Raw genomic sequence first — 54,971 nt, forward strand, 5'->3', positions numbered from 1 at the left:
GCGCGGGGGACCTGATTCCGCCCCACGCGCCCCTGGTGTTCGACCTCGAGCTGCTCGAGGTCCGCTGAATCACGCGAGCTGCGCGCCCTGGTTCTGGTGGGCGTTGTGCAGCACCTCGATGAGGCAGTCCTCCAGTTCGAAGCGTTCGTGCAGCAGTGGGCCGAGGCGCTTGAGCTCGGTGGCCAGGCAGACTTCGCGGCTGGCACTGCCGTCGCAGCAGTCGTTGAAGCTCAATGCGACCTCGGTGATGGCTTCGATACGGGGGTAGATCTGCTTGGCGAGATCCAGGCCGCGCTGGTCGCCAAAGGCCTTGGCCTCGTTGAGCAGTTGTTCGTAGACCTCGAAGTGCCCCGCCGACACGTAGTCGACCAGCACTTCGCAGAATCCCTGCAGGTCTTCCACCGCGGGTGCCTGGGGTCTGTCGCTGACGCTGGTGAAGACCCTGACCAGTTCCTGGCGCTCCAGCAACCAGCGGTCGATCAACTGGTGTACCCCACCCCAACGTTCCTGAGCGTTCTGGCAACTTTCGAGCATGATGTCCTCGCTTCCCTTTCGGTAATGCCTTGTTCGTCTGCTCCGAGACGGTTTTTTGTCGATCGGTGCAAATACGGGGAAGACGGCGCGGAAGTGGCAACTTTCCGGCGTCGCGTGCGGGCCAGATTATGCCCGTGCCTGCCTGCCAGCAAGGCACCTCGTCGAGAAAATTTCATACGAGCGTTTAATCGTCGCGCCAGAGCCGGCGCGGCTTCTGCATCAGGGCGGGAGGGTGCGACGAGGGCGCGCGCCCGGCTGCAAGCCAGGCGCGGCGGGGAAAGGATCAGGCGCGACGCAACATCTGGTAGAGCGAGAAGAGGATGCAGCCGGCGAACGCCAGCAGGCTCCACTCGGGAATGCTCATGCCGAACAGGGTCCAGGTGACTTCAGCGCAGTCGGCCGTGCCGTGCAGCATCAGCTTGATGATCTCCTGGAAGGGCAGCGCATCCATCATGTACTCCAGGCTCGGCAGGCAGGCCGGAAGCTGGTCCGCGGGCACGCCCTGCAGCCAGACCTGGCGGCCGGCGGTCGCGGCGCCGCCAGCGGCGAACAGCAACGCCAGCCCGGCGTAGACACGACGACCACGGGCCTGGGGCGCGTGCACGGCGGCGATGAGGCAGACCACGCCGAAGAGGATGATGAAGATGCGCTGCACGATGCACAGGGGGCAGGGCTCCAGGCCCATCGCATGTTCCAGGTAGAGCGCACCGCCCATGACGGCGACACAGGCGAGGAAGGCGGCGAAGAACAGGGAACGGGGGCTGGCCAGGGTCATGGCGGCTCCGAGGAGTGATGAGAGGCCGATACGGTAGAGGAAGCCCATTGGCCTTTCAAGGCGACCGTCTAGTCTGCAGCGGGTGCCCATCCAGAGAAGAACGCCATGCGTCGGTTATTCGCCCTGCTGCTTTTCATGCCCCTGCTGGCCCAGGCGCAACTGCCCCTGGACAGGATCCGCCTGCCGCCGGGGTTCCGCATCGAAGTCCTCAGCGACCGGTTGCCCAGCGCCCGGGAAATGGCCTGGGGCGCCAAGGGCACGCTGTTCGTAGGGAGCAATGCTGCCGGCAAGGTCTACGCGCTGGACACCACCAGCGGCCGTGTAAGCACCCTCGCCAGCGGGCTGCAGATGCCGGTCGGCGTAGCCTTCCACGAGGGTGACCTGTATGTCTCGGCGATCAGCCGCATCCTGCGCCTGCGCGACATCGAGGCGCATCTGGATGCGCCACCGCAGCCCGAGCAGGTCGGCCCGGCCTTCCCCGCCGAAACCCACCACGGCTGGAAGTTCATCGCCTTCGGCCCGGACGGCAAGCTCTACGTGCCGGTGGGGGCGCCCTGCAACGTCTGCGAACGCGACCCCGATCGCTACGCCGCACTGCACCGCATGAACCCCGACGGCAGCGACCTGGAACGGGTGGCCCGGGGTATCCGCAACACCGTGGGGTTCGACTGGCATCCGAAGACCGGCGAGCTGTGGTTCAGCGACAACGGCCGCGACCTGCTCGGCGATGACACGCCGGACTGCGAACTCAACCGCATCACCGCACCCAACCAGCACTTCGGCTTTCCCTACTGCCACGCCGGCAGCGTCGCCGACCCCGAGTTCGGCACGCGCCCCTGCGAGGATTTCATCGCCCCGGTCGCCAGGCTCGGCCCGCACGTGGCGCCGCTCGGGCTGCGCTTCTACACCGGCGGCCAGTTCCCGGCGGAGTACCGCGACAACCTGTTCATCGCCGAGCACGGCTCGTGGAACCGCAGCGAGAAGATCGGCTACCGCATCAAGCGCGTGGAATTGAACGAGGATGGCAGCCTCAAGCGCCAGAGCGTGTTCGCCGAAGGCTGGCTGAAGGATGGCGAGGTCTGGGGGCGCCCGGCGGATGTGCTGGTAGCGCCGGATGGCTCGTTGCTGGTCAGTGACGACCAGGCCGGAGCCATCTACCGCATCAGCTACGAGGGCTCGTGAAAGACGCGCCGCCAGGGCGGCGGCGCGACATCAGACAACGCGGCCGGGCAGGGGCAGGGCGGGCAGGTGCTGCACCAGGCCTTCCTGGAACAGCTGGTTGCTGCGTTCCAGCTCGCCCATCTGCGCCAGCAGGCGGGCCTGCTCGGCGCAGAGCTCCGGCTCGCGGGAGAAGCTCAGGCCGGTATCGAAGTACTCGCGAGCCTTGCCCCACAGGCTGTTCTGCAGGCACAGCCGGCCCAGGGTGAGGAACAGCGCCGGGTCGGTCGGGTGGTCCTTGAGGAAGGCTTCGGCGGTCTGCAGCTGGCGCGCCGGATCGGCGCCACGCAGGCGTCCGTAGAAGCGCACCAGGGCGTCGTCATAGCCACGCTTGAGGGCGATGCGCACCGCCTCCTCGGCCTCGGGCTCGGCCCCCAGGTGACGCAGCTGGTCGGCGAACGCCAGCACCAGGCGTGGCTCGGCGCGCTGCGCGGCGGAAAGATGCTGCCAGGCCTGGATCAGCGGGTTGAGCGCGGCCTCGCCTTCATTGAGGCCGGCCTGCCCGGCGTGCACCAGGCGATCGCTCCACACGCTCAGCTCCAGCTGGTTGAGTTCGGCTTCCGGTAGCGCCTTGTTCTTGCGCAGGTCAGGCAGCAGGCCGACCAGGGCCGCCGAGTCACCGCGCTGGCAATGCAGCTGGAGCAACTGGCGCAGCACCTGGTGATGGCGCGGATGGCGCTCCTGCATGACCTTGAGGGTTTCCAGCGCGGCATCGCTCTCGCCACGCTCCTGTTGCAGTTCGGCATGCGCCAGGGCGATGGCCAGTTCGGCCTGCGGCTGGCGTTCCAGGGCGCGCTCGAGGAGCTGGTCGCTCTCCTCGTACTGGCCGATGCGGTTGGCCGCCCGGGCCGCACCGAGGTAGTACATCAAGGGCTGGGGGTCGGCCTCGGCGGCACGACGCAGGTGGCGCAGGGCGCGGGCCCAGCGGCCTTCGGCCAGGTCCAGCAGGCCTTGCTCGGAGGCCAGGCGCACCCGACGGCGAGCATTGCGCCGGGACCAGGGGTTGACCACGCCGCCGGAGACGAACACCAGGGTCAGCAGCGCGCGCACCAGCCAGAGCAGCAGCACCACCACCGCGACCAGGGCGAGGAAAGCCCAGAGGCTGGACTCGTAGCGGAAGCCCTTGTAGGCGAAGAGGACGTAGCCAGGGTGCTGGACCACGGCCATGCCCACCAGGGTGCCCGCAGCGGCCAGGAGCAGCAGGACGAGGATGATCCGTCTCATTGGCCCTGGCCCTCCACCGGCGGCGCCGCTTCAGGGTCCTGCGACGGGTCGGCCTCGGGCGCGGCGGCGGCCTTCGGATCGGCGAGGCGCTGGCTGCGCTGCAGGTAGGCCTGGAGGGCTTCGAGGGAAGCGCCGAGGTCGGGAGTCCTCACTTCGACCGGCTGGGTGGCGAGCTCGTCGATGCGTGCCAGCAGGGCGCGGCTCTCCGGGTTCTCGGCGTTGAACTGCGAATCCAGCACCTCGCGCGCCTGCTTCAGCGACTGGCGATAGACCTGGGTCTGGCCATGCAGCGCCGCCCACTGCGCCTGCTCCAGGGCGAGCGACAGGGCCAGGCGTACCTGGGACAGCCCTTGCCCCGCGAGCAACGGCTTGATGTTCTGGTCGGCGTCGAACTGGATGCGGAAGTAGTGGGAGAGCTTCTCCAGCCACTCGGCCCACCAGCTGCCGCCATCGCCGTCGGCGGCCATGTTGCGCAGCACGCCGCCCTTGTCCTCGAAAGCCGGGGCCAAGGGGTTGAGTTGAGCCGCCTGCTCGCGCAACGCGCCGAGTTGCAGGAACAGCCCGGTGCGATCCGGTTGCGGGGTGGTGCGCAGCGCCTCGAGGCTGCGCGCGAGTTGTTCACGGGCGGCGAAGGCGGCGGGGTCGTCCTGGTCGCGGAGGATGTCGTCGGCCGCTTCCACCAGGGCCTTGGCGCTGGTGATGTCCTGCAGCGCGGAGAGGCGCAGGCTGGCCAGGCGCAACAGGTGCTCGGCCTCGGCCAGGCGCCAGTCCTTGCGGCTGGCACCGAGAACGGTCTCCAGGCGCTGGCTCAGGCGCTGCTGGTCGCCCTGCAGGTCGGCCAGCAGGCGGCGGCGCTCGTCCAGCTCTTCGGCGCTGGGCAGCTGGTCGAGGCGCTCGGTGAGCGTTTTCTCGCGCTGCTGCAGGGACTGGGCCTGGCCACGGGCGTCTTCGACCATGCTCAGTTGCTGCTGGTCGCGGGCCTCGAGGCTGCGTATCTGCCACAGGCTCCAACCGGCGACGGCGACGCCGGCGGCGCCCACCAGCAATGCCAGGATGGCCAGGCCACCGCCCCGGGAAGCCGGCTTGGCGGTGGCAGGAATGACGGGCTCGGAGGCCGGGGGTTGCTGCTCGGTTTTAGCCAGATCTGCTTCGCTCACGTATCCATCCTTTGCATCAGGGGGCCGGGGCCGGATGACTTTCCAGCGCCGCCAGCAAGGCCGAGGCGCTGGCGCCCCGGCAGTCCACAACGACTTGCGCGCCCGCATCGCGCGCCAGTTCGGCCACGCGCGGGCTCGGTACGAACAAGGGTAGACGGGCCAGGGAGGGCCAATCATCCCCGGCCAGTGCGTTCAGGTGCTCGAAACCCTGCCCACTGCTGACCACCAGGCCGTTCAGGCGTTCCGCTCGAATCAGCCGTTGCAGGCTGCGCGGCGGGTAGTCGGGCAGGCAGCGGCGGTAGAGTTCCAGATAGTCCACCGTCACGCCTTGGCCGCGCAAACGCTCGGCGAGGAATTCTCGGCCACCCTCGCCACGCATGATCAGCACGCGCGCCTGCGGGGCGGCCAGCGCCTCGGTGAATGCCGGCAGCGCCAGCAGGGCTTCGCTGTCATCGCCGCTTTCCGGCCAGCGGGTATCGAGGCCGGCAGCCGCGAGCACCTCGCCGGTGGCGGCGCCAACGCTGAACCAGCGGACCTGGGCGGGAGGTTGCGGCCAGTGGCGCGCGAGACGCTCGAGGCCGAGGCGGGCAGCGGGCTTGCTGACCACGATCACCGCGCGATAGCGGTCGAGGCCGAGGAAGGTGGTGCGCTGTTCGGGGGCTTCGTCCAGCCTCTGGATCTCCAGCAGCGGCAGGCTGGCGCTGTGCACGCCGTGCGAGGCGAGGAGCTCGCCCAGCGCGGCGCTGTCGTCGGCGGGGCGCGTCAGCAGCAGGCGCCAGCCGGTCACGGGTGGCCGGCCTCACCGTAGACGGCCTGGAGGATGGCCTCTGCGCCCTGGCCCAGCAGGTCTTCGGCGACACGCACGCCGAGGCTCTCGGCGTCGCTGGCCAGCGCGCGGGACTCGGCGCGCAGCAGGGTACCGCCGTCGGGCTGGCCGACCAGGCCGCGCAGCCACAGCTGGTCGTCCTCGAGGATCGCGTAGCAGGCGATGGGTACCTGGCAGCCGCCATTGAGGCGCTTGTTCAGTGCGCGCTCGGCGGTGACGCGCAGGGCGGTGTCGCGGTGGTGCAGGGGCGCCAGCAGGGCGTGGATCTCGGTGTCGGCGGTGCGGCACTCGATGCCCACCGCGCCCTGGCCGCCGGCGGGCAGGCTGTCGTCGACGCTGATGGAGGAACGGATGCGCTCCTGGAAGCCGAGGCGGATCAGGCCGGCGGCGGCGAGGATGATGGCGTCGTATTCGCCGGCGTCGAGCTTGGCCAGGCGGGTGTTCACGTTGCCACGCAGGAACTGGATCTTCAGGTCCGGGCGACGCGCCAGCAGCTGGGCCTGGCGGCGCAGGCTGGAAGTGCCGACCACGGCACCGGCGGGCAGCGTATCGAGGCTGTCGAAGGTGTTGGAGACGAAGGCGTCGCGCGGGTCTTCGCGCTCGCAGATGCAGAACAGGCCGAGGCCGTCGGGGAAGTCCATGGGCACGTCCTTCATGGAGTGCACGGCGATGTCGGCCTCGTTCTCCAGCAGGGCGGTTTCCAGTTCCTTGACGAACAGGCCCTTGCCACCGATCTTCGCCAGGGGCGCGTCGAGCAGCTTGTCGCCGCGGCTGACCATGGGCACCAGGCTGACCGTGAGCCCGGGATGGGCCTTTTCCAGGCTGGCTTTGACGAACTCGGCCTGCCACAGGGCCAGGGCACTCTTGCGGGTGGCGATGCGAATCTCGCGGGACATGGATGATGACTTCCGGAAGCAGGACTGCCCGGAATGATAACAGGCAAGACAGCCGCAGGCGCGCGGGCGACCACCCGGCGCCTGCGGCCATGCGTCCTAGAGGTTGTGCATCAGCTTGCGCACACCGGCGACATGGCGCCGGCTGACCGTCAGCGCATCGCCATTGAGACCCTTGAGGAACAGCTGGAAGTGCCCGAGCGGGGTGCGCTGCAGGCGCTCGATGCGCTCACGGGCGACCAGGGCGTTGCGGTGGATGCGCACGAAACGATCACCGAACTCGTCCTCCAGTGCCTTCAGCGGCTCGTCCAGCAACACCTCGCCATGCTCGTGACGCAGGGTCACGTACTTGTGGTCGGCGATGAAGTAGATGACCTGGTCCAGGGGGATCAGCTCGATGCCCTTGCGGGTCCTGGCGCTGATGTGCGAACGCGGCCCGGTGCCGCTTTCCGCGGCGGGGCGGGTGAGTGCCGCCAGTTGCACCCGGTTCGGGCGCTCGGCCTTCTTCAGGGCTTCGGCCAGTGACTCCGGCCGCACCGGCTTGACCAGGTAACCCACGGCGCTGACCTGGAAGGCATCCAGGGCGAACTCGTCATGGGCGGTGCAGAAGATCACCGCGGGCGGCGCTTCCTTCTCACAGAGCCGCGCGGCCACCTGCAGGCCATCGAGCCCTGGCATGCGGATGTCGAGCAACACGACATCCGGTTTCAGGCTGTCGATCAGGGTCAGAGCCTCTTCGCCATTGGTGGCGGCGGGCTCCAGAACTCGGTATCCGTCGAGGTCGCCGATCAGGCGGCTGAGACGCTCTCGGGCAAGGGGTTCGTCATCGACGATCAGGACATTCATATTGCTCGGGCTTCCTGCGTGAGTCTCGCACAAGGATAGCGTAGACAGGTGAAGTGGCGACCGTCACGGCGCTCCACGCTGAGACTGGCTCTGGAGCCGAAAAGTGCCGTAAGTCGGGCATCAATATTCGTCAGTGCCTGGTGGGTTCCGCGTGAAGGCTGGGGTTCCGCACTCGTGTCGAACGGGTTGCTCACGCAGAGCAGGAACACACCATCCCTGTACTCGGCTTCCACCCGCACCAGTCCCCCCTCTATACGCGGTTGAATGCCATAGATGAGGGCATTCTCCAGCAGGGGCTGCAGGGTCAGTTGTGGAATCGGCAAATCATTGGGCACTTCGTCTACCTGCCAATCCAACTGTAGCCGTTCTCCGAGACGATATTGCTCGATCGACAAATATCGTTTCGCCAGCTCCAGCTCCTCGGCCCAGCTGACCAGGGTGCCGGGCTTGGCCAGGCTGGCGCGGAACAGGTCGGAAAGATCGAGCACCGCCTGCTCGGCCTTGTACGGATCGATGGCCACCAGGCTGGCGATGCTGTTCAGGCTGTTGAACAGGAAGTGCGGACGGATACGTGCCTGCAGCGATTCGATGCGCGCGCGCAGCTCGGCCTGCTGCTGCCGGCGCCACTGGCTCTGCAGGTAGAAGTAGCGCAGCAGCAGCGCCGACATGATCAGGCTGATCAGACCGTGGCGCAGGTAGAGGTTGACTTCGCCGGCGCGCGGCAGCGGCCCGCCCAGGTCGTAATAGTCGGCCACGGCGGTGCAGGTGAGGGTCAGGCCGACCACGATCAGGCAGCAGATGATCCCCGCCAGCGCCGCGCTGATGCGCGCCAGCAACGGACGCAGCCGACAGAGCAGGGCGGCGGAAAGCAGCACGATCCACTGTACGAAGAGCGAGGTGAGCGCCAGGCGCACCCAGTCGAAGTTGGGCAGCATGGGCTCGGCCAGTACCAGCACCATCACCAGCAGCTCGGCGAGCAGCACGAGGCCGAGCAGCGCCTCCGGCAGGCACAGCTCGGGCAGGAAGAAATCGTCGATGGACGCGGCGGGGCGCGCCTTGTTGCGGCTGTCGTCAGGCATCCGGGCAGTTTCCGCAAGCGCCCGCCGGGCGGCAAGCCAGAGCGCTCCGGCCGGGCGAAATAAAGCACCGAAATGCTGCTGGAGATGAAAAACTGTGAAGCAGGCTACAAACGCCGACCGGCAGGTCACTCGGACGGGACGCGCCGGTTTCACCAGCAACGCTGTTATTATCGCCGGTAATTTTTCGGCCATCGGCCTTCCTTCACCTCCAGCACCGAGCCCACTCATGAGCACCGACAAGACCAACCAGTCCTGGGGTGGCCGCTTCAGCGAGCCCGTCGACGCCTTCGTCGCCCGCTTCACCGCCTCCGTCGACTTCGACAAGCGCCTGTACCGCCACGACATCATGGGCTCCATCGCCCACGCCACCATGCTGGCCGAAGCCGGCGTGCTGACCGGGGATGAGCGCGACGCCATCGAGAAGGGCCTGAAGGAAATCCAGGCCGAGATCGAGGCCGGCACCTTCGAATGGCGCGTCGACCTGGAAGACGTGCACATGAACATCGAGGCGCGCCTGACCGACCGCATCGGCATCACCGGCAAGAAGCTGCACACCGGCCGCTCGCGCAACGACCAGGTGGCCACCGACATCCGCCTCTGGCTGCGCGACGAGATCGACATCATCCTCGGCGAGATCACCCGCCTGCAGCAGGGCCTGCTGGAGCAGGCCGAGCGCGAAGCGGACACCATCATGCCCGGCTTCACCCACCTGCAGACCGCGCAGCCGGTGACCTTCGGCCACCACCTGCTGGCCTGGTTCGAAATGCTCAGCCGCGACCACGAACGCCTGGTCGACTGCCGCAAGCGCGTCAACCGCATGCCGCTGGGCAGCGCCGCCCTGGCCGGCACCACCTACCCGATCCAGCGCGAAGTCACCTGCCGCCTGCTGGGCTTCGACGCCGTCGGCGGCAACTCGCTGGACGGCGTTTCCGACCGCGACTTCGCCATCGAATTCTGCGCCGCCGCCTCCCTGGCGATGATGCACCTGTCGCGCTTCTCCGAAGAGCTGGTGCTCTGGACCAGCGCCCAGTTCCAGTTCATCGACCTGCCCGACCGCTTCTGCACCGGCTCCTCGATCATGCCGCAGAAGAAGAACCCCGACGTGCCCGAGCTGGTGCGTGGCAAGTCCGGCCGCGTGTTCGGCGCCCTGACCGGCCTGCTGACCCTGATGAAGGGCCAGCCGCTGGCCTACAACAAGGACAACCAGGAGGACAAGGAGCCGCTGTTCGACGCCGCCGACACCCTGCGCGACTCCCTGCGCGCCTTCGCCGACATGATCCCGGCGATCAAGCCGCGCCATGCGGTGATGCGCGAAGCGGCCCGTCGCGGCTTCTCCACCGCCACCGACCTGGCCGACTACCTGGTGCGCAAGGGCCTGCCCTTCCGCGACTGCCACGAGATCGTCGGCCATGCGGTGAAGTACGGCGTGGAAAGCGGCAAGGACCTGGCCGAGATGAGTCTCGACGAGCTGCGCAAGTTCAGCGACCAGATCGACGACGACGTCTTCGCCGTGCTGACCCTGGAAGGCTCGGTCAATGCCCGCGACCACATCGGCGGCACGGCGCCGAGCCAGGTCCGCGCCGCCGTCGCGCGTGGCAAGGCGCTGCTCGCCGTACGCTGATCACGAGGTCGCCCCGCGACCGGCAGGGATGCCCATGCAGGACCACACCCCCGACACCTGGCCGACGCAGGTCGGCCAGCGTATTTCCATCGTCGGCTGCTCGGGCTCGGGCAAGACGCACCTGGCACGCCGCCTGGCCGCACGCCTGGGCTGCCCGCACATCGAGCTCGACGCGATCTTCCACCAGCCCGGCTGGCAGCCCCTGCCCCGCGCCGAATTCCGCGCGCGGGTCGAGGCCGCCCTGCAGGCGCCGCGCTGGATCGTCGAAGGCGCCTACTCGACGGTGCGTCCGCTGACGCTTTCCCGCGCCGACACGGTGATCTGGCTCGACCTCCCGCGCCCGGTCGTGATGCGCCAGGTCATCGCCCGCACCCTGGGCCGCCTGCTGCTGCGCAAGACGCTGTGGAACGGCAACCGCGAACGCCTGCGCAACCTGCTGAGCCTGGACCCGGAACGCTCGATCATCCTCTGGACCTGGACCCGCCACGCGGTCTACCGCGCGCGCTTCGCCGCCGAGCAGCGGGACCCGGCCAACGCCGGGGTCCGCTTCATCAGGCTGGGGTCGCGAGCGGAACTCGACGCCTGGCTGGACAGCCTGCCCGGCTGAAGCCGGGCCTCAGCCCCGCGCGCGGGCCTTGACGGCCTCGAGGAAGCCGGGCATCTCCCGCGCCTTGTCGGCGGCGATGCGCTGCACATGGGCCTCGGCACCGAGCTTGGCCAGCAGCGCACGGGCGCCGGGCAAATCCGCCAGCAGGTCGGTGGCGAACAGCTTCTGCGCCACCTCGCAGGCGAGGTCGATGCTGTAGAGGAAATACAGGTCGGCCAAGCTCATGGAATCGCCCGCCACATAGGGCGCGAAGCGGCCGTGGCGGGCCAGGGCGGCGACGCCGGCCAGCAGCTCGGCCTTGCCCTTCTCGCGGATCGCCTCCGGCAGCGGCATGCCGAAGAAGGCCTGTGGATAACAACTGCGCGCCGGCAGCTCGATGTACAGCTCGATCTCACGCACCAGCGCACGGACCACGCCACGCTGGTACGCATCGGCCGGCAGCAGCGGACGCTGGGGGAAGCGTTCCTCCAGGTATTCGAGGATGGCGCCGGTCTCGTTGATGAAGCCCTGCTCGGTCTCCAGCACCGGCACCTTGCCGCGCGGGCTGATGGCGAGGAACGCCGGCTCCTGGCTGCCATGGACCAGCACTTCCTCGAAGGGAATGCCTTTGGTCAGCAGCGCCAGCTTGACCATGTTGTAGTAATTGCTGACGGAAAAACCGTGGAGCTTGAGCATGGGGCCTCCTGGCCGTGCGGGGTGGGCGTTCGTTCTTATAGACCCGCCCACGCGGGCCGCGCCAGCAGGATCAGGGCAGTGAATGGAAGAACACGCCGTGGCACACTGCGCGCCTGCACAACGAGGAGCAGTGCCATGAGCGAGCACGACGACAGCGAAGAGGCCTTCGCCGAGCAAACCCTGATCCAGGCCATCGAGAACCAGCTGGAAGCCGACAACCCGCCGACGGCCAAGGCCACCCTGAACAAGCTGACCCTGGTGGGCTACGAGCGCGAGGAGAGCGTCCAGCTCATGGCCCTGGTGCTGGCCCGGGCGATCGCCCGCCTGGAGGGCGACCAGCCCTTCGACCTGGCCTGGTACGAAGCCGCCCTCAGGGCGTTGCCCGAGCTGCCGGACGACGGCGACGAAGACGACGGGGAATCTTGATCCACGCCGGGATCACCCATCGCAACAGGCCCTAGCATCGCGCCATCCCACCCGAGCGTCGTCGAGGTCCAGGCCCCCATGAGTTCGAGCCCGCTGCGCGTCACCCGCCTCGCCCGCCGGGCGCTCTCCGGCCTGCTGCTCCTGCTGGCCATCGGCGCCCATGCCGAGCCGCTGCAGATTGGCGCCGAGGACGACTGGTACCCCTTCACCGCGTTCCGCGATGGCGCGGTGCGCGGCATGTCGGCGGAGATCGTGCTGGCCGCCTTCGCCGCCGCCGACACCCCGGTGGAGCTCGTGCCCTATCCCTATTCCCGCTGCATGCAGCTCGCCCTCCAGGGCAAGCTGGCGGGCTGCTTCAACACCGCGCCGGACGCACGTATCGCCGAGGCCTACCAGTTGCCCCGGCACCCGTTGTTCCGCGACGACATCCTGCTCTGGTCGCGTGTCGACCGGGCCACCCCGGTGGTGGACCTGCAAGGCCTGGAGGGCGCGCGGGTGGCCGTGACCATCGGCTACGAGTACGGCACCCGCTTCGATGCCCTGCGCACCCTGGAGCGGGTGCCGGTGCGCAAGGACCTCAACGGCTTCCTGATGCTGCAGCACGGCCGCGTCGACTACGTGGTGGCCTACCGCGCCACCACCGCCGAGCTGCTGCGCGAGCATCCCGAGCTCGCCGGCAGCTTCCAGGCCGTGGGCACGGTGCACCAGCCGGAGCTGTACCTGTCGTTCTCGCGCAGCGCACCGCGCGCCGGCTGGCTGCTGCAGCGCTTCGACCTGGGCATGCAGCGCATCCAGGAGGACGGTCGCTACCAGGCGATCCTTGACCGCTGGCAATACGGCGAGGCGATCTACCCGGCAGACTGAGCCTGGCCTACTACACTGATCCGTCACACCTGCCCACACGAAGGCGGGCCCACCAGAAGCCCAGGAGTCACCATGTCGTATACCCCCGAGCTCATCGCCGAACTGGAACTGCTGACCCTGTTCAACCTGGACAACACCCAGGAGGGACTCAAGGTGCACAACAACGCCTCGTCCAAGGTCATAGGCGCGGTCACCCGTCTCCACCAGAAGAAACTCATCACCCAGCCCGATGGCGGCTACCTCACCAGCCTGGGGCTGGACGCTGCCGAACACGCCCAGAGCCTGCTCACCATCCTCACCACCGAGCCCGTCCATTCAAGCTGAAACGCGTCCGCGCCGATAACCCGGGCACAACCCTGCCCGGCCGCTTCGCCGGCTGGTAGGCTGTGCCCACCCACCCGGCAGAAGCTCCATGACGCGCACCCAGGAAATCCGCCCCGACATCGATGACGGCATCGACCGCAAGGTCCTCGCGCAGCTGCGCGCGCGCTTCCTGAAGGTCAACGGTGGGCGCCTGGAACGTGCCATGCAGGGCCTTTCCACGCGCCAGCAGCTGGTGCTGCGCCTGTTGCCGCTGCTGTTCCACGTCAACCATCCGCTGCTGCCCGGCTACGTGTCCGGGCAGACGCCTGCGGGCCTGTCCAACTACGAGCCCGACGACGAGGTGCTGGCCGAAGTCCAGCGCCTGACCCGCTCCTTCGCCTACAAGGCCCGCCGGGGCAACCCGCCGATGCCGATCCACGGCCTGTTCCTGATGGGCAGCCTGGGCACGGTGGCGCAGGCCGAGCAGAGCGACATGGACCTCTGGGTCTGCCACGCACCGGACCTGTCCGCCGCCGAGGTAGCCGAACTGCGCCGCAAGTGCGAGCAACTGGAAACCTGGGCCGCGACCCAGGGCACCGAGGCGCACTTCTTCCTCATCGACCCCCAGCGCTTCGTGGTCGGTGACCGCGAAACCCAGCTCACTTCCGACGACTGCGGCACCACCCAGCACTACCTGCTGCTGGACGAGTTCTACCGCACCGCCATCTGGCTCGCCGGGCGCACGCCGCTCTGGTGGCTGGTGCCGGTCTACGAGGAAGGGCGCTACGCCGAGTACACCGAGAAGCTGCTGTCACGCCGCTTCATCCGTGCCGAGGAGGTGCTGGACCTGGGCCACCTGGCCCACATCCCGGTGGGCGAGTTCATCGGTGCGGGCATGTGGCAGCTGTTCAAGGGCATCGAATCGCCCTACAAGTCGGTGCTCAAGCTGCTGCTCACCGAGGTCTACGCCAGCGAGCACCCACGGGTGCACTGCCTGTCGCTGCGCTTCAAGCACGCGGTCTACGCCAACCACCTCGACCTCGACGAGCTCGACCCCTACATAGTCGTGTACCGCCGCCTGGAGGAGTACCTGACGGCGCGCGGCGACCGCGAGCGCCTGGAGCTGATCCGCCGCTGCCTTTACCTCAAGGTCAACAAGAAGCTCAGCCGCCCGCCGCGCAACCGCCAGAAGAGCTGGCAGCGCCTGCTGTTCGAGCGCCTGACCCGTGAGTGGCAGTGGGATGCGCGGCAGCTGGCCATGCTCGACAGCCGCAGCCAGTGGAAAGTGCGCCAGGTGAGCGCCGAACGCCGCGCGCTGGTCAACGAGCTGACCTACAGCTATCGCTTCCTGTCCGAATTCGGCCGCAGCCAGCAGGCCATCAGCTCGCTCAACAGTCGCGACCTCGGCGTACTCGGCCGGCGCCTCTATGCCGCTTTCGAACGCAAGGCCGGCAAGGTGGAATTCATCAACCCCGGCATCGCCCCGGACCTGGCCGAAGACACCCTGACCCTGGTCCAGTGCCCCAGCCCGGAGGCCCAGGGCGAGACCCAGTGGGCACTCTTCCCGGGCAGCCTGAACGCCCAGGAGTGGCGCGATTTTGCGCCGATAAAGCGCGCCCGCGAGCTGATCGAGCTGCTCGCCTGGTGTCACCGCAACGGCGTGATCGACCCCAGCACGCGCCTGTCCCTGAACCCCGGCACCAGCGACCTGACCGAGTTCGAGCTGTCCAACCTGATCGCCAGCCTGCAGCAGAGCATCCCGCTGCCGCTGCCGCCGGTGGGCGAAGCGGCGCTGCTGCGCGCCAGTGCTCCGAGCGAAGTGCTGCTGCTGATCAACGTCGGCATCGACCCGCTCAAGCAGCACAGCCAGATGAACGTGCACATGACCACCGAGCGCACCGATTCTCTCGGTTACTCCGGCGTGCGCGACAACCTGGTGCTGACCATCGACCAGGTCACCCTGAACAGCTGGAACGAGCTGCTGGTGACCCGCTACGACGGGCCCTTCGCCCCGCTGGACTGCCTGCGCGACTTCCTCAACGCGACGCCTGCGGACATGCAGCCGCACCTGCGCGTGCGCTGCTTCTGCCGCAACCGCGCCCAGGCCATCGCCCAGCGCGTGGAAGAGCTGTTCCGTGACGCCCTGGCGCACCTGGGCAGCCCCGATACCACCCGCTACCTGCTGCAGGTGCGCCAGCAATACCACGTGCTGGAGCTGCTGCCCGGGCAGGTCAGCCACACCGCCCTGGATGACCTGCCGGCGCTGCTGGAACACCTGGGCGAGGACCTGCCGACCTACAGCCCGCTGTTCCTCGACCGCTACGCCCTGGAAGGCGAGGACCTGGCGCTGATCCTGCCGCTGGGCCGACCGAACTGCATCCAGGTGTTCTTCCGCCAGGACGGCGACAGTGCCGAACTGACCCTGCTCGACGAACACAACGCCCTGTGGCGCCAGCGCCAGCCGTTCCGCGACCAGCAGAGCCTGCTCACGCCGCTGCAGCGCTTCCTGCAATCGGTGCTCTACCGACGCAACGCCCTGCTGCCCCTGGACAGCCCGACGCCCCCGAGCGACCTGGAGATCCTCTACTACGAGGTGCTGCCCTCACCGCCGCAGCGCGCGCAGCAGGTCGAGCGCCGCGCAGCGCCGCAGGCACCGGTCAGCCATCCGTTCTACGACGTGCAGGCGATCGTCGAGCCGCTGGACACGGATCGCGTCCACGTCACGCTCTATTGCAACCACCGGGAATTCTCGGAACTGGAATACGGCGGCGAGCTTTTCGCCTCCGTGGCCCGGCACATCCTCTCGCAGCGCAGCGAGGCCGAGCGTTACCCCTGCTACATCACCGACCTGGACCTGTCGCGGGTCCTCGGCGAGGGCCATGCGCAGACGGTTCACTACCTGCGCTACAAGGCCGAGCTCGAAAAGCAGCTCAACCAGGCCCTGAACAAGGCCTGACCGCCGGGGAGGCGGCCAGGTCGTCGATCAGCGATCGTATTCGCCAGCCGCCTCGGGCTGGTACTCGACCGCCAGCAATTGCAGCTTGAGGGTCTTGCCACCCGGCGCCGGCCAGTCGATGTGCTGGCCCACGGACAGGCCGAGCAGGGCGCTGCCGATGGGGGCGAGGATGGAGACGGTGCCTTCGCCACCGGCGTCCTGCGGGTAGACCAGGGTCAGGTGGTAGTCCTTGCCGCTCCCCTCTTCACGACAGTGCACGCGGGTATTCATGGTCACTACGCCCGGCGGTACCTCCTCGTGGCCCACCACCTGGGCGCGAGCGAGCTCCCGCTCCAGCGCCTCGGCGCCGGGGCCGAAGTCCTCCAGTTCATCGAGCAGGCGCTCCAGTCGCTGCAGGTCGAGGCGGGTGATGATGATCGAGGGTTGAGTGCTCATGGCAAATCCGAAACTCCTGAATCCTTGGCTCAAAAAAGCGAAACCCCGCCCGAAGGCGGGGTTTCAGATCTGTGAGCCGATGCGTTCGAGCACCGGCCCGACCGACACTACGTCAGTGCGGGCGCTGTTGGCAAGACCGGGCGGTCAGCGGGCGCTCTGACGCACGCGCCGAGCGGCCTGCTCGCGGATCTGCCGGCGACGTTCATCGCCTGCTTCGTTCCACTCCAGGATCTCACCCAGGGTGCGTCCGCATCCGACGCAAACGTCGGTGTCGTCCAGGCAGCACCTGCGGATGCAGGGCGAGGCCCGGGGATCGGGCTCGTCAGAGCTCTTCGAACTCAAGTTCTTCACCGGACTGCTCGCGGGTCACGCGGCCCAGCAGTTCGCCCAGGGGCTCCTCGCTGGTGTCGCAGATCCACAGGCCGGCGGCCTCGTCGTAGTCGAAGTGGAAACCGCCGGAACGCGCCGCCACCCACAACTGGCGCAGCGATTCCTGGCGGCTGAGGATGACCTGGGTGCCATTTTCGAAGCGGATGGTCAGGACGCCTGCGCTGTTCTCCAGGTCGACGTCCAGGTCGCTGCTGTCGAAGATGTCTTCGATGGCTTCCTGAGCGGCATCGATCAGATCGTGGAAACGCGCTTCGCTCAAACTCATAGGGGGCTCCTCAGGGAAAGGGTGATAAATGGCGCCGGTACTCGCCGGGGCTCTGCCCGGTCCAGCGACGGAAGGCTCGGGCCAGCGAACCGGGCTCGCTGAAACCGACGAAGAAGGCGATATCGGCGAGTTCCAGCGCCGGATCGCGCAGATAATGCAGCACCAGCTGCTGGCGCGTCTCGTCCACCAGCTGGCTGAACGACAGGCCGGCCTCGCGCAGGCGACGCTGCAGTGTACGCGGACTCAGCGCCAATGCCTCGGCCAGGCGCTCCAGGTCGGGGCCCTGCTCCGACAGCTGGCCGGCGAGGATGACCCGGGCCCGGTCGAGCACGCTGCTGCCACGGTTGATCTCGCCAAGCAGGCGATCGGCATAGGCATCGAGCATCTGCCGCACCTGGGCGTCGGCCTGGCCGAGCGGTGTGGCCAGCAGGCGCCGGGGGAAGACCAGCGCGTTGTCCGCCTGGCCGAACAGCACCGGGCAGCGGAAGATCCGCTGGTACTCGGTGAGATCGGCCGGCGCGGCGTGCTGGAAACGCACCTCGGTAGGCGGGATATCCAGGCCGCTGATCCAGCGCCCGAAGGTCACCCAGCCGGCGAGGGACTCTTCCGCCACCTGCTCGCGCTGCTGTGGCAGCAAGGGTTCCCAGCTGTGCACCACCAGCGGCTCATGGCCCGGGCGTTCCGGCTCGTCTGCCAGGTCGACCCGCCCCAGGTTGCCCACCAGCGCCGCATAGCGCGCCTGGCGGTGCAGGGCGTCGGCCAGGGTCGCGCAGCTCATCAGCAGGTAACCGAGCACACCGTAGTAACCGGGCCGCACCGCTTCGCCCAGGTGCAGGCCGAGGTGCGTGTCGCCGGTCAGGCGGATGCCCTGGGCGAGCAGCTCGAGGTAGGCGCTGGCGGCGATGCGCTGGTCACGCTGGCCGAGGATGGCCGGCGTCAGCTGCACGTGCGCCAGCAGTTCGGCGGGCTCGATGCCCTGGCGCGCCAGGTGATCGACCAGGCCTTGCAGGTAGGCCACCGAAACCGAGCTGGCGAGCGGGGTGGAAAGGTCCATTCGGCCTCCGTTTTTGGGCGCCAATCCTAGGCCCGCAGAGGGCCGATTGGCTAGCCGCAAGCCACGTCCGGCGGGTTTTCCGGCGCATAGGCAAGGCGCCGGGCGGTCGGTATACTCCCGGGCAATTCACGCTTTCTTCAAGGATTTCGCCATGAAGCGACTGCTCACCCCTTTCGTCGCGCTCCTCGCCGTTGCCTGCCTGCTCGCCGGTTGCGGCCAGAAGGGCCCGCTGTATCTGCCGGACGAATCCAAGCCGTCTTCCGCCGAACATTCGCACTGAGGGGGCGCTGATGGACGCCTTCACTTACCGCGACGGTGAGCTGTTCGCGGAGGGCGTGGCGTTGTCCGCCATCGCCTCGCGCTTCGGCACGCCGACCTACGTCTATTCCCGCGCCCACATCGAGGCGCAGTACCGCTCCTATGCCGATGCCCTGTCGGGTGTGCCGCACCTGGTCTGCTATGCGGTCAAGGCCAACTCCAACCTCGGCGTGCTGAACCTCCTGGCGCGCCTGGGCGCGGGCTTCGACATCGTCTCCAGCGGCGAGCTGGAGCGTGTGCTCGCCGCCGGTGGCCGCGCCGACCGCATCGTCTTCTCCGGCGTCGGCAAGAGCCGCGACGACATGCGCCGCGCCCTGGAAGTGGGCGTGCACTGCTTCAACGTCGAGTCCACCGAGGAGCTCGAGCGCCTGCAGGTCGTCGCTGCCGAGATGGACATGCAGGCCCCGGTCTCCCTGCGGGTGAACCCCGATGTGGATGCCGGCACCCACCCCTACATCTCCACCGGCCTGAAAGAGAACAAGTTCGGCATCGCCATCGAGCAGGCCGAGGCCGTTTACCTGCGCGCCGCCTCGCTGCCGAACCTGGACGTGATCGGTGTCGACTGCCACATCGGCTCCCAGCTGACCACGCTGCCGCCCTTCCTCGATGCGCTCGACCGCCTCCTGGCGCTGATCGACCGCCTCGCCACCCAGGGCGTGCACATCCGCCACCTGGACCTCGGCGGCGGCCTCGGCGTGCGCTACAAGGACGAGCTGCCGCCAGTCGCCGGCGACTACATCAAGGCCGTGCGCGAGCGCATCGCCGGGCGCGAGCTGACCCTGGTCTTCGAACCGGGCCGCTACATCGTCGCCAATGGCGGCGTGCTGCTGACCCAGGTGGAATACCTCAAGCACACCGAGCACAAGGACTTCGCGATCATCGACGCGGCCATGAACGACCTGATCCGCCCGGCCCTGTACCAGGCCTGGATGGACGTGGTGCCGGTCGAGCCTCGCGATGGCGAGAAGCGTCGCTACGACCTGGTCGGCCCCATCTGCGAGACCGGCGACTTCCTCGCCAAGGACCGCGAACTGGCACTGGCCGAAGGCGACCTGCTGGCCGTGCGCTCCGCCGGTGCCTATGGCTTCGTCATGAGCTCCAACTACAACACCCGCGGCCGTGCCGCCGAGGTGCTGGTGGACGGTGAGCGGGCACACGAGGTCCGCCGTCGCGAGACCGTCGAGGAACTCTACGCCGGCGAAAGCCTGCTACCGGAGTGAACCCATGCTGCTGCGTTTCACCAAGATGCACGGCCTGGGCAATGACTTCATGGTCCTCGACCTGGTCAGCCAGCACGCGCACATCCAGCCCAAGCACGCCAAGCAATGGGGCGACCGCAACACCGGCATCGGTTTCGACCAGCTGCTGATCGTCGAGGCGCCGACCAACCCGGACGTCGACTTCCGCTACCGCATCTTCAATGCCGATGGCTCGGAGGTCGAACAGTGCGGCAACGGCGCCCGCTGCTTCGCCCGCTTCGTGCTGGACAAGCGCCTGACGGTGAAGAAGCAGATCCGCGTCGAGACCAGGAGCGGGATCATCGAGCTGGACGTGCGCGCCGATGGCCAGGTCCGCGTCGACATGGGCCCGCCCCGCCTGGCGCCCCAGCAGATCCCCTTCGTCGCCGACGCCGAGGCGCTGAGCTATGCCGTCGAGGTCGACGGTCGCCAGGTCGAGCTGGCCGCCCTGTCCATGGGCAACCCCCATGCGGTGCTGCGGGTCGAGGATATCGACAAGGCACCGGTCCACGAGCTGGGCCCGAAGATCGAACACCACCCGCGCTTCCCGCAACGGGTCAACGTCGGCTTCCTCCAGGTGATCGATCGCCACCAGGCGCGCCTGCGCGTGTGGGAGCGTGGTGCGGGGGAAACCCAGGCCTGTGGCACCGGCGCCTGCGCCGCCGCGGTCGCCGCCATCCGCCAAGGCTGGATGGACTCGCCCGTGCAACTGGAGCTGCCGGGTGGCAAGCTGTCCATCGAATGGGCCGGCCCCGACCAGTCCGTGATGATGACCGGACCCGCCGTACGCGTGTACGAAGGGCAGGTCCGCCTATGAGCGAGCAGCGAGCATGAGTGACAAGCACCAGGAACCGCCTCAGCACCTCGAGGCCGAGACGGTCGCCGCCTACCTGCGGCACCACCCGGAGTTCTTCGTCGACCACGAGGAGCTGATCCCCGAACTGCGCATCCCGCACCTGCCGGGCGAGGCCGTCTCCCTGGTGGAGCGCCAGGTCAAGCTGCTGCGCGAGCGCAACATCGAGATGCGCCATCGGCTCTCGCAGCTGATGGACGTCGCCCGGGACAACGACCGGCTGTTCGACAAGACCCGCCGCCTGGTGCTCGACCTGCTCGACGCCGGCACCCTGGAAGAGGTGGTCAGCGCGGTGGAAGACAGCCTGCGCCATGAGTTCCAGGTGCCCTTCGTCAGCCTCATCCTGTTCAGCGACAGCACCCTGCCGGTAGGCCGCAGCGTCACCAGCGTGGAAGCGCAACAGGCCGTCGGCGGCCTGCTGGTCGCCGGCAAGACCATCTGCGGCGTACTGCGTGCCCATGAGCTGGAATTCCTCTTCGGCAAGGAAGAGGGCGCCAAGGTCGGCTCCGCCGCCGTGGTCTCCCTCAACCACCAGGGCCAGCACGGCATCCTGGCCATCGGCAGCCATGATCCGCAGCACTACAAGAGCTCGCTGGGCACCCTGTTCCTCGGCTACATCGCCGAGGTCCTGGCCCGCGTGCTGCCCCTCTTCGCCTCCCCGCTGCGTTCGGTGAGGTAGGCGGCGGGCAACGGCACAGCGGCAGGAGTAGACGGATGAACGCCGATCTGGACCGCTACATCGAACACCTGCGCAGCGAGCGCCAGGTTTCCCCCCATACCCTCGACGGCTACCGCCGCGACCTGGGCAAGGTCGTCGCCCTGTGCGAGGCCTTCGCCGTCGCCGACTGGTCCGCGCTCGACCCGCGCACCCTGCGCAGCATGGTCGCCCGGCTGCACCAGCAGGGGCAGTCGAGCCGCAGCCTGGCGCGACTGCTCTCCGCGGTACGGGGGCTCTACCGCTACCTGGTACGCGAAGGGCGCTGCCGTCACGACCCGGCCAGCGGACTCAGCGCGCCCAAGGGCGAGCGCCGCCTGCCCAAGACCCTCGACGCCGACCGCGCCCAGCAATTGCTGGACGGCGCGGTCGAAGACGACTTCATCGCCCGCCGCGACCAGGCGATCCTCGAGCTGTTCTATTCCTCGGGCCTGCGCTTGTCCGAGCTGGTGGGCCTGAACCTCGACGGCCTCGACCTGGCCGACGGCAGCGTGCGCGTGCACGGCAAGGGCAACAAGGTGCGCGAGCTGCCGGTCGGGCGCATGGCCCGGCAGGCGCTGGAGCACTGGCTGCCGCTGCGCGCCCTGGCCAACCCGCAGGACGGCGCCGTATTCATCGGCCGCACCGGGCGCCGCCTGGGGCCGCGTGCCATCCAGCTGCGCGTGCGCGCCGCCGGTGTACGCGAGCTGGGCCAGCACCTGCATCCGCACATGCTGCGCCACTCCTTCGCCAGCCACATGCTGGAGTCGTCCCAGGACCTGCGCGCCGTGCAGGAACTGCTCGGCCACGCGGACATCTCCACCACGCAGATCTACACCCACCTGGACTTCCAGCACCTCGCGGCGGTCTATGACAAGGCCCATCCCCGGGCCAAGCGCAACAAGGCGAGCGACGAATGAGCATCCAGCTGATCACCTTCGACCTCGACGACACCCTGTGGGACGTCGCCACCGTGATGCACGGCGCCGAGGCGACGCTGCGCGAGTGGCTGGCGCTGCAGGCACCGAAGCTGGGCCCGGTGCCCATCGAGCACCTGTGGGCGATCCGCGCGCGGTTGCTGGCGGACGAGCCCGGGCTCAAGCACCGCCTCAGCGAACTGCGCCGACGCATCCTCTTCCACGCACTGGAAGAGGCCGGCTATCCCCGTGACGAGGCAAGCGCCCTGGCCAGCCGTGGCTTCGAGGTCTTCCTCGAGGCACGTCACCGCATCGACCTGTTCCCCGAGGTGCACCCGACCCTGGAGATACTCGCCAACCGCTATCGCCTGGCGGTGATCACCAACGGCAACGCCGATGTGCGTCGCCTGGGGCTGGCCGACTACTTCCAGTTCGCCCTGTGTGCCGAGGAGCTGGGCGTCGGCAAGCCCGACCCGCACCCCTTCGAGGAAGCCTTGAAGCGCGCCGGGGTCGCGGCCGAGAGGGCGGTCCACATCGGCGACCACCCCAGCGACGACATCCACGGCGCACGCAACGCCGGGATGCGCGCCATCTGGTTCAACCCGCAGGGCAAGCCCTGGGAGGGCGAGACCGATCCTGACGCGGAGGTTCGCAGCCTGGCGGAACTGCCGGCCCTGCTGGGCCGCTGGAACACCCCGGGCTGAGTACTCCGCGCCCATGAAAAAGCCCGCTGAACGCGGGCTTCTTCATGGGGCGACGAACCTCAGATGGGACGGCTGCCGTACTTGCTGTCGGGCTTCTTCGGCGGGTCGGCGACCACGTTGGGCTCGACCTCCTGCACCTTGCCGCCACGCGCCAGGAATTCCTCCATGGCCCGTGCGAGCGCGTCGCGCTCCTTCTGCTTGGCTTCGATGCTCGGCAGTTCCTCGACCTCTACCGCCGCCTTCTTGCTCTTGCCGGCAGGCGCGGGGGATTCACTGTCGCTTTCGCTGTCGCCGTCGTCGCTGTCTTCGGCTGCGGCGAGCTCCTCGCCCTCATCCTCGTCGGATGCCTCGAGCTCGTCTTGTTCCAGATCTTCGTCGCTCATGTTCTACCTCTTGTCTTGCCAAAGCAGGTTAGTTATAGCCCAGCCGCGCCAGCGCGCTAACGCCACTGGAAAAAAATCAGATCGCCTCGCCATTGAGCGTGGCGACTACCCGGCGTGCACCGCCATGATCGCGATGTTCCCCCAGGTAGATGCCCTGCCAGGTCCCCAGCGCGAGCCGCCCTTCCTGTATCGGCAGCGTCAGCTGGCAGCCCAGCAGGCTCGACTTGAAATGCGCCGGCAGGTCATCCGGGCCTTCGTAGTCATGTTCGTAGCCGCCTTCCCCCTGGGGCACGAGGCGATTGAAGAATCGCTCGAAATCGCGCCTCACGGAGGGGTCGGCATTCTCATTGACGGTCAATGATGCCGATGTGTGCTGCAGCCACAGGTGCAACAGACCGACACGACAGCGTCGCAGTTCCGGCAAGTTCGCCAGCAGTTCATCGGTCACCAGATGAAAGCCCCGCGGTCGCGCGCCAAGGGTGATCAGTGTCTGCTGCCACATGCGCGTCTCCCGCTGCGAAGTCGTCCGGCGCGCATTCTAGCGCGGCTCCAGAAAAAGCAAAGGGCGCCTTGCGGGCGCCCTTCGTGGCTCGTGTTGCAATCTCTGCCGACGCCGCGTGGCGACGGCAACCTCGAGCGAGCCAGGGCCCCAGGTCCGGCGGCACCGGGCCGCCGTGGAACGGCCCGGCACCTGGGCCGGGCCCTGTCGCTTACAGGTTGTAGCCGCGCTCGTTGTGCTGCGCCAGGTCGAGGCCTACGGTCTCTTCCTCTTCGCTTACACGCAGGCCGATCACCAGGTCCAGGACCTTGAGGATCACGAAGGTCACGACGGCGGTGTAGATCACGGTGAAGGCAACACCCTTGAACTGGATGAACACCTGGCTGGCGATGTCTTCGACGGTGCCGAAGCCACCCAGGGCCGGGGCCGCGAACACACCGGTCAGCAGCGCGCCGATGATGCCGCCGATGCCGTGCACGCCGAAGGCGTCCAGGGAGTCGTCGTAGCCCAGCTTGCGCTTCAGGCTGGTGGCGCTGAAGAAGCACAGGACGCCAGCGGCCAGGCCGATGATCAGGGCGCCCATCGGGCCGACGGTACCGGCGGCCGGGGTGATGGCGACCAGGCCTGCGACCACGCCGGAAGCGATGCCCAGGGCACTCGGCTTACCGTGGGTCAGCCACTCGGCGAACATCCAGCCCAGGGCGGCGGCGGCGGTGGCGATCTGGGTCACCAGCATGGCCATGCCGGCCGTGCCGTTGGCGGCGACCGCGGAGCCGGCGTTGAAGCCGAACCAGCCGATCCACAGCATGGCGGCGCCGACCAGGGTGTAGCCCAGGTTGTGCGGGGCCATCGGGGTGGTCGGGTAGCCCTTGCGCTTGCCCAGGACCAGGCAGGCCACCAGGCCGGCGACACCGGCGTTGATGTGCACCACGGTACCGCCCGCGAAGTCCAGTACGCCCCAGTCCCACATCAGGCCACCGTTGCCGCTCCACACCATGTGGGCGATCGGCGCGTATACCAGGGTGAACCAGATGGCCATGAAGATCAGCATCGCGGAGAACTTCATGCGCTCGGCGAAGGCACCGACGATCAGGGCCGGGGTGATGATGGCGAAGGTCATCTGGAAGGTGATGAACACGCTTTCAGGGAAGGCGGAGGTCAGGCTGTCGACGGTCAGGCCGGACAGGAAGGCCTTGCCGAAGCCACCGACGAAGGAGTTGAAGTTGACGACGCCCTGTTCCATCCCGGTGGTGTCGAAGGCCAGGCTGTAGCCGTAGATGACCCAGAGGATGCTGATCAGGCCGGTGATGGCGAAGCACTGCATCATTACCGAGAGGATGTTCTTGGAACGCACCATGCCGCCGTAGAACAGCGCCAGGCCGGGGATGGTCATGAACAGCACCAGCGCGGTCGCGGTCAGCATCCACGCGGTATCACCACTGTTCAGCACGACCTCGTCGGCGGCCATGGCCAGGCCGGGGGTGACGAGGGACAAAAGGGCTCCTAGCCCTGCGGCTTTACGCAGAGTCATGTTGTTTTCTCCTGGGGCGTTGGGGTTCGGAGGCTTAGATCGCGTCTGTGCCGGTTTCGCCGGTACGGATACGGATGGCCTGTTCCAGATTGACGACGAAGATCTTGCCGTCACCGATCTTGCCGGTGTTGGCTGCCTTGGTGATGGCCTCGATCACGCGGTCCAGCTGATCGTCGGCGATGGCGACATCGATCTTCACCTTGGGCAGGAAATCGACCACGTATTCCGCGCCACGGTACAGTTCGGTGTGACCCTTCTGGCGACCGAAGCCCTTGACCTCGGTAACGGTGATGCCCTGCACGCCGATCTCGGACAGCGACTCGCGCACGTCATCGAGTTTGAACGGCTTGATGATGGCAGTGACTAGCTTCATGAAACTCTCTCCCGTATTGGTGGACTTGCCCCAGGAAAAACGAACCCGGCTCAAGTCTAAGCGCAGTGTCTGGCTTTGTAACGCGTCGAACCGCCCTGGCTCGGCCACTTCGAACGCAAACCAACCGCTTCCGGCGAAACACTCCCCCGCCTCGCCCGACACACCGGTACTGCATCGGTGCATGCGTCATGAGCCCTAAAGCAGAAAGCTTGCCAGCTCCGTCAAAAGCGCTTCTTTTCAAGCAGATACTGGCCGTATGCCCCCTCGGCGGCCGTCGCGGCACCGACGACACGCACCAACTTGGCGCAGCGGAGGATCGGCCGTTGCTCAAAAATCGTGCGCCGCCCATCCGGATCAGCCCGCCACCGCCCGTGGTAGACTGCGCACCGCCTGTCCATGGAAGTCCATCATGCTGCCGCCCAAAGCCCTGCTAGACGCCCTCGGTGCCCACGCCTCCCGCCTGTTCAGCGGTGACACCCCGCTGCCGCGCGCCGAATTCGAAACCCAGTTCAAAGCCCTGCTGCAGAGCGCCTTCAGCAAGCTCGACCTGGTCAGCCGCGAGGAATTCGACAGCCAGATGGCCGTCCTCGCCCGTACCCGCGCCCGCCTCGAGGCCCTGGAAGCCAAGGTCGCCGAGCTCGAAGCCACGCCGACACCGCCGCCGACCGAATGACCCCGGCGGCCGGTGACAGCGATCAAGGAGTGATCATGTCCCTGGCCCTCGTTCACAGCCGCGCCCAGGTGGGCGTGGAAGCGCCGGCCGTCACGGTCGAGGCGCACCTGACCAACGGCCTGCCCTCGCTGGCCCTGGTCGGCCTGCCGGAAACGGCTGTGAAGGAGAGCAAGGACCGCGTCCGCAGCGCCATCCTCACCAGCGGCTTCGAATTCCCGCTGCGTCGCATCACCCTCAACCTCGCCCCAGCCGACCTGCCCAAGGACGGAGGTCGCTTCGACCTCGCCGTCGCGCTCGGCATCCTCGCCGCCAGCGGCCAGGTGCCGGCCTCCAGCCTGGAATCGCTCGAGTGCCTGGGCGAGCTGGCCCTCTCCGGCGCCGTGCGCCCGGTCCAGGGCGTGCTGCCGGCCGCGCTCGCCGCACGCACCGCCGGACGCACCCTGGTGGTGCCACGGGAAAACGCCGAGGAAGCCAGCCTCGCCAGCGGCCTGCGGGTAATCGCCATCAGCCACCTGCTGGAGCTGGCCGCGCACCTGAACGGGCAGGCGCCCCTCGAACCCTTCGTCTCCGCCGGCCTGCCCGACCAGGCGGCCTCCTACCCCGACCTGATCGAGGTGCAAGGCCAGGTCGCGGCCAAGCGTGCCCTGCTGGTGGCGGCGGCGGGGGCTCACAACCTCCTGCTTTCCGGGCCGCCGGGCACCGGCAAGACGCTGCTCGCCAGCCGCCTGCCGGGCCTGCTGCCACCCTTGCAGGAGCAGGAAGCACTGGAGGTCGCCGCCATCCACTCGGTGGCCAGCCACGCGCCCCTGGATGCCTGGCCCCTGCGCCCGTTCCGCCAACCGCACCACAGCGCCTCCGGCCCCGCCCTGGTGGGGGGAGGCTAGGAGAAAACGAAATAGCTGAGACATTAACGAATAATGTGAGACAGCTTGGCGATGCAATTTACTGCTAGCCCTAAACGTCGTAAGCCTTATACGGCGGGCTCGGCATCGCGTTTCTAGCCTCAAGCGGAGGAGCCAGCGCATCCGACGCCTTCGCCTCCATCTCGTCCAGGTCACGCTTGACGCTTCCTAGCTACGGAGGGATTGGCTACCTGTTACGGGAAATTCATACCCCTACCTTCCGTCGGCGAGCCGCTCCGTCTTATGATCCTCGGAGAGCTGCATCACAAAGCCGTTTCAGTAAGGATGGGCAGTGCCTCAACAAAAAGTCCAACGCGTTCCCTACGTGCCTTCAGCTTCTCGACAACGCACTTATGAGTGCAGCTTGTCGCTTCCTCCGGGAGACTGGGTCGTCTGGTGGTACAGCAGCCTAAGGCGCAATGGCCTGGACTACACAGTTCCCTTGGTCAATGTTGTCTTCAGGCGCTTGAAGGGCGACAAACTGACGGGCACTTTTGTTAAAAGGAGGATTGCTCTTAGCCGCCTCTGCTTTTATCAGCCCGGCTATGTCTTGGTCGACAATGTTCTCTCCGAAAGGCTTGCGACTGACGCTGAGTGGTTCGACGTAAATTTCAACCGCGCTGCTGGAAAATGGAGCTTCATGCAAATCCCCGAGCTCAAACTGAGCTCTGATGAAAGTGGATTCTTGCTACCGAAATACTGCGACAATGAGTGGGGGCTTGTATTCAAGCTTGGAAATGGCAAAAAACTCATTCTCAACTGTGTTGAGTTCTTAGTTCGTGGATATTCGAGGCGATCAGAAATTCCGCGAATCTTGGCAACCTACGAATGGTCAGAGGTAGAAAGTCGTCTATTTGCACAACAAACACCGGATAATGAGAAAATTTCAAAATGGAAAACTCCTACCGGAACAGAAAAATGGATTGTTTATCCTCACTCCGACATGGTGAAAGACGATGACGTGCTTTTAGCTCACATCGCCAACGATGAAACATACGCAGCAAACGCAGCTAAATCCATTTTCTCTCAGTTAGACCCAACTCGATTCCGTAATGGGGAAGAGCTCCCAATCACAGCTGCCCCATGGTTTAACAGCGAAACCAAACTCAAATGCCGCGGATTCTGGTCTGAGGACAAAAAGAACTTCTATTGCACTGAGCTTGTTGGTCTTGAAGAGCCAACCGGCATCCCCATCGAAGCTCGTCGCGATCACTCCACACGCACCCCAACTCCTGAGGATCGCATTGAGCAGGAGCGCCTTATCGCTCTGCGTGATGATCCAATGACAATTGTCCTGACCGACTTGAACCAGCCCCGGAGCCAGTATCCTCGTGAGGAAGTAGAGGACAGTAGCTTCGAAGTCATCAAATCTCGAGTAGTGAATAGGATTAAGGTTCCTAAGCTTACCGGTCGACAGAAGACGATTAAAAAAGACGAGCTGGAAATGGAGGATTTCAGTACCGGGGATGCCGCTGGGCAGCGCAATGACACTACTGGGAAAGCTGTTTTAGTCGACAGAGAGTTCGGCGTTAATTCATCTGGAATGCTGTATGAAATGTGGAAGTCCTTTGAGCGACTCAAAGCCGCTCAACAAATTGACCATCTGTGGTGGTTTGTTCCACCAAGTGATAAACATTCCAACAGCGATTTTCAGTGCATTGCCTTCAAAGATGACTTTAGAGATCCCCAAATAACAAAATGGCTAAGCCTTAGAAATGGCGGTCAAAGAGGGCTTCTTCTGATTCTTGTCAGAGTGCAACGGAAGTTTATTCTGATTGTTGAAATCCAGCGCGACGAGTGGATTGACAAGTATGGCATCTATAAAGAAGACAGCTTCTCTGGCCTCGTTTGTGAGGTAGCAGACTCGAGTGAGGCCACTCAAATATTCAATGAACTGAATGATTATCTCCCCAGCAGGAAGGGCGTCTTCCCAGGATTCAAAAGCTCACTCCCGAATAACATCAAGGTATTTGAGCATCGATCAACTGGGAACCCTGATGGCTGGTGCGATGCCACAGCAGTTCTGGCGCTCAGCAAGATGGAAGTGAAGGTTCGCCGTCCACAGACACTAGATACAGAGAAGCTTGAACAGGACTAAGCCGGCTCGTGTAGGGGTATGTGGGCACCCTTTGTAGCAGCGGATATGCTGGTAGTGTTCATCCCCTCCCAAGGAGAGCCTCACCTTGGACTACCTAGACCAGGTCATAGATTCAGTTCTCGCGGCTGGTGAGATTCTCGCAGCGGAGTGGCAGCGTCCAGATGGCCCTCGTGGCGCCGGCGACAAGGCTGATGTCGACATCGAAATTGAGCATGTCCTTCGCGCCGATCTCCTTGGCATAGTCAACTGCGACTTCTGGGGCGAGGAAACTGACAGCCGCTTAACGGGCGCCGAGTTCTGCTGGGTGGTCGACCCAAACGATGGGACCGCGGATTTCTTGAGTGGCAATCGTGGCTCTGCAATTTCCGTAGGCCTGCTTCGAAATTCAGAGCCAGTTTTGGGCGTGGTGTACGCCCCCATAACCGATGACCGCGGGCCAGACTACATCGCATGGGGGATCGGGCTATCTGGTCTACTCAGAAACGGCAAGAGAATTGAGCCGTACCTCAGTAACCAAACTCTCACCCCTGGATCCCAGGTGCTGGTCAGTACTGCAGCAAAGAACAAACCGAAGCTCAACGCAGAGCTCTGTGCCCCGGCCACATACGTCCCTATGCCAAGCATCGCCTACCGGCTTGCGCTTGCAGCTGCTGGCGAAGCCATCGCCGGGGTATCTCTGGTTCCTGTTGGCGCACACGACGTAGTCGCAGGTCATGCGTTGCTGATTGGAGCCCATGGAGCTCTACTGAACCAGAACGGCCTTCCAATCACCTACAGCACCCAGGCGAAGCTATCTCAAGTCTCCTCACGCTGCTTCGGCGGCGCCCCCGAAGCATGCAAGAAGCTCTCACAGAGGAACTGGGAAAAACTCTTCGCCAAGCAAGGATGAAGCAGAACGGCCAGGCTGTTGTCATTCACAAGCAGGGGCAATAAAGGCCTGGATTGGCCGACCGAAGGCAAATGCATGGACTTCAGATGAACTGGCAAACGGTCTGTGGCGAAATGGTCTTGGGGCGCGGAATCTGCGTCCCAATTTCCTAACAGCGCTGCAGGAGTTCAGCTAATGGGGTTTTATCGCTTAACTGTACTGGGTCTTCCGCCGATGAGATCCACGTATTTCAGGACCCTTGAAATGGTTCCTGCACTAGCTTTGCTCGGTCTCTGGATGCGGGGTGATCTGACGTCGACCAGCTTCGTAGCCACGATGACTGCGGCGGCGTGCTTTTATGGGATAGCACCATTGATTCTGAAGAGCCGACGGCCGCGCTGGAGAGCCGAGCTCGCTCAGCAACGAGCACACTTTGAAGCATTGCTCGCACAAGAGCAGGATCCGGTGAAACGAATGTGGCTTCGCGGAGTAATTGAAGAGCTACCTCTTCGCTTCCACCTAGCCGAGGATCCCGAACCTACTTATCAGCGGTGCAAAAGGCTTGCGCAGGTTGCGAACATTGCTCGCAAAGCTGCTTCGTGGCTATCAAAGCACTAATGGTCATGGCCTGGCTCAAGCAGTGACCTCAATCGGCTGCTCTCGCCGGTAGCTGCTTTGCGCGGACGACAGCAATCGGCCAGAAGCAGCCGGTCTTCAGGTAGCCGCTTCGAGTGGAATCTGGCCATCGATTTGTCTGTGACGCTATGCTTCACGGAAGATCGAATAGAAGGTGTTAGAAATTGTCTGCCGAGTACATTCTTGAACAATTCATTATTGGCTCGCGCTTGCAACTGAGCATCTCCGAGGAGCGCTACAACGAGCTGGCACATGCCCGAAGCGTGTTATCCGAGGCACTGGCTTTCGAACAACGCTACGAATTATTGCTTGGTAATTTTCTGGCCATGGAACTGGCTTTTACCGAAATTTGCCTGCGTGCCAAAGTGGAGCCTCAACATCGGTACGTGGACTCAGCAGAAATCCTAGAAACAGCAAATCGCCATGTCGTGAATATGCTTACGGCTATGCGAGCCTATGCCGACCAGGTAGTGCAGGACTTCAAATGCCTGGAGCTGACCCCTAGCTTCGGCGAGGTGGCTAAGTCGGAGCTGAAGAAGGCATTTTCCCGAAGCTCGGACTATCGATTTATGTGCAGTTTAAGGAACCACGTTCAGCATAAGGCTACTGCTGTTCATGGTTTTACAGCGAACGATGATGGGACGAGAGATACCAACGGCTGGGTCGAAACAGTCAGTTTTTATGCAAATAAAGTGACTCTCAGGGCGGATAAGGATTTCAAGCCTCGAGTTCTAGATGAGCAGCCTGAGAAGATCGATATTCGGCGGTGTGCACGACGAAGTGTGCAAGCGGTAGGCGAGGTGCATCTGGCTCTGCGCAATTTATCCAAAGACCAAGTAGCGCGAGCTAGGTCTGCAATTGAGCTTGCAATCCGCGAATACAAGGAAGCTGGTGCAACGTCAGCCATCGGCCTTGGTGCTCGACGCGTCGGGGATACCAGCGCAGATGTCGCGCTGCTGCTGGACTGGGATGACGTTCGACTTCGGCTTGTCGATAAAAACAGCAGCCTTCCACGGCTTTGGCCCCGCCGTAGTCATCGTGAACCGAAGGTTGAGGAGATTATCGCCCTGCGCGAGGAAATGAGGCAGACCCAAGCCCAAGCAGCAGCGCTTGTGTTCATTACCGAGGATCGCTGGCGAGACTACGAAGATGGTCTGCCGATGCCGGAGGGTCTATTTCATCTTTACAAGCTTCAGGTAGGACGCCATCCGACACACTCTCTCCAGCAATCGAAAGCTGTCGACGTCTGAAGGAATAGCTACACCGGGTTGAACTCCGTGTCAGAGCCTTACTCATGCCTTTTCAATAAGTTATGTATGAGGCAGAAGTGGGCGCCGGTGGAGGGAAGAACCTGACCAATAGCCGCTGTTGGTGATAGGCAGCTATGAAATAACGATCCTATGCTCGCACATGCCATAACGCGACAGTTACTGGTCGATAGGAGCATCACACGATAGATATCCAAAAGGCTTCGCTTAACGGTAGGCTGTCAGCGAAGCCTCTCTGGCAAAAACCATTTGCGAATTTTATAGCTATCTTTCGAGAGTGTGATCTGATGAAATGACAGCACATTAAACGCACTCGCTGATGAAGGGTCATCCATGTCCAAACTTGCTGAATTCAAAGCCCTAGAAGCTAAACTTGCCGCACAGCTTAAACAGCTGGACGAACTGAAGAATGACAGTGAGCTGAAGCGCGAAATCGAGTTTGAGGAAAAGCTCCGCGGGCTCATGGCTGAGTACGGCATCAGCCTCCCTGGTATCATTTCACTCTTGGACCCGCAGGCGAATCAGAGCGGGGCCGCCACTTCCCGCAACACACGCGGCCAACGCCGACAGCGTCAAGTTAAGGTTTATAAGAATCCGGATACTGGCGAGGTCGTTGAGACCAAAGGCGGCAACCACAGGGTGCTGAAGGCATGGAAAGAGCAATACGGTGCTGAAAAAGTAGAACGCTGGTTGCAATAACGCACCGACCCGGCAGGAAAAAGCCGCCTCCAGGGCGGCTTTCTTAAGCTGGCCAATCACATAAGAAGGTTCCTTTATCTCGGAACCCGACTGTCGTGAAATCGCTTGGGCGATCTGCCTCTTCACCGCTCGGTGAACGGTAAGATCAATGACTCCGCGGTGGTCGTACATGATCCAAGCGCCATTTCTGCGCTCAAGCCAACCAATCGCGGTCGCCTCAGCGGACTCAAACCCGCCCGAACTGCGAATACGATCGCCCTTTTGGCCAGCATGCCACCTTGATGGTGAGCTCATCCATTCCGTTGTCCTCTACCCAGGCTAACGCAGGTATCCCGTCTGGCGTCCATACATGAAGGTAGATACCGCTCTTCGGGCGGCCTGAGTGTTTGCCCATCTTCGCACCTGCCCAAAAATTATCACTAGGAATCAATCCAAGAAGACATTGAGTAAGCCCGGAAATAATCGCTGCGGTTAAGAGGTTTCGCGCGCACATTGCACGATCGGAGTGATACATCGAGCTGAGCCACTCCTGCTCAGCAAAATGTGAAAGGCCAGGCCACTCGCCGACGTCCTCGTAGCCAAACTGGCTGAGTCGTTCCAGAAATTTACTATCGTGGAATTCAAGAGCCGGACATGTCGCAGGACCCTTTCAAGGCTCCCAAAGCGATGCCCACAGAGACGCATTGGTCCTGAACCCAGCAGCTGAAACGAGTGACTCAGTGAGGTGGGATGACGATATGTGCGGAATAGCAGCCGACAGGCGGTTTTTTACAGTACGAAGCGCTTGAGCGCATGGAGGAATGAAGAGCATTGAGCCTTCTCCCAACAAGCGGCTCATGGCCACCGATTCCGCTTCGACCCTAATGAGGGAGACGTGGGGGATTTACCGCAGCATCGTTTCACCCGGTTGCAGGTGTGGTTGAGCCGACCTGCAATCAGAGTATGACGGAAGGCGCACAAGCAAGTACGCCGGTCACGGTGGCGGTCAGGACTGATCTGCGCTTGTCGAGGTGCCTGTTGAGCGGGACCATAAAAGTACGTCTTGCAAGATTCCTCCCATCCTCTTAGCCCCTAAGCATCCTATCATCACGTAAGAAAACCTTAATCAGGGATCGATATCCTGTTCTACCAGTCAGCTTACAGATGCCCTAATTTGCGGCAATGAGTATGACATATCGCTCTATTTTGGGCCTCTACACGCGACACGCGTCACGCCTCAATGGAATCCTCGATTAATATCGACCACGGAGACAGGTTTGGCATGAGCGTTGCTGGGGTCGCCACGTAAGACAGGGAGCTCGTAGGACCAATGGATTGGTAGCCGTACACATGTCAAACATAGGGATGTGCATGACTGGCTCACGCAGGGAAGGCGCGCGCGCGCCAAATCAAAAAAATCCGTATCAAGGCGAAATTCACGTCGCCAGATCTTCAACTAGCAAAATGGCATTGGTCATATCCGTGATGACTATGTCGGCTGTAATAATTTTACTTGTCTTCGGAACTTATACCAGACGGGAAAAAATCGAAGGCTCACTTGTACCTGAAGGTGGAGTAGCTTTCATAGTTGCGAGAAGTTCTGGTGCAGTTGAAAAACTGCTTGTTAACGAAGGGGACAGAGTGAAAGCCGGCGATCCGCTAGCGATCATAACCACCGACATTAAAAGCGAGGGAGTGGGGTATGCCGGAGAGGCCATATCCTCACTGGTAAGCGAGCAAATATCAAAGGCTGAGTCACGTAAAATCTCCATGGCCTTAGCAGCAAATGCAAAGGAAGAAGAGCTAAGAAGTATCGAGAGAAATATCGAGGAACAGATTGCGGGCATTGAGGACCTTGTAAAAATCAAACAGGAAATCCTTGAAAAAAAAGATGAAGAGCTGCTGGCCAATGAGCGCTTACTTGCAAGAGGGTACGTGACTCCGAAAAGAATTGACCAATTAAAGATAGAAATACTTGAACTGGAATCAAGCAGGCGCCAGCTGAAACAGAGAATCTTGGAATTCCAAGGCGATCTCGCAAAGAACAAGTCTGCAATCAATCAACTTTCCTACCAATTAAGCCTTGATGAAGCTTCCCTGGACTCACAAATACTAGAGCTGAAAAAATCGCAGGCCCAAAGCAAAGCCAGTTCAACAGTTGTCCTAACGGCTCATAACGATAGCGTCGTCTCTTCTGTGCTGATACGACCCGGCCAAGCGGTCACCGTTAGGCAAAGCCTTATAGCCTTAGTACCCGTTGAGGGGGTCTTAGAAGCCGAACTGAGGGTCCCGAACAAATCAGTAGGGTTTCTAAAAATGGGGCAGAAATTTCTGATTCAGTATGAAGCATATCCCTATCAGAAATTTGGACTGGGCGTTGGGCACATAAGTGCCATTGCGCAAAACACAACACCCTCGGCAGAGATGAGCAAGCCAGACACAAGCCGGGAAAGCCCAGACGGATATTATAAAGCAAGGGCCCGAATCGATTCCCAAGAAATTAAAGTATACGAGACCAATATACCTCTAAGACCTGGGATGAAGTTTTCTGCCGACATTCTACTGGAAAAAAGAAGCCTACTAGAGTGGTTGTTGGAACCTCTGTATGCATGGCGCATGAGATCGCAGTCAATGGGAGAGAATCAATAGAATGGCCCAATTGCGTTTTGATAGCAGATCGAAGCTTCCAATAATAATGCAACAAGAAAAATCCGAATGCGGATTTGCTTGTATTGCAATGATCGCCAGCTTCTATGGCCATGAAATCTCATTGCGCGAAGTTCGAGCTATGCATCGCGGCTCCAGCCGCGGTGCAACATTGCTCGAAATAGTCCAAGTTGCCATGCAACTTGGTATGCAGGCGCGCCCACTGAAGATTGAAAACAATGAGATCGACTCACTAAAGCTGCCTGCACTATTGCACTGGAAAAATAGCCACTATGTGGTTTTAAGGGAATTAAGAGCAGGAAAATTTTGCATACACGACCCGGCAAGTGGCGTCGTTAATTTAAGCCGCGAAGAGTTCAGTATATTCTTTACAGGTGCAGCGCTAGAACTAGCCCCTGGGCACCAATTCCAACTCAAAAATAAAATCCCTGGAGTTGCAGTTCGAGATATCCTTGGAAAGGTTCATGGACTTCATGAGGCACTTGTTGGGATTCTTGCTTCAGCACTAGCACTCGAGGCGTTTTCCTTTATCACACCTCTATTCACGCAGTTAGTTATTGACAAGGCTATTTCTAGCGCAGACCTTGATTTGCTGCTCGTTTTTGGGATGTCATTCTGCGTTCTTATCATATTCCAATCGTTCATCAGCTATTTGCGTGATTGGTTAGTTTGCCGGACGGGAAGCACTTTAAATCAGTCATGGACTGGGGGTGTCTTTGCTCACCTCATGTCGCTACCGGAAGATTATTTTCAAAGAAGATCACTAGGCGATATCGGTTCAAGATTTGGCTCACTAAAAAATATCCAACAAGCCATTACATCAACGATTACAACTAGCTTCCTAGATGGCTTTATGTCGCTAGTAACACTCGCAGCGATGGTAATCTACAGCCCCAAGCTAGCCACTGTAGCTTTTGTCTTCACCTCTGCATATGTGCTGGTCCGGCTTGCGTTATATTCAAAATTCAAAAGTCTAAACATCGACTTAATTAGCGCACAAGCAAGGCAGAACTCGAAATTCTACGAGGCCGTGCGTGCTTCGCAAACAATAAAGGCAAACAACCTAACAGCACAGGTCACTACAACATATTTAAACCTTGTCACCTCATATTTAAATAGAAATATTTTAGCATCGCGATTGACCATTGCGTTCAAAGCATTTGCCGATCTGATTCAAGGGATAGAAAAAATTGTCCTATTGTGGATTGGAGCAACACTGGTTATTCAACAAGAGCTCACAGCAGGTATGCTTATGTCGATATCCATGTTTAGCCTGCTGTTTGGTTCCAAAATTGCTCACCTTGCGGACAACTATGTCGAACTGAAGCTGCTTAAAATACATGCCGCACGAATATCAGACATTGTACATACTGAAAAGGAATTACATTACTACCCTACTTTCTTCGGCGAGATCAAAGACAAGACAATTGAGTTCGCTTCAGTATATTTTCGCTACTCTCCCTCTGAACCTTGGATTCTTGAGAACTGCTGTTTCACGATAAAGCCAGGAGAGGCAGTCGCAATAACTGGTAGCTCCGGGATTGGAAAAAGCACGATACTAAAATTGATCTGTGGACTATTAGAGCCAAATAGCGGGAAGATCTTAATCGGGGGCGTGGATGTTACAACCATAGGGAAAGAGCAGTTGCGCTCATGGATGGCAGTTATCCTTCAAGACGACACTCTATTTTCTGGAACCATCGCTGAAAACATTTCTCTATTCAATGAGCAATATTCTATAGAAGAGATATCGACTGCTGCGCAAGAAGCTTGCATACATGGTGAAATTATCAAGATGCCGATGGGATATAACACCTTAATCGGAGACATGGGGTCCTCACTATCTGGTGGTCAACGTCAAAGGTTGTTAATTGCACGATCACTAATTCGAACTCCTTCCTTCCTTTTGTTCGACGAAGCAACCAGTCACTTAGATATCGAAAACGAGTTTCGGATATCTGAAATTCTTGCAAAGAGAAATTGCACAAGGATCATCGTTGCCCACAGGGAAGCAACTATAAAGCTATGCAACAGGATTTTACACATGGAGGGGAGGAGACTTAAGGACAAGACAAATAAAACGATAACACCGCACTTGGTAGTTTAACTAGTTCACAAGGAGTGTTAGTTTCTATGAAAGTTCTGACTGAAGAAGAAATGATGCTGGTTGCTGGCGGGGCGTCTCAATATCAATACCAATATGACTTAGACCCCATCGAAATTGAAGGCGACCCCTATGATGACCCCAATCCATGGGTAATTGGCCCGACAGATGAAGAGGCTGCTGGTGGGTACGGCGGTGGAAGCGGCGGCGGCAATGGAGGTGTCAGTGTTGGTGCGGAGGGGTCTGGATCTGACATTGAAGTAAAAGCAGGTGCAGATCTAACTAATCTTTCGGAAAAAATCACATCAATATTTGATGAGATTGTTTCGGTTTGGAAGGAACTGAACGCTCCCACTCCTGTAATCACATCGGGAAATGATTCTACACATGGTGCGAATTCACTGCATTACGCAAATGAGGCGATTGATCTTAGAGCCAACAACATAAGCGCCGACCTCGCGCAAGACTTGGTAGAGCAGCTGAGGAATGCGGTTGGCCCGGATTACGACATTATTTACGAGACTTTCTCAAACAGTTCGAACAATCACATCCATGTTGAATATGACCCAAACTAAAGGCGGCCATATGGGAAATGCAACCATGATTAAAAGACTCGTCCTTCTTTCCGCTCTATCTGCAGGCTGCGTCAACGCAAGCAGTGAACTTTTAGATATACCATCTGAAATGCTGTCGAAGGGCGCCAATGCAGGTCTCCGCGCCAATGACACTACCGGCACGGGTTATACGAAAGCCGTAGGCGATTTCGACGGAGACGGCAAAATTGATTACGCATCTCTAAAGCTAGAAGACCCATCCACCCAAAAGTACAAGTTGGTGGTCACTCTGAGCGGGGCAAATGGCCAAGATCAAACCCTTAAGGCTGGCGATGATTTACTGTCTGTAGGCATTGAGACCTTAAAGCCGGGCTCCTATAAGACTGCTTGTAGTAAAGGTGCAGGACCTGCGACCGACAACTGCACAAAAGAGATCAGCATGAAGCACGATGGTATCTCATTGTTTACTTTTGAGTCTGGTGCAAGCCTTATATATATGGAGAATGGCCATTTCAAAGAGGTCTTCATAGCAGACTAGCGCCCAATGGGCCGTAGTTCCTACGGCTCATTTCCTGTGCCGAGACAACTATGCCTATAAAGCCGACCCAATACTACGTTACAGAATTTGCATATCCGAACTACGCAGACTTACCAGTTTTTACTAAGCAAAAAATTGAGAAAGCTGAAGCATCACTGAAAAATATTTCAGGAGAGCTAGGAAACTGGTTCTACCAGGATGTTGCTGCGTTCAATTTGGGTAATATCGAGCGTATGAGCCCCAATTCAATTCTACTTTCTCATGAGCTTTCTGATTATTTCATGGACCAGGGAGAGCACGTCAGAATTGATGGAGTAAGGACCGAGAGTGAGCGACGTGTTTTACAGAAAGGTATTGTTTCTTACAGCTTCCCATATACATCGCTCTCGTCAGAGTTCATTTGCGAACTCGAGTCGCTGGCCAGTCATCTACTAGGTGAGGAGTGCTTGATTCGTACGGGAGGGCTTAGGTGTCAGCCTGACAGGGGGAATAAGCAATGGGTGTTTACACACCCGTCAAGAATTGCGGAAAGATTAATAGGCTTGCATATTTATCTAAATCGAAACCGTTCAGGATTGCCTAGTCTATTTTCAGCAGTCGTTGCCATCGTCACGATTTGGTTTTGTCATCCGTTCAGGGACGCGAATGGTAGGGTTGGAAGGTGTCTTTTTCAAATCATATTACGTTTTGGAGGATTGCCGCTCAGTACAACGCTGCCTCTTAGAGACCTCTTCTCTTTGTCTAGAGGTGGTTTTCTGATTCGTGCAAGACAAGTGATAACCAGAAATGATTGGATACCCATCCTCGATTTTTTTTGTAATTTAATCTTCATCTGTGCTCAAGATGCGACCTATCAGGCAGCGACTCCCGGCACCCTTTAAAACTAGCGTCCCATATCTGATGATATTTGAGCCGAGCTTCAAAAGCAGATTGGCTCTAAATCCATTATATGACGTGGGCGTAAGCGTATTCCGAAGGTATCTGTCTACAGCGCTTCCATCTCAACCGTCTACCCCAGGCCAGAGGCGGCCGTAAAACGTAACCGGGCAGTGCTGTCCAACCTTGTCCGCTTTACGTTTCAATCAATCGACATAGATTTCAAAAACCGGCACGCCAGCCTCAATCATCTTCAAGGCTACCGCTTTAGCCAATGCTTCATCTTCAATACACGTGACACCTGATTCATTACGGATCGGCAGATACGTTACGTTTCTTGTCACTTCCGACGAAACCTTGAGTCCTAAAGCATCGGCTTGGCTTTGAAGCCTATAGCCGTCGATGCTGCCGTAGTCTTCGCAGGTTCGAAAACAACGCGTACCTTTAAGCTGCTTGTAAACCGTCGATAAAGGCGAATGCATCAGCTCGGGAATAAGTTGACGAAGAAGAGCAATTTGCCTTGCATCAGGTCCTTCTGATGAAAAAGAGAATACTAGTCGCCAGCTGTCTCGCATAATTTTTTTCAGCCCCCATCCGGGCTCGCTTCCATCCCATAAATACTTGAAATCTCCGACTTTCATAGCGCAATCCAAACTCAAACAGAGAAATCGGTTAAAGGGTCAGCTTCAGTGCTCATTCTAGATGTGCGCTCTTGGCCGAAAGCAGTCATTCAGAGTGGCATGCCAGCCTACGTTAAGGCGCAATCAGAATATCTTGTTGCGCCAGACCTCACTCCACGTCGTGATCGACCTGCTCCTGTTCAGCCCTTGTATGAAGGCTACGCGTGGGCTGGTGCTGCTCATTACCGCCTCGGCGGTGGAGATATTCTTGGTGGCGAATTTTCCGTACGGAGCTGCCAGCTGTAGATATGCGTTGTCTGCTTCCTCTGCGTTCGCCCAGAAGAAGCGCCCACCACCTTCCTGTCTAATCTGCTTGCCGGCCCGCTGCCAGTTTTCCTGGGTGTAGTAGTGGTTGAACCTGAAGCGCAGTCTGAGGTTCTTTTCCTCGATCTTCATCTTTGCAAACGCGCGCGGAATGGTGTCGCTGATGCAATGCTTGCAGGGACTCCAGTTGCCGTAGAGCACAATCTTTGCGTTCGCCGGTATCTCCGCATATCCCCACCACACATCCAGCTGGTGTAGCAGCATGTCTTCCACGTGCACCAGTGTGCCGCTCCCATACGTGTGCTCAGAAGAGCGAATCTTTCCCTCCACCTCAACCATGAGCTTGGAGCTCATGTTGTTGTCGAAGGCGTACATGCTGTGAAAGTGCTGAGCCCGCGCTGATAAGTCGCCCATGTGAATCTCCCTCTCTAACTGTTCATCCCAGACTTCTTGCTTTGCTCCACTACCGTTCCGTCAGCACCGGCCACCGATCATGAATCCAGGCAAACTCCTCGGGCGGGTCGGTGGTGACCACATACACCCGCCGATCCTCTCCCTCGCCAATCACCAGGCATTCCAGTGCCTGGCCCTCAGGCACATCGAACCAGTGTGACGGCCGGTTCTTCTCGCCCTTCTGCCCTTCCTTCTCCATGAATCGCTGCACCAGGCCGAAGGCGCGGCGGGGCTGGTACTTCGCCCAGCCGCCGGCCTGCACGGTGCTGAGCCTGGCCCAGCCGCCCTGGGGGCCGGTGCCGGGCTGGCCTTCGCGGCGGCCCCAGCCGATCCAGTCGATCTGGCTGCCGCCGTCGAGCTGCACCGGGATCGCCGCCTTGGGGTTGGGGAAGTAGATCTTCCACACCTTTTCCGCCTCTCTGGCTTCAACGCCGCCGCACATACACGCCTCCGGTTTCGGGTGTCAGGTTTCAGCGTAGGACAGACTCACGGCCTTCCTCCCGTCGGCTGACGGATTGACCGATAAGAGAACCTGAAAAATACTGTATCTATATCCAGTACTCGCGAGTGTGTGAGATGTCGCTTTCGATCCTTGCCCGGGGCCAGCGCCTGCGGGAACGCCTGCTAGCCGAAGCCGCTGATCTACGGATCACCGGCTTTCAATCCCCAGCAGAAGATGAGAAGGAAGAGGGCCTTTCCCTCGACCGTCTCACTGGCCTGGGCGCGCCGCACATCTGGGGCGTGCGGGTGCTGGATAGCTCGCTGGAGGGCTTCGGCGTGTTTCAGGGCGACCGCCTCATCGTCAACCGCGCGGCTAGCCATGTAGATGACCGGCTTGTGGTGGTGGACCTGGGCGGGGAGGGCTACCGGGTGCGCCTGGTGGTGAAGGACATGTTCGGCGGCCGCTGGCTGCGCGCCGCCGAGACGCACGTCCATGACATTCAGCTCGACGGCGACGAGCCCATCGAGATCTGGGGCGTGGTGACCTGGGTGGTCAGCCACGTCGCGCCATGAGCGGCCAGCGGATCTTCGCCCTCATCGACTGCAATTCCTTCTACTGCAGCTGCGAACGCATCGGCCAGCCGGAGCTCAAGCGCCGGCCGGTGGTGGTGCTTTCCAACAACGACGGCTGCGTTATCGCCCGTTCCGCAGAGGCCAAGGAGCTGGGCATCGCCATGGGCGCACCGTTCTACCAGGTGCGTGAGCAGATGCGCCGCAGCGGCGTGGTGGCGCGCTCGAGCAACTACACGCTGTACGCCGACATCAGCAACCGGGTGATGCGGGTGATGGCCGAGATGCTGCCCGGCATCGAGGTCTATTCCATAGACGAAGCCTGGGGTGACATGGCCGGCATCACCGACCTCGAGGCGCATGGCCGCGCCATCCGCCAACGCCTGGCGCGCGAGATCGGCATGCCCGTGGGCATCGGCATCAGCACCACCAAGACCCTGGCCAAGCTCGCCAATTGGGCGGCGAAGAAGTGGAAGGCCACTGGCGGTGTGCTCGACCTCACCGACCCGGCCCGCCAGGAGCGGCTGCTGCGCCTGGCCCCCATCAGCGAGGTATGGGGCATTGGCCACCGCTCGGCGGTGAAGCTGGCCGCGCTGCGCATCAACAGCGCGTGGGAGCTGGCGAACTTCGACATCGGCACCCTGCGCAAGACTTTCGGCGTCACCATGGAGCGCACCGCGCGCGAACTGCTCGGCGTGAGCTGCATAGGTTTCAATCAAGGCCCACCGCCGAAGGAGGCCATCTGCAGCAGCAAGATGTTCGGCGTGCGGCAAACCGAGCTGGCACCCATCCGCGAAGCGCTGGCCGCCTATGTGAGCCGCGCCGCCGAGAAGCTGCGCAGCCAGGGCTCGCTGTGCCAGACCATCCAGGTAGGCCTGCAGACGCAACTCGCCGAAAGAGAAGGGCCGCGATTCTGTGAGGCTATTACCCTGGCGTTGCCCGCGCCCACCAACGACACGCGGGAGATCCTCGCGCTCGCGCAACGCGGGCTCGGTGAGATCTATCGACCCGGCTACCGCTTCTCCAAATGCTCCATCCTGCTGATGGATCTGTGCCAGCCCGGCGAGGTGACGCCGGACCTGTTCGCGCCCACGCAACGCCGTGGGGCGGAACGGCTGATGGAGGTGGTGGACCAGATCAACCAGCGTGAGGGGCGCGGCACGGTACATATTGGGCGGGTGCCGGCTGCGCCGGTTTGGGCGATGCGGCGGGACATGCTGAGCCCGCGATATACAACGCGCTGGGAGGAAGTAATCGGGGTTCGTGGTTAAGTGGGGAGGCTTCTTGGCCGGTTCTGGCAGGAGCTGCAGCTACTGATTATGAAGGGCTTCTTTCGGCCAAAAGCGGACAGTCTTAAGTGCCGGTTCAGGTGTTGAATAACGTCTGTATTGGTCACAAGGAAGGGGTGACGGCATGCGTATGCTCTTCAGCGGTGAGAGGATGCATCAAAAGCTCCCCTCGCCGTCACTGAATACACTATGAACTTCCACATATTTTAGTTTTGGCGTTTACCGCCTCGCCTAGATCGAGATCTGCCTGCTCCTGCACTGACAGTACTTTGGCGAGAAGCGCGTCGGTTTGGAGGTTGTCGTAGCGATTCTCCAAAGTCTTACGCAATCGCATCAGTCTGAGATTGGCGGTGCTTACCAACGCTCCGTATGTTGTAGCTCTGACTTGGCCATAATAGCGAGTCTCGTCGCCGACTTTTTTGTCCGTCCCCACACCAGGCGCAATGGATTGACCCACTACCCAAGCGGTCACATACGGCGCGCCGTGTACAAAGCCTGAGTTCGCAATGTCTTGAACGTATCCGTCAGCCTGATTCACCTCCTTACGATTGATTTTGAAACCGCCCTTTTTGAGCTCAATCAGCAAGATATTTTGCATCTGAGCGACAGTTGGATCTTGAGTTTGAAACCCCTCAATGCCGACCAGTTGGACGGTGCTTTGATCTGGAAGAACAACGACATCAGGCCGCTTCTTCTCGTTGATAAATGAAGCGCCTGTGTTACCCCAAAGTTGCTTAGCTACGCTCCGTAGGGTCATGTTCGAGCAGTATTCCATCGACTCGAATTCTGGGCCGAAGAGCCATCGAGATCTCAGGATCAACGGATGAAGGGTATGGAGCTCATCGGTATCGGGGTCATCAGCGAGCCTTGCAATGACCTCAATGACGCTGAGCCTGTCATCAATTTCGTCCAGGACACGCAGAGCGTCTTTGACCGACCAATCGGCCAGCAGGGAATCAAGTCCCTCCACGTCTGTCGCTGATAGCTTGGCAAGTTTTTGAAGGAGCGCCGCACCGCTTTTGGATTTCTCCAGATTGATTACGGCTTTGACCGCCGTCGCCAGGAAATCAGGGGAGATCAACGGGTGGGCTTGAGCAACCGCCTTCGTAAATTCGGTCACCTCAAGTTGCGCACCTTGCCCAAGGGTTTTAAGTTCAGAGCGATTCTGAACAAGAGCGTCTTCCGATGTTGCTTCAACCACCTCTGCGGCGAGCTCATCGGCGACCTGAGTGATGTGTAGTGAGGCGGCCTTGAAAAGCTCATCCACCGCTGGCGTCGCCTTAAACCCTGTCCAATCTGCATGGACATGGTCATCAAAGCCATGGGTGTCTACGATGACCTTGTACCGCTTAGCAAATCGAGTGCGACCATCGAAGTTCGCAACTTGGCCAATCGCCCAAGATGGATTTCCTACAAGGCGGTGGTCTACCCAAAATGCTACACCTTGATGGATAGACGAGTGGTTCTGCTGTGTTGAGTCAATGACAATCACCCGCGCAGATCGACCCTCACTCAAAGAAATGGTCTGCTCCTTCGCGTATTTTTCAAGCTTGGCAAGTGTCAGCGGGGTGCCGTTCACGCGAATCTGGAAGCTGGGGTCATGGATGAAGCGTGCCGCTAGGACAGTCGAGATTTCCGCTGCATCAGGAAGCTTGCGAACAACTGTCACGCGGAGCTTGGTACCAGAGCCCTCTTGTTTACCGAACTCCTCTGATCGAACGACAAACGGGCTTGGGCCAGATTCAGTGCCTACAACGAATTTGCTTAGTGTTCCGTCGCGCCAGGTTTCGACAAGATACTCATCACCGAAGCAAAGAAGACCATGGCGCCCGACACCATTGCGGCCATAGGCTTTCCGAATCTTTGCACTCCTGCCTTTCGGGAATTCTACTTTCCAGCTTTGATGCTTCAGCCTGTTGTACCGGAGCATCATCCAGCGATTGCTGAACTGCTCCGGGGTCATGCCATGACCGTCGTCAAGAATAGTGAGCGTTCCGCCGAGCTCGGAGGGGAGGAATAGCTCGACCTTGCTCGCCCCCGCGTCCCAAGCATTTGCGACCAATTCGGTAAGAGCGACTTGAGGTACATGAGCAACTGGCCCAAGTTCCCGTAAGAGGTAGTCCTCCTCGAACAGCGATAGATGACGCGTTTGTTCGGGCATGGTTCCCTCCTTGGGATGGTGCTTATCGTTGAGCGTTTGCGAGTGCTTGCGGACAATCCTACCTCAGTGATTATCAATGCCGTCGTTTGATCTCACCGATTAAGCTACGCGAGACGCTTCAGCAGCTGAGCTAGGGTTCCGGGGTGTCTGATTCTCCAACTGACAAGGCTTGGCTATGCACCAATTGCGCAAAGACAACCACTACGTTCCCAAGCTGTACCTGAAGCAGTGGTCGCATGAAGCACTGATTCCTACCTACCGTCTGTTGGTTCCAAACGAGAAAGTCCCCCTGTGGAAGAGGCAATCCTTGAAGGGAATCGCTTACCACCAGCACCTCTATACCTACCTTGTTGGGCAAGAGGAGACGGATGAGTTTGAACGCTGGCTCGACAGTGAGTTTGAGAGCCCTGCGGAAGAGGCGATCCGGCGGGTTGTTCACGAGGAGCGATTGGAGCCAGAGCATTGGAGGAGGTTGGTGCGTTTCGCAGGAGCATTGGATCTTCGTACACCAGCCCAACTCAGGCGGTTCATTGTCCGTCAGAACGAAACGCTACAGGAGTTAATTGATACGACCCTGCAGCGCTCCATACAGGAGCTGGAGAACACAGTCGCGCGAGGGGAGTCGATACCGCGTCTAGCTGATGATGCCCACAATGACGCGCGTTCGATCTTCAAAGTATCCATCGAGGGGCTGCCAGAGGGTGGTGGGCAAATAAGGGCAGAGACTGTTATTGGGAGGCAGCTCTGGATTTGGCAGATGAGGCACTCCCTTTCGACAACTCTAAGTCGTCTGCCGATTGAGAACTGGACGATCTTGCATGCCCCTGTGGGTATGTCTTGGCCCACATCTGATGATCCACTCATCCGCCTAAATCTTCATGATTCAGGGAGATACGACTTCAATGGGGGATGGGGCAATAGGGGTGGGATCATTTTGCTCCCTCTAAGCCCGAAGCACCTCCTCTACACCTGTATCGGCAGCCGGCCCGTATTGCGGGGTAGCAAGGTAGACGTAGCGACAGCTCATCTGATGAGGAGGATCATCATTGAGCACGCAGATCGCTATGTGTTCTCCAGTGAACTTAGTGATATCCACTTGATACGACCTAGACGGGTCTGCGCGGTCACTCATAAGAACGAGCAGGCATTCTGGCAGCGCTGGCACCACGAGCAGTCCCAAGCTGAGATAGAGCTGCAAAGCTGATCTCTCCCAGAGGCCAGAAGGTATCAGTGATCTGAAACGAACCGGGTTTTGTAGGCACCAAAAGGTTTCAATTGATGCAGGCTAAATCCTGAGCGATCGTCCGCTTTTGGCCGATAGCTGCCGTCCTATTACGGTGTCGGCCAAAAACCGTCCTACGCTGCATGTGGTAAAAGAAAGTGCTACTGATTCAAGCAACGTCTCGTCATCGTGGTGTACGAAAACACTCGCCCGTCGATCTTGAACATGTTCGGCACCTCCCCTATCTGGAGGAATCCGGCCTGTTCGTAGAGAGCACGAGCGGCCTGGTTGTTACTGAGGACCTGTAGATCAATCCACTCAAGCCCCGAGGACTCTGCCCAGAGCCTTGCGTGTTCGATCAGGGCAGCCCCCAGGCCTTGGCGGCGCAGGGAGCGATGTACACCCATTCCGAGCAGGCAGCGGTGTGCCGTGTAGCGCTCTGCGTGGGCTCGGAGGTCGATGTGCCCGAGTATCTGCCCTTCCACCCCTCGCGCCACCCACGCCCGGCGCCAGCCTGGCTCACCCACCGCTATCTCCAGCCCGGCACGGAACGCAGCTTTGCGCTCTTCAGGAAACGAGCCAGCATCACGGGAGAGCGGTTGGAAATATCCAACCTCAGGCGATCCGTTCTCCTGTAGATGCTCGTCCAGATAGTTGACGAACTCATCGAATTCGGCAGGAAGCAGTGCGTCTATGAAGTATGTCTGCATGGTTGAGCCGCTCCTTGGTCTATTGCTTCAGCCTCCATCAGCAGGTCGTTACGATCAAGAGCCTTGTATGTTCCCCAGCGCGCTTCCGTTTTCCAATTGCTGGCCAAAACGCTTCGAGACAGGCTGCTGCCGGCTAGAAGAAGCCGTTTGTCTTCACCCTGGAACGAACGGGATCCATACCTCGTCCTCTTCTAAGGGCGGCGGATAACAGCTAGCCCTATCCACGCGGCGCATGCGCCGCTCCTGGCTACCTGTACGAGCCTGCTCATGACCAAGCGATTGGACGAGTACAACCGTAAGCGCGACTTCACAGCTACGCCCGAGCCATCGGGAAATTCAAATGCGAGGAAACGTCGCTCGCCTGCTGCCCATGCCCTGCAGTTTTGCATCCAGAAGCACGATGCAACCCGCCTTCATTACGACTTCCGCTTGGAGTTGGATGGCACGCTCAAGAGCTGGGCAGTCCCAAAGGGGCCGAGCCTCGATCCGAAGTCGCGAAGGCTTGCAGTTCATGTGGAAGACCACCCGCTCGACTACGCCACCTTCGAAGGCAACATTCCCGAAGGCCACTACGGAGCTGGCGATGTCATCGTCTGGGATAGAGGGGTGTGGATCCCGATTGGAGATCCAGCCGAGGGATACCGAAAAGGGAAGCTCAAGTTCGAACTCGAAGGCGAAAAGCTAAGCGGTACCTGGAACCTCGTTCGCACCCATATCGAGGGGAAGCAGGAGCAGTGGTTTCTTATCAAGTCCAACGATGCGGCAGCGCGGCCTGCTTCCGACTATGACATCGTAAAAGCCCTCCCCGACAGCGTGTTGAGCGACCGTACCATCGTGCCGAAGAAGCGCGGCGGCAAGGTGGCCGAACCAAAACCCGCCAAGACTGTGTCGAGCAGGACGACGAAAAAGAAGAGCGTCACCCTGAAAGGCGCCCGCACAGCTCCGCTACCGGAAACCCTCAAGCCCCAGCTGGCCACGTTGGTTGAATCAGTACCGGAAGGCGATTGGCTCTATGAGATCAAGTTCGACGGCTACCGGATCATGGCTCGGATCGATGACGGGGCCGTCAAGCTGTTCACCCGCAATGGGCATGATTGGACGTCCAAGATGCCCCGCCAGGCCGAGGCACTTGCCAGTCTCGGTTTGGAATCGGCCTGGCTGGATGGCGAGGTCATCGTCGCGAACGAAGACGGTGTGCCTGATTTCCAGGCACTCCAAAATGCCTTCGATTCGGGCAGTAGCGGCAACATCGTTTTCTATGCCTTCGACATGCCGTACCTCAATGGCATGGATCTACGAGACGTCCCCTTGGAGCAACGTCGCTCTGCCCTGGCGCAGGTCATGGAGCGCAGTGAGGATGAGGTTCTTCGCTACTCCGAGGACTTCGCTGAGTCAGCTGAAACGATGCTCAACAGCGCCTGCCAGATGCACCTCGAAGGCCTTATCGGGAAGCTGGCCGGAAGCCCGTATGTTTCTCGGCGAAGCAGTACCTGGATCAAGCTCAAGTGTAAGCACCGTCAGGAATTCGTAGTCGTGGGGTATACCGAACCGAAGGGATCGCGAAGCGCGTTCGGCGCGTTGTTGCTCGGTTTGCACGACGCTGACAGTGGCGAGCTTAGGTTTGCCGGGAAGGTCGGTACCGGATTCAACGAATCAACGCTGCGCTCAATCTTCTCGCAGCTCACCTCGCTGGAAACCAAAAAGACGGCATTGGTGAACCCGCCGACCGGCTTCGAAGCAAAAGGCGTCCATTGGCTCAAGCCGGAGCTACTTGCGGAGGTCGCGTACGCGGAGATCACCAAGGACGGAATCGTTCGCCACGCGGTGTTCCATGGGTTGCGTAACGACAAACTCGCCAAGGCAATCACTGAAGAGCGCGCAAAGCCAGCTGCTGAGGTTGAGAAGCCTGTTCCCAAGAAGCCACGGGCGAAGAAAAGTGTCGTGGAAGAGCCTTCACCTTCTGCAAAGCAGATTCGTATTACTCACCCAGAGCGCGTCATCGATGCCACCAGCGGATCGACGAAGATGCAGCTCGCCGAATACTACGCGTGGGTGTCGCAATGGATGCTCACACAACCCCATCTGAAAGATCGCCCCGTTGCGCTGGTTCGGGCCCCTGAGGGAATCGCTGGCGAGCTGTTCTTCCAGAAAAACGCCGAGCGCCTGGCTATTCCCGGAATCGAGACCATGGGCAAGGAGTACTCGGGGCAACCAGTGATGCTGATCAATCGAGTCGAAGCGCTGGTGGGCGCCGTGCAGATGAGCACGGTCGAGTTTCACACCTGGAACGCAACGTCTGCAGATCTCGAGCGACCGAACCGCTTTGTGCTGGACCTAGACCCCGATCCTGCGCTGCCCTGGAAACGCATGGTTGAGGCGACCCAACTGACTCTCACCATTCTGGATGAGCTGGGTCTGGCCTCTTACCTGAAAACCAGTGGCGGCAAGGGTATCCACATAGTGGTGCCGCTGACGCCAAAGGCCAGTTGGGACGAGGTGAAAGAGTTCAGCCACGCTATCGTCAAGCACATGGCCAAGCTACTGCCGGATCGCTTCTCTGCTGTTTCCGGCCCCAAGAACCGGATCGGCCGGATCTTCATCGACTATCTACGCAATAGCCAGGGTGCCACGACTATCGGCGCCTTCTCGGCGCGCACCCGTGAAGGCTTACCCGTATCAGTTCCGATCTTCCGAGAGGAAGTCGCAGAGCTCAAAGGTGCGAACGCCTGGAACATCCACAACCTGCACGAGCGACTGACCGAACTGGGGAGCGACGATCCCTGGGCGGGCTACCCGAAAACGAAGCAAGTCATTACCAAAGAGATGCGCGATCGCATCGGTCTCAAAAAGAGGGTTGGCTGATGAAAAATTATCACTTAGTACCCAAAGACAACGAATGGGTTCTGCATGAGGAAGGCAGCACGAAGTCACTCAAGAAGGCAGCTACCAAAGACGAGATGCTTTTGCTGATACCGATGCACTTCGCTGGAAAGGAAGCATCGGTGAAGATCCACCGGGCCGATGGCACCCTCGAAGAAGAGCGGACCTATCCGCGGAAGTCTGATCCCCGCGAGAGCAAAGGTTGACCTTCGTCGCCCAAGTATCGGCAGAGCCCAACGTCCATTGAAGCTTGCATAGCATTGAGGAGAAAATCATGAACAACCCAGACCACGATAAAACTCCCGTTCCCGAAAGCTCGCAGGAAACTCAACAGGGGTCGAAGAAAGGGGCCGGCAAACTAGAAATCCCCGATCCTGCGACCGAGACAGTGGACAAAGTGATCACGCCCACATCAGTCAAGAAAATGGAAAAGGAAACAGAGGAGATTCGATCGAAAACAGGTGTGGGCAAGTAACATCAAGGGGCCGACACTAAGCCCCTTCGGAGCTTACGCAGGGGCTCTTGCTTGAGAACTGCCTGCTGGCGTGATGTATCAATGGGATGCGGATCTTGAACGGTGCCCTTCACCTTCATGGCCAAGTAACGGCAGGGGGGGCCATTTTGATCAGTGTTCCGAGAGCGACGACCCCATGCTCATGCACTTGTATATGGCGTTTTTCTATTCCTGGTATCCCGAAACCTGGTTTCTCCCGCCATTCTTCGCGCGATAAAGTGCCCCGTCTGCCTTCTGGATGAAGCCTGCTTCATCTTCACCCTGGATGCTCTGAGCGTCCACGGTGTGGAATCCAACACTGACCGTAACACGTCCGGCTGGATTACCTCGGTGTGCTATTTCCAGGTTCCAGATGCGCTCCCTAACTCTCTCCGCCACCTGCTCAGCCTCAGCAGGCCCGCACCCGGGTAACAGCATCACCAGCTCTTCTCCACCGTACCGAGCTGCCAAGTCCTCCTGACGCCGTGCCGACTCTGCTAACGCCCTCGCAATGGCCTGAATGCAACGGTCGCCCTCGACATGACCATATTCATCGTTGAACCGTTTGAAATAGTCGATATCAAGCATCAACAAAGCCAGCGGCTGATTGCTGCGAGCAACTCTATTCATTTCCTGTCGAAGGGTCTGATTAAAGTTCCGACGATTGGAGAGCCCAGTCAAAGGGTCTTGGAGCGATACACGTTCCAGCTCCAACTCCACAGCGAGGCTCCGATTGATTTCCCGCCTGAGAGCCGCGAAGAAAACCAAGAGCCCCATGAAAATGGCAGCACTCACGATGGAGCTCGCGATGACTTGCGCCCACCAAGGGCGAAGGATCGTCTTGAGGTCCACGCCCGCGATGGCCACGATAGGCAACTCGGGAAAGGCGTTATAGCTGTAAACGCGCTCAACCCCATCCACGGTCGATTTGAACAGCGCAGTCCCCATAGGGCCTTTCGGTAACAGCTGGGAAAAGATCACCCCGTTATAAATGCTTGAACCGATTGCGCCGGCCACTTCGGGGCGTCGAGCCATGATAGTGCCGTCGTTATAGGCCAGGGTGATGTTTCCATCGTCACCTATGCTGAATCGCTGAAAATATTTCGTGAAATAATCGACTTTCAGAGTGATTAAAGCCACGCCAGCAAATGTGCCATCCGGGTTGTTTATCCGGCGAGAGACAGGAATTACCAAATCTCCGGTTGAGCGGCTAATTATCGCGCTGCCCACTCTCACACGGCGATCATCGTGTGTTTGATGATAAACAAAATAATCACGATCTGAATTGTTCGCATTGGGCGGAATCGATTCCTTATCGGTTACGACCCAATTCCCGGCCTGGTCATAAATGAATATGCCGTGGACCTGTGGCAGGCTAGATATTTGACGGCGCAGCAGTCGCTTGATCTGGGAGGAATCCGCGATATTGAAATCCCCCCATTCAGCACGATCTACAACTCCGAGTAATACCACATCAGCTTGCCTAACCGTATCCTGCACCATGCCTTCAAGGGCATTAGTTAGGTTGGAAACATTGTATTCAGCCTCGCGAACATAGTTTTTGTAAGCGTGCCAAAGTTGAACAAACTGTGTAATCACGACCACCAAAAAGCCAGCACACAGTAGACCTACAGAGAGTTGACGCAGATTTTCTAAGTGACGTGGTGGATGGTTGGCAGTGGTCATGTACCCAGCATTCCTTGGAGCGAATCAATAAAGTATAGCTTAGTGTCATTTCTAAAGCCTATGTCGGACACTGCTTGGCTCCAAGTTTTTGACAGTAAACTAGACCTCCGTATTATCGCGGTCGCGCTTATAGTATGCTTTTGGCTTAGAGAAGGTGATGCTCTGTGGCACTACAGAGTTATCAACTAGCACGATATCAATAATCTCCAGTTGACAGGCCCTTAGCCAAGCGGACGCTGATAGGTTTCCCAGAGGCTTAGGCGGGCGTTCTCCATAGGCATGGTAAACGAGGTGAAGGGCGGCCTTTTTAAGATTTGGCAGCTGGTTGCACTTTACGCTGACAGCTCGCTCAGCGCCGTCTACACCACGGTATAGAATTTTCCAGTCCATTATGCGCCTCCAGCGGGACTTGGTTAAATGCGGAATTTCCTGCTCGTTTGCCCTGTCTACCTATTTGAGTCTTCCTGCTCAGCTATAAGCGAGAGCGTAGCGTTGAGGCAAGCTCAGACTCCGTACAACCTAAAGACGGCATCACTTTGACGGCGATCAGAGAGAATGGTTCGCTTAAAAGGGCCCGCTAATAAGAGAGAATATTATGCGCAACTTTGAAACTGCGGCGAGGTGGTTAGCAGAACGTAGCGGTAGCCCTAGGACCTTTGGGTTGGCGTTAGGAGGAATCGCCTTATGGGGCATTACGGGACCCTTTTTTTATTTCAACGACACTTGGCAGCTCATCGTTAATACGAGCACAACAATTATTACGTTCCTAATGGTTTTCCTGCTGCAAAATACGCAGAATCGCGACACTGACGAGCTTCATATCAAACTCGATGAGCTGCTACGCGCAACAAAAGGGGCTCAAGCTGAACTAATGGCCTTGGACGACCGTACCGCTAGCGAATTGAAAGAACTACGAGAAAGGTACGTTCGTCTAGGGAAGGAGGATGGATGTGAAACGTCGCCTTGCCCGATTCGGGACACGAAGAAAAACCCGGGGGCTGATTAAATAGCCGTTATGGTGTGGTCTCTGGGCGATCCGGCGCGCGCACTAGAACGCCTAGTCGCTCTCTATCCAATTTGCCGTCAAATCCGTGTTTTATTGAGGTACTGGCTATGGAATCGGTTCTTTTCTACAGAGGACTTGCCTATGTTAGCTTCGACAGCCAGAGCAGCCCTTCCGCGGTGGAGCTGACGGAAGTTTCCATCTTCCAAGCCGGCCATCTCTATGAGATTCATTGCAAAGGTCAGCTCCCATCTAAGCGCGTGATCATCACGCCGCTCCGCAGCCCCACGCTTCATGGCCAGGTCGTGGAGCAGCTGTCCGGTGTCACCCGATTCGTCATGAGGCCAGGTTGATCACCCAGAAGGGCCATTGATCAGAAAATAGCCGAAGGGCTTTTCGTTCAAGAATTCGCTTCGCTATTCTGACGCCATCTTACTGGCTCGAAAGGGATGGAGCTTCGGATGACCCTCACTACTGGCGATATCAGTAGACTGTTTGAGATCTACATGCCCGCCTACGCGTGTGAAGCGTCTCGGATGGCGGATGGCACTGTAACGCTGCAGTTCCTCAACAAGGCCAACCGCGATGTGGTGACCCTGCCAAGTCTACCCACGGTGCAGCTCAGCTCTGCGCCGGCCATCAAAAAGCTCAGCAAGTCACTGAATGAAGAGTTTGCTGTGGCTATCGCCCGACGAGGTGTCGGTGCGTGACTGGTGAGTGCGACTCCGGCAACGATCTCACTGAAGAGCTCCAGGGACTGGTTCGGCAGATTGCGTGGTGGCGTCCTGACATGCATTCAGACGAGATACACAACCACATTGTGGAGCGCGCGTTAGTCACACGATCTGACCCCAAAGCAGTGGCGCAGGCCTACCTCGTCAGAGCCAAGAACGGAATCGCCATGCCTTGGGAAACGAAGTGACACGGCGCGGATACACCTGAAAGGCCAGTCCTGAATGGTAGTACTCACTGCAGAAGGGTCACGCTGAGTACAACGATGCCGGCGCAGAAAAGCCAATCGTCAATAGAGCCTGCCTCATCAGGAGGAGGTTTTCCTGGGAAAGCATCCGAGTAGACCGCGAACGCAATCGCTTCTGTGCTTGGAACATTCAGGGCGGATAGCTGCGCTTCACGCACAAGGCCCTGAAGGTCATAGGTAACTTTCCAGACGTTCATCACCGTGGCCGACGAATGAATAGGCGTCGTCAAATATAGTTACCTGGACGCCCCATACAAGCCCTTCATCGTTTACCGGCTTTCGCGTATGCCCCCTGTGCAAGGCGCTTGGTGCGCTCACAAACACCTGGGAATGATCAATCTTTCGGAATAACGGAAATCTTCCCGTTCTTCTCGATGATGGCGAATTTGATCTGATCCAGCCGCTCCAGTCCCTGCTTCTCTCGAGCAGATTCAAGTACATCCTCGATTCGGAGGCGAGCAGCCTTTAGCCTCCCCTGAATAGGAACCCCGTTTGAAGTGGCCTAATGATTCTGGACACCCCGATAGGGCGTTAAGCTTCGCCCACAGAGGTGTTCATGAGCAGAAGATCATTCAGTTCGGATTTCAAACTAGAGGCCGCCCGCTTGGTGGTGGATCAAG

General features: G+C 60.3%; 57 protein-coding genes and 2 pseudogenes (1 of these 59 cut by a window edge). 34 read left to right on the forward strand and 25 right to left on the reverse strand.

Annotated features, from left to right (window positions below; translation table 11 throughout):
* Positions 1–68: the final stretch of an FKBP-type peptidyl-prolyl cis-trans isomerase gene (locus DMX10_RS11330; protein WP_111261156.1), read on the forward strand. Its footprint begins 574 nt before the window's first position; only the last 68 of its 642 coding nucleotides appear in the window; the start codon falls outside the window, past its left edge; its stop codon occupies positions 66–68.
* A 1-nt stretch (position 69) separates the two neighbouring features.
* Here DMX10_RS11330 and rsd read toward each other — a convergent pair whose 3' ends face one another.
* Positions 70–534: a sigma D regulator gene (gene rsd / locus DMX10_RS11335; protein WP_111261157.1), complete on the reverse strand. Its 465-nt coding sequence runs from the start codon at positions 532–534 to the stop codon at positions 70–72.
* Positions 535–817: 283 nt separating this feature from the next.
* Positions 818–1,309 (reverse strand): disulfide bond formation protein B, encoded by a 492-nt coding sequence (locus tag DMX10_RS11340; RefSeq protein ID WP_111261205.1) that lies wholly within the window; start codon positions 1,307–1,309, stop codon positions 818–820.
* Between the two features lie 105 nt (positions 1,310–1,414).
* Here DMX10_RS11340 and DMX10_RS11345 point away from each other — a divergent pair, with 105 nt between their 5' ends.
* Positions 1,415–2,491, forward strand: a complete 1,077-nt coding sequence (locus DMX10_RS11345; protein WP_111261158.1) for a sorbosone dehydrogenase family protein — start codon at positions 1,415–1,417, stop codon at positions 2,489–2,491.
* Positions 2,492–2,521: 30 nt separating this feature from the next.
* Here the strand turns inward: DMX10_RS11345 and DMX10_RS11350 are convergent, their stop codons facing one another.
* The 6 genes from DMX10_RS11350 to DMX10_RS11375 form a co-directional block, all read right to left on the reverse strand.
* The gene (locus DMX10_RS11350; RefSeq protein WP_111261159.1) at positions 2,522–3,751 is read right to left on the reverse strand and encodes a heme biosynthesis HemY N-terminal domain-containing protein; all 1,230 of its coding nucleotides are present in this window, start codon (positions 3,749–3,751) and stop codon (positions 2,522–2,524) included.
* Positions 3,748–4,908, reverse strand: coding sequence for a uroporphyrinogen-III C-methyltransferase (locus DMX10_RS11355; RefSeq protein ID WP_256604792.1), 1,161 nt, complete (start codon positions 4,906–4,908; stop codon positions 3,748–3,750). The genes DMX10_RS11350 and DMX10_RS11355 overlap by 4 nt, the downstream gene beginning before the upstream one ends.
* Positions 4,909–4,924: 16 nt before the next feature.
* Positions 4,925–5,695, reverse strand: a complete 771-nt coding sequence (locus DMX10_RS11360) for a uroporphyrinogen-III synthase (protein ID WP_111261161.1) — start codon at positions 5,693–5,695, stop codon at positions 4,925–4,927.
* Entirely contained in the window at positions 5,692–6,630 is a 939-nt protein-coding gene (hemC, locus tag DMX10_RS11365; protein ID WP_111261162.1) for a hydroxymethylbilane synthase, read from the reverse strand. Before hemC ends, DMX10_RS11360 begins: the two co-directional genes overlap by 4 nt.
* A gap of 96 nt (positions 6,631–6,726) precedes the next feature.
* A complete protein-coding gene (locus DMX10_RS11370) occupies positions 6,727–7,473 on the reverse strand; it encodes a LytTR family DNA-binding domain-containing protein (RefSeq protein WP_111261163.1) in 747 nt (248 codons plus the stop codon).
* Positions 7,470–8,552 (reverse strand): sensor histidine kinase, encoded by a 1,083-nt coding sequence (locus DMX10_RS11375; protein WP_111261164.1) that lies wholly within the window; start codon positions 8,550–8,552, stop codon positions 7,470–7,472. The genes DMX10_RS11370 and DMX10_RS11375 overlap by 4 nt, the downstream gene beginning before the upstream one ends.
* A 226-nt stretch (positions 8,553–8,778) precedes the next feature.
* Here DMX10_RS11375 and argH point away from each other — a divergent pair, with 226 nt between their 5' ends.
* Together argH and DMX10_RS11385 are read left to right on the forward strand one after the other, a co-directional pair.
* The gene (gene argH, locus DMX10_RS11380) at positions 8,779–10,173 is read left to right on the forward strand and encodes an argininosuccinate lyase (RefSeq protein WP_111261165.1); all 1,395 of its coding nucleotides are present in this window, start codon (positions 8,779–8,781) and stop codon (positions 10,171–10,173) included.
* A 34-nt stretch (positions 10,174–10,207) separates the two neighbouring features.
* On the forward strand, positions 10,208–10,780 hold the full coding sequence (locus DMX10_RS11385) for an AAA family ATPase (RefSeq protein ID WP_111261206.1): 573 nt from the start codon (positions 10,208–10,210) through the stop codon (positions 10,778–10,780).
* 9 nt (positions 10,781–10,789) lie between these two features.
* Here the strand turns inward: DMX10_RS11385 and DMX10_RS11390 are convergent, their stop codons facing one another.
* Entirely contained in the window at positions 10,790–11,455 is a 666-nt protein-coding gene (locus DMX10_RS11390; RefSeq protein ID WP_111261166.1) for a glutathione S-transferase family protein, read from the reverse strand.
* 135 nt (positions 11,456–11,590) lie between these two features.
* Here DMX10_RS11390 and DMX10_RS11395 point away from each other — a divergent pair, with 135 nt between their 5' ends.
* From DMX10_RS11395 to DMX10_RS11410, 4 genes are all read left to right on the forward strand, one after another.
* A complete protein-coding gene (locus tag DMX10_RS11395; RefSeq protein WP_111261167.1) occupies positions 11,591–11,881 on the forward strand; it encodes a hypothetical protein in 291 nt (96 codons plus the stop codon).
* Between the two features lie 78 nt (positions 11,882–11,959).
* Positions 11,960–12,745, forward strand: a complete 786-nt coding sequence (locus DMX10_RS11400; protein ID WP_111261168.1) for an ABC transporter substrate-binding protein — start codon at positions 11,960–11,962, stop codon at positions 12,743–12,745.
* 72 nt (positions 12,746–12,817) lie between these two features.
* Entirely contained in the window at positions 12,818–13,069 is a 252-nt protein-coding gene (locus DMX10_RS11405) for a TIGR02647 family protein (RefSeq protein ID WP_111261169.1), read from the forward strand.
* Between the two features lie 88 nt (positions 13,070–13,157).
* Complete coding sequence (locus tag DMX10_RS11410) at positions 13,158–16,004, forward strand: class I adenylate cyclase (protein ID WP_111261170.1); 2,847 nt, start codon at positions 13,158–13,160, stop codon at positions 16,002–16,004.
* A gap of 27 nt (positions 16,005–16,031) precedes the next feature.
* Here DMX10_RS11410 and rnk read toward each other — a convergent pair whose 3' ends face one another.
* From rnk to DMX10_RS11430, 4 genes are all read right to left on the reverse strand, one after another.
* On the reverse strand, positions 16,032–16,439 hold the full coding sequence (gene rnk, locus DMX10_RS11415) for a nucleoside diphosphate kinase regulator (protein WP_111261171.1): 408 nt from the start codon (positions 16,437–16,439) through the stop codon (positions 16,032–16,034).
* Between the two features lie 144 nt (positions 16,440–16,583).
* Positions 16,584–16,781: a DUF1289 domain-containing protein gene (locus tag DMX10_RS11420; protein ID WP_111261172.1), complete on the reverse strand. Its 198-nt coding sequence runs from the start codon at positions 16,779–16,781 to the stop codon at positions 16,584–16,586.
* On the reverse strand, positions 16,762–17,094 hold the full coding sequence (gene cyaY, locus DMX10_RS11425; RefSeq protein ID WP_111261173.1) for an iron donor protein CyaY: 333 nt from the start codon (positions 17,092–17,094) through the stop codon (positions 16,762–16,764). The genes DMX10_RS11420 and cyaY overlap by 20 nt, the downstream gene beginning before the upstream one ends.
* Positions 17,095–17,104: 10 nt before the next feature.
* Positions 17,105–18,148 (reverse strand): AraC family transcriptional regulator, encoded by a 1,044-nt coding sequence (locus tag DMX10_RS11430; RefSeq protein WP_111261174.1) that lies wholly within the window; start codon positions 18,146–18,148, stop codon positions 17,105–17,107.
* 151 nt (positions 18,149–18,299) lie between these two features.
* On the opposite strand from DMX10_RS11430, the gene DMX10_RS11435 reads away from it, so the two are divergent.
* The 6 genes from DMX10_RS11435 to DMX10_RS11460 are packed head-to-tail and all read left to right on the forward strand — an operon-like array spanning position 18,300 to position 22,872.
* Positions 18,300–18,428 (forward strand): lipoprotein, encoded by a 129-nt coding sequence (locus DMX10_RS11435; protein ID WP_111261175.1) that lies wholly within the window; start codon positions 18,300–18,302, stop codon positions 18,426–18,428.
* Positions 18,429–18,438: 10 nt separating this feature from the next.
* Positions 18,439–19,686 carry a diaminopimelate decarboxylase gene (gene lysA / locus DMX10_RS11440; RefSeq protein WP_111261176.1) on the forward strand — a complete coding sequence of 416 codons (1,248 nt, stop codon included), beginning with the start codon at positions 18,439–18,441 and terminating at the stop codon, positions 19,684–19,686.
* A 4-nt stretch (positions 19,687–19,690) separates the two neighbouring features.
* Positions 19,691–20,521, forward strand: coding sequence for a diaminopimelate epimerase (gene dapF, locus DMX10_RS11445; protein ID WP_111261177.1), 831 nt, complete (start codon positions 19,691–19,693; stop codon positions 20,519–20,521).
* A gap of 13 nt (positions 20,522–20,534) precedes the next feature.
* Positions 20,535–21,236: a DUF484 family protein gene (locus DMX10_RS11450; RefSeq protein ID WP_111261178.1), complete on the forward strand. Its 702-nt coding sequence runs from the start codon at positions 20,535–20,537 to the stop codon at positions 21,234–21,236.
* A gap of 35 nt (positions 21,237–21,271) precedes the next feature.
* Positions 21,272–22,171: a tyrosine recombinase XerC gene (gene xerC / locus DMX10_RS11455; protein ID WP_111261179.1), complete on the forward strand. Its 900-nt coding sequence runs from the start codon at positions 21,272–21,274 to the stop codon at positions 22,169–22,171.
* Positions 22,168–22,872, forward strand: coding sequence for an HAD family hydrolase (locus tag DMX10_RS11460; RefSeq protein ID WP_111261180.1), 705 nt, complete (start codon positions 22,168–22,170; stop codon positions 22,870–22,872). The genes xerC and DMX10_RS11460 overlap by 4 nt, the downstream gene beginning before the upstream one ends.
* A gap of 59 nt (positions 22,873–22,931) precedes the next feature.
* Here the strand turns inward: DMX10_RS11460 and sutA are convergent, their stop codons facing one another.
* The 4 genes from sutA to glnK all read right to left on the reverse strand — a co-directional run bounded on the left by sutA (position 22,932) and on the right by glnK (position 25,658).
* Positions 22,932–23,255, reverse strand: a complete 324-nt coding sequence (gene sutA, locus DMX10_RS11465) for a transcriptional regulator SutA (RefSeq protein WP_111261181.1) — start codon at positions 23,253–23,255, stop codon at positions 22,932–22,934.
* Between the two features lie 76 nt (positions 23,256–23,331).
* Positions 23,332–23,757 carry a secondary thiamine-phosphate synthase enzyme YjbQ gene (locus DMX10_RS11470; RefSeq protein WP_111261182.1) on the reverse strand — a complete coding sequence of 142 codons (426 nt, stop codon included), beginning with the start codon at positions 23,755–23,757 and terminating at the stop codon, positions 23,332–23,334.
* Positions 23,758–23,965: 208 nt separating this feature from the next.
* The gene (locus tag DMX10_RS11475; RefSeq protein WP_111261183.1) at positions 23,966–25,285 is read right to left on the reverse strand and encodes an ammonium transporter; all 1,320 of its coding nucleotides are present in this window, start codon (positions 25,283–25,285) and stop codon (positions 23,966–23,968) included.
* Between the two features lie 34 nt (positions 25,286–25,319).
* Positions 25,320–25,658, reverse strand: a complete 339-nt coding sequence (glnK, locus tag DMX10_RS11480) for a P-II family nitrogen regulator (RefSeq protein ID WP_003457590.1) — start codon at positions 25,656–25,658, stop codon at positions 25,320–25,322.
* Between the two features lie 409 nt (positions 25,659–26,067).
* Here glnK and DMX10_RS11485 point away from each other — a divergent pair, with 409 nt between their 5' ends.
* The 11 genes and pseudogenes from DMX10_RS11485 to DMX10_RS11525 all read left to right on the forward strand — a co-directional run bounded on the left by DMX10_RS11485 (position 26,068) and on the right by DMX10_RS11525 (position 39,525).
* Positions 26,068–26,331 (forward strand): accessory factor UbiK family protein, encoded by a 264-nt coding sequence (locus tag DMX10_RS11485; RefSeq protein ID WP_111261184.1) that lies wholly within the window; start codon positions 26,068–26,070, stop codon positions 26,329–26,331.
* A gap of 35 nt (positions 26,332–26,366) precedes the next feature.
* A pseudogene (locus DMX10_RS11490) lies at positions 26,367–27,212 on the forward strand (YifB family Mg chelatase-like AAA ATPase); the annotation flags it as partial.
* Positions 27,213–27,525: 313 nt separating this feature from the next.
* On the forward strand, positions 27,526–29,331 hold the full coding sequence (locus tag DMX10_RS32405; RefSeq protein ID WP_146603000.1) for a hypothetical protein: 1,806 nt from the start codon (positions 27,526–27,528) through the stop codon (positions 29,329–29,331).
* Positions 29,332–29,416: 85 nt separating this feature from the next.
* Positions 29,417–30,220: an inositol monophosphatase family protein gene (locus tag DMX10_RS11500; RefSeq protein WP_111261186.1), complete on the forward strand. Its 804-nt coding sequence runs from the start codon at positions 29,417–29,419 to the stop codon at positions 30,218–30,220.
* Between the two features lie 779 nt (positions 30,221–30,999).
* Positions 31,000–32,085 (forward strand): hypothetical protein, encoded by a 1,086-nt coding sequence (locus tag DMX10_RS32410; RefSeq protein WP_146603001.1) that lies wholly within the window; start codon positions 31,000–31,002, stop codon positions 32,083–32,085.
* A gap of 351 nt (positions 32,086–32,436) precedes the next feature.
* Positions 32,437–32,802: a histone-like nucleoid-structuring protein, MvaT/MvaU family gene (locus DMX10_RS11510; RefSeq protein WP_111261188.1), complete on the forward strand. Its 366-nt coding sequence runs from the start codon at positions 32,437–32,439 to the stop codon at positions 32,800–32,802.
* 1,464 nt (positions 32,803–34,266) lie between these two features.
* Positions 34,267–35,430, forward strand: a complete 1,164-nt coding sequence (locus DMX10_RS11515; RefSeq protein WP_228723661.1) for an HlyD family secretion protein — start codon at positions 34,267–34,269, stop codon at positions 35,428–35,430.
* Position 35,431: 1 nt separating this feature from the next.
* Positions 35,432–37,555 (forward strand): peptidase domain-containing ABC transporter, encoded by a 2,124-nt coding sequence (locus DMX10_RS11520; RefSeq protein ID WP_111261190.1) that lies wholly within the window; start codon positions 35,432–35,434, stop codon positions 37,553–37,555.
* A 26-nt stretch (positions 37,556–37,581) separates the two neighbouring features.
* Positions 37,582–38,127: a hypothetical protein gene (locus DMX10_RS32415; protein ID WP_146603003.1), complete on the forward strand. Its 546-nt coding sequence runs from the start codon at positions 37,582–37,584 to the stop codon at positions 38,125–38,127.
* A gap of 25 nt (positions 38,128–38,152) precedes the next feature.
* On the forward strand, positions 38,153–38,644 hold the full coding sequence (locus DMX10_RS32420) for a hypothetical protein (RefSeq protein WP_146603004.1): 492 nt from the start codon (positions 38,153–38,155) through the stop codon (positions 38,642–38,644).
* Positions 38,645–38,694: 50 nt separating this feature from the next.
* Positions 38,695–39,525: a Fic family protein gene (locus DMX10_RS11525; RefSeq protein WP_111261191.1), complete on the forward strand. Its 831-nt coding sequence runs from the start codon at positions 38,695–38,697 to the stop codon at positions 39,523–39,525.
* A 201-nt stretch (positions 39,526–39,726) separates the two neighbouring features.
* On the opposite strand, the gene DMX10_RS32425 is transcribed toward DMX10_RS11525, so the two are convergent.
* The 3 genes from DMX10_RS32425 to DMX10_RS33060 form a co-directional block, all read right to left on the reverse strand.
* Positions 39,727–40,161 carry a hypothetical protein gene (locus DMX10_RS32425; RefSeq protein WP_146603005.1) on the reverse strand — a complete coding sequence of 145 codons (435 nt, stop codon included), beginning with the start codon at positions 40,159–40,161 and terminating at the stop codon, positions 39,727–39,729.
* Between the two features lie 123 nt (positions 40,162–40,284).
* Complete coding sequence (locus DMX10_RS11530) at positions 40,285–40,839, reverse strand: hypothetical protein (protein ID WP_158545595.1); 555 nt, start codon at positions 40,837–40,839, stop codon at positions 40,285–40,287.
* Between the two features lie 88 nt (positions 40,840–40,927).
* Complete coding sequence (locus DMX10_RS33060) at positions 40,928–41,323, reverse strand: SOS response-associated peptidase (RefSeq protein ID WP_218281317.1); 396 nt, start codon at positions 41,321–41,323, stop codon at positions 40,928–40,930.
* Between the two features lie 170 nt (positions 41,324–41,493).
* Between DMX10_RS33060 and DMX10_RS11545 the strand changes: the two genes are divergently transcribed.
* Together DMX10_RS11545 and umuC are read left to right on the forward strand one after the other, a co-directional pair.
* Positions 41,494–41,931 (forward strand): LexA family transcriptional regulator, encoded by a 438-nt coding sequence (locus tag DMX10_RS11545; protein ID WP_111261193.1) that lies wholly within the window; start codon positions 41,494–41,496, stop codon positions 41,929–41,931.
* Entirely contained in the window at positions 41,928–43,199 is a 1,272-nt protein-coding gene (gene umuC / locus DMX10_RS11550; RefSeq protein WP_111261194.1) for a translesion error-prone DNA polymerase V subunit UmuC, read from the forward strand. The genes DMX10_RS11545 and umuC overlap by 4 nt, the downstream gene beginning before the upstream one ends.
* Before the next feature lie 205 nt (positions 43,200–43,404).
* On the opposite strand, the gene DMX10_RS11555 is transcribed toward umuC, so the two are convergent.
* Complete coding sequence (locus DMX10_RS11555) at positions 43,405–45,378, reverse strand: ATP-binding protein (RefSeq protein ID WP_111261195.1); 1,974 nt, start codon at positions 45,376–45,378, stop codon at positions 43,405–43,407.
* A gap of 175 nt (positions 45,379–45,553) precedes the next feature.
* On the opposite strand from DMX10_RS11555, the gene DMX10_RS11560 reads away from it, so the two are divergent.
* Positions 45,554–46,582 (forward strand): DUF4238 domain-containing protein, encoded by a 1,029-nt coding sequence (locus DMX10_RS11560; protein WP_111261196.1) that lies wholly within the window; start codon positions 45,554–45,556, stop codon positions 46,580–46,582.
* 179 nt (positions 46,583–46,761) lie between these two features.
* Here DMX10_RS11560 and DMX10_RS11565 read toward each other — a convergent pair whose 3' ends face one another.
* Positions 46,762–47,310, reverse strand: coding sequence for a GNAT family N-acetyltransferase (locus DMX10_RS11565; RefSeq protein WP_111261197.1), 549 nt, complete (start codon positions 47,308–47,310; stop codon positions 46,762–46,764).
* 267 nt (positions 47,311–47,577) lie between these two features.
* On the opposite strand from DMX10_RS11565, the gene ligD reads away from it, so the two are divergent.
* The 3 genes from ligD (at position 47,578) to DMX10_RS11580 (ending at position 50,665) form a co-directional block, all read left to right on the forward strand.
* On the forward strand, positions 47,578–50,172 hold the full coding sequence (gene ligD, locus DMX10_RS11570) for a DNA ligase D (protein WP_111261198.1): 2,595 nt from the start codon (positions 47,578–47,580) through the stop codon (positions 50,170–50,172).
* Positions 50,172–50,396 carry a DUF2188 domain-containing protein gene (locus DMX10_RS11575; protein ID WP_111261199.1) on the forward strand — a complete coding sequence of 75 codons (225 nt, stop codon included), beginning with the start codon at positions 50,172–50,174 and terminating at the stop codon, positions 50,394–50,396. The genes ligD and DMX10_RS11575 overlap by 1 nt, the downstream gene beginning before the upstream one ends.
* A 68-nt stretch (positions 50,397–50,464) precedes the next feature.
* Positions 50,465–50,665: a hypothetical protein gene (locus DMX10_RS11580; RefSeq protein WP_111261200.1), complete on the forward strand. Its 201-nt coding sequence runs from the start codon at positions 50,465–50,467 to the stop codon at positions 50,663–50,665.
* A 204-nt stretch (positions 50,666–50,869) separates the two neighbouring features.
* Here DMX10_RS11580 and DMX10_RS11585 read toward each other — a convergent pair whose 3' ends face one another.
* Complete coding sequence (locus DMX10_RS11585) at positions 50,870–52,369, reverse strand: sensor domain-containing diguanylate cyclase (RefSeq protein WP_111261201.1); 1,500 nt, start codon at positions 52,367–52,369, stop codon at positions 50,870–50,872.
* Positions 52,370–52,964: 595 nt separating this feature from the next.
* On the opposite strand from DMX10_RS11585, the gene DMX10_RS11590 reads away from it, so the two are divergent.
* The 3 genes from DMX10_RS11590 to DMX10_RS11600 all read left to right on the forward strand — a co-directional run bounded on the left by DMX10_RS11590 (position 52,965) and on the right by DMX10_RS11600 (position 54,082).
* The gene (locus DMX10_RS11590; protein WP_111261202.1) at positions 52,965–53,375 is read left to right on the forward strand and encodes a low affinity iron permease family protein; all 411 of its coding nucleotides are present in this window, start codon (positions 52,965–52,967) and stop codon (positions 53,373–53,375) included.
* A 107-nt stretch (positions 53,376–53,482) separates the two neighbouring features.
* Positions 53,483–53,725: a hypothetical protein gene (locus DMX10_RS11595; RefSeq protein WP_111261203.1), complete on the forward strand. Its 243-nt coding sequence runs from the start codon at positions 53,483–53,485 to the stop codon at positions 53,723–53,725.
* 108 nt (positions 53,726–53,833) lie between these two features.
* Entirely contained in the window at positions 53,834–54,082 is a 249-nt protein-coding gene (locus DMX10_RS11600; RefSeq protein WP_111261204.1) for a hypothetical protein, read from the forward strand.
* 256 nt (positions 54,083–54,338) lie between these two features.
* On the opposite strand, the gene DMX10_RS32430 is transcribed toward DMX10_RS11600, so the two are convergent.
* Positions 54,339–54,548: a hypothetical protein gene (locus DMX10_RS32430; RefSeq protein WP_146603006.1), complete on the reverse strand. Its 210-nt coding sequence runs from the start codon at positions 54,546–54,548 to the stop codon at positions 54,339–54,341.
* A 137-nt stretch (positions 54,549–54,685) separates the two neighbouring features.
* Positions 54,686–54,841: pseudogene (locus tag DMX10_RS11605) on the reverse strand (YetF domain-containing protein); the annotation flags it as partial.
* Positions 54,842–54,971: the final 130 nt, after the last annotated feature.

This window comes from Pseudomonas sp. 57B-090624, assembly GCF_003234055.1.
Lineage (GTDB): Bacteria > Pseudomonadota > Gammaproteobacteria > Pseudomonadales > Pseudomonadaceae > Metapseudomonas > Metapseudomonas tohonis.

Bases quoted from the DNA above. Each gene is read 5' to 3' on its own strand.
- rsd (WP_111261157.1), bottom strand. From the start codon at position 534: ATGCTCGAAAGTTGCCAGAACGCTCAGGAACGTTGGGGTGGGGTACAC.
- DMX10_RS11340 (WP_111261205.1), bottom strand. From the start codon at position 1,309: ATGACCCTGGCCAGCCCCCGTTCCCTGTTCTTCGCCGCCTTCCTCGCC.
- DMX10_RS11345 (WP_111261158.1), top strand. From the start codon at position 1,415: ATGCGTCGGTTATTCGCCCTGCTGCTTTTCATGCCCCTGCTGGCCCAG.
- DMX10_RS11350 (WP_111261159.1), bottom strand. From the start codon at position 3,751: ATGAGACGGATCATCCTCGTCCTGCTGCTCCTGGCCGCTGCGGGCACC.
- hemC (WP_111261162.1), bottom strand. From the start codon at position 6,630: ATGTCCCGCGAGATTCGCATCGCCACCCGCAAGAGTGCCCTGGCCCTG.
- DMX10_RS11370 (WP_111261163.1), bottom strand. From the start codon at position 7,473: ATGAATGTCCTGATCGTCGATGACGAACCCCTTGCCCGAGAGCGTCTC.
- DMX10_RS11375 (WP_111261164.1), bottom strand. From the start codon at position 8,552: ATGCCTGACGACAGCCGCAACAAGGCGCGCCCCGCCGCGTCCATCGAC.
- argH (WP_111261165.1), top strand. From the start codon at position 8,779: ATGAGCACCGACAAGACCAACCAGTCCTGGGGTGGCCGCTTCAGCGAG.
- DMX10_RS11385 (WP_111261206.1), top strand. From the start codon at position 10,208: ATGCAGGACCACACCCCCGACACCTGGCCGACGCAGGTCGGCCAGCGT.
- DMX10_RS11390 (WP_111261166.1), bottom strand. From the start codon at position 11,455: ATGCTCAAGCTCCACGGTTTTTCCGTCAGCAATTACTACAACATGGTC.
- DMX10_RS11395 (WP_111261167.1), top strand. From the start codon at position 11,591: ATGAGCGAGCACGACGACAGCGAAGAGGCCTTCGCCGAGCAAACCCTG.
- DMX10_RS11400 (WP_111261168.1), top strand. From the start codon at position 11,960: ATGAGTTCGAGCCCGCTGCGCGTCACCCGCCTCGCCCGCCGGGCGCTC.
- DMX10_RS11405 (WP_111261169.1), top strand. From the start codon at position 12,818: ATGTCGTATACCCCCGAGCTCATCGCCGAACTGGAACTGCTGACCCTG.
- DMX10_RS11410 (WP_111261170.1), top strand. From the start codon at position 13,158: ATGACGCGCACCCAGGAAATCCGCCCCGACATCGATGACGGCATCGAC.
- rnk (WP_111261171.1), bottom strand. From the start codon at position 16,439: ATGAGCACTCAACCCTCGATCATCATCACCCGCCTCGACCTGCAGCGA.
- cyaY (WP_111261173.1), bottom strand. From the start codon at position 17,094: ATGAGTTTGAGCGAAGCGCGTTTCCACGATCTGATCGATGCCGCTCAG.
- DMX10_RS11430 (WP_111261174.1), bottom strand. From the start codon at position 18,148: ATGGACCTTTCCACCCCGCTCGCCAGCTCGGTTTCGGTGGCCTACCTG.
- DMX10_RS11435 (WP_111261175.1), top strand. From the start codon at position 18,300: ATGAAGCGACTGCTCACCCCTTTCGTCGCGCTCCTCGCCGTTGCCTGC.
- lysA (WP_111261176.1), top strand. From the start codon at position 18,439: ATGGACGCCTTCACTTACCGCGACGGTGAGCTGTTCGCGGAGGGCGTG.
- dapF (WP_111261177.1), top strand. From the start codon at position 19,691: ATGCTGCTGCGTTTCACCAAGATGCACGGCCTGGGCAATGACTTCATG.
- DMX10_RS11450 (WP_111261178.1), top strand. From the start codon at position 20,535: ATGAGTGACAAGCACCAGGAACCGCCTCAGCACCTCGAGGCCGAGACG.
- xerC (WP_111261179.1), top strand. From the start codon at position 21,272: ATGAACGCCGATCTGGACCGCTACATCGAACACCTGCGCAGCGAGCGC.
- DMX10_RS11460 (WP_111261180.1), top strand. From the start codon at position 22,168: ATGAGCATCCAGCTGATCACCTTCGACCTCGACGACACCCTGTGGGAC.
- sutA (WP_111261181.1), bottom strand. From the start codon at position 23,255: ATGAGCGACGAAGATCTGGAACAAGACGAGCTCGAGGCATCCGACGAG.
- DMX10_RS11470 (WP_111261182.1), bottom strand. From the start codon at position 23,757: ATGTGGCAGCAGACACTGATCACCCTTGGCGCGCGACCGCGGGGCTTT.
- DMX10_RS11475 (WP_111261183.1), bottom strand. From the start codon at position 25,285: ATGACTCTGCGTAAAGCCGCAGGGCTAGGAGCCCTTTTGTCCCTCGTC.
- glnK (WP_003457590.1), bottom strand. From the start codon at position 25,658: ATGAAGCTAGTCACTGCCATCATCAAGCCGTTCAAACTCGATGACGTG.
- DMX10_RS11485 (WP_111261184.1), top strand. From the start codon at position 26,068: ATGCTGCCGCCCAAAGCCCTGCTAGACGCCCTCGGTGCCCACGCCTCC.
- DMX10_RS11510 (WP_111261188.1), top strand. From the start codon at position 32,437: ATGTCCAAACTTGCTGAATTCAAAGCCCTAGAAGCTAAACTTGCCGCA.
- DMX10_RS11515 (WP_228723661.1), top strand. From the start codon at position 34,267: ATGACTATGTCGGCTGTAATAATTTTACTTGTCTTCGGAACTTATACC.
- DMX10_RS11520 (WP_111261190.1), top strand. From the start codon at position 35,432: ATGGCCCAATTGCGTTTTGATAGCAGATCGAAGCTTCCAATAATAATG.
- DMX10_RS32415 (WP_146603003.1), top strand. From the start codon at position 37,582: ATGAAAGTTCTGACTGAAGAAGAAATGATGCTGGTTGCTGGCGGGGCG.
- DMX10_RS32420 (WP_146603004.1), top strand. From the start codon at position 38,153: ATGATTAAAAGACTCGTCCTTCTTTCCGCTCTATCTGCAGGCTGCGTC.
- DMX10_RS11525 (WP_111261191.1), top strand. From the start codon at position 38,695: ATGCCTATAAAGCCGACCCAATACTACGTTACAGAATTTGCATATCCG.
- DMX10_RS32425 (WP_146603005.1), bottom strand. From the start codon at position 40,161: ATGAAAGTCGGAGATTTCAAGTATTTATGGGATGGAAGCGAGCCCGGA.
- DMX10_RS11530 (WP_158545595.1), bottom strand. From the start codon at position 40,839: ATGTACGCCTTCGACAACAACATGAGCTCCAAGCTCATGGTTGAGGTG.
- DMX10_RS11545 (WP_111261193.1), top strand. From the start codon at position 41,494: ATGTCGCTTTCGATCCTTGCCCGGGGCCAGCGCCTGCGGGAACGCCTG.
- umuC (WP_111261194.1), top strand. From the start codon at position 41,928: ATGAGCGGCCAGCGGATCTTCGCCCTCATCGACTGCAATTCCTTCTAC.
- DMX10_RS11555 (WP_111261195.1), bottom strand. From the start codon at position 45,378: ATGCCCGAACAAACGCGTCATCTATCGCTGTTCGAGGAGGACTACCTC.
- DMX10_RS11560 (WP_111261196.1), top strand. From the start codon at position 45,554: ATGCACCAATTGCGCAAAGACAACCACTACGTTCCCAAGCTGTACCTG.
- DMX10_RS11565 (WP_111261197.1), bottom strand. From the start codon at position 47,310: ATGCAGACATACTTCATAGACGCACTGCTTCCTGCCGAATTCGATGAG.
- ligD (WP_111261198.1), top strand. From the start codon at position 47,578: ATGACCAAGCGATTGGACGAGTACAACCGTAAGCGCGACTTCACAGCT.
- DMX10_RS11575 (WP_111261199.1), top strand. From the start codon at position 50,172: ATGAAAAATTATCACTTAGTACCCAAAGACAACGAATGGGTTCTGCAT.
- DMX10_RS11580 (WP_111261200.1), top strand. From the start codon at position 50,465: ATGAACAACCCAGACCACGATAAAACTCCCGTTCCCGAAAGCTCGCAG.
- DMX10_RS11585 (WP_111261201.1), bottom strand. From the start codon at position 52,369: ATGACCACTGCCAACCATCCACCACGTCACTTAGAAAATCTGCGTCAA.
- DMX10_RS11590 (WP_111261202.1), top strand. From the start codon at position 52,965: ATGCGCAACTTTGAAACTGCGGCGAGGTGGTTAGCAGAACGTAGCGGT.
- DMX10_RS11595 (WP_111261203.1), top strand. From the start codon at position 53,483: ATGGAATCGGTTCTTTTCTACAGAGGACTTGCCTATGTTAGCTTCGAC.
- DMX10_RS11600 (WP_111261204.1), top strand. From the start codon at position 53,834: ATGACCCTCACTACTGGCGATATCAGTAGACTGTTTGAGATCTACATG.
- DMX10_RS32430 (WP_146603006.1), bottom strand. From the start codon at position 54,548: ATGAACGTCTGGAAAGTTACCTATGACCTTCAGGGCCTTGTGCGTGAA.